The sequence below is a fragment of the Rhodanobacter sp. FW106-PBR-R2A-1-15 genome (genome assembly GCF_058789735.1).
Genome location: NZ_JBYTEM010000017.1, coordinates 1 through 55,615 on the forward strand (window position 1 = coordinate 1; position 55,615 = coordinate 55,615).

The window sequence follows — 55,615 nt, forward strand, 5'->3', positions numbered from 1 at the left end:
GCTTTTGCTCTTGCGAATCCCGAATCCCGAATCCCGAATCCCAGCTTCAAAAGCATCGCCCGCCAGCGGGCTCCTACGGAAGCCGTGGGGATGACAGCCAGGTTTCCAGTTCGGCAAGGCGCTGCGGGGTTCCCACGTCGGTCCACGTGCCACGGTGATGCGAACCGTCCATCTTTCCATGCGCCATCGCCGTTTCCAGCAGCGGCCGCAGCTTGAAGCGCGGTGGTTTGGCCTCGACGCCCGACGCAGCGCCGACAGCCTCGCGCCAGCCGTCCAGCAGCTCGCGGCGGAACACGCCGATGCCGCTGTAGGTGAGTCGGGGTTCGCCGTCGTCGTGCAATTGGCCTGCGGCGTCCAGCCGGAAATCGCCGCGAGGGTGATGCGCGGGGTTGTCGGTCATCAGCAGATGCGCGGGGCCCCGCGGCTCGGCGGGCAGGGCGGCGAAATCCGCGTCGCACCACACGTCGCCGCTTGCCACCAGGAACGGCTCCGGCCCCAGCAGCGGCAGTGCATTGAGCATGCCGCCGCCTGTTTCCAGCGGTGTGGGGCCTTCGTAGGCGTAGCGGATGCGCAGGCCCCAGCGCGAGCCGTCGCCCAGCGTGGCAGGGAACTGTTCGGCCAGATGCGAGGTGTTGATCACCACGTAGTGCACGCCGGCCGCAGCCAGCTTTTCCAGGTGCCATGCGATCAGCGGCTTGCCGCCCACGCGAAGCAGCGGCTTGGGCGTGTGCTCGGTCAACGGGCGCATGCGCTCGCCGAGGCCGGCGGCGAAGATCAGCGCGTGCCTCATGCGGCGACCTGCGTGAGGTCGCGGCCGGCCGCATGCCGCTGCAGCAACGCGGCGAACTCGGCCAGCTCGGGGTAACGGCGCGCCACCTCGATCACGTAGCGGTACACCTGCGGCACATCCTTGAGATAGCCTGGCTTGCCGTCGCGGTACCACAGCCGATAGAACTGGCCCAGCACGCGTACGTGGCGGTGCAGGCCGGTGAGGTCGAACCAGCGCAGGAAGCGTGCGGCGTCCACGCTGGCGTCGATCACGCCGGCGCCCAGCAGGCGCTGCCGGTAGGACTCCACCCAGTCCTCGACGCGCGCGCGCGGCCACGCGATGTAGGCGTCGCGCAGCAGCGAGGCGAGGTCGTAGCTGATCGGGCCGTGCAGCGCGCCCTGGAAATCGACGATGCCCGGGTTGTTCGCCTCCGTCACCAGCAGGTTGCGGCTGTGGAAATCGCGGTGCACGAAGCGGCGCGGCTGCGCCAGCGCGTTGCGCACGATCACGCCGAAGGCGGCTTCCAGCACGTCCCATTCCTCGCAGCTCGGCGGGTGGCCGAGGTGGCGCTGCAGGAACCATTCGGGCATCACTTTCAGCCCGCTCACCAGCACGGCGTGGTCGAACGGTGGCAGGTCGTCGCTGGCCACCTTCGCCTGCATCGTCAGCAGCGCGTCCATCGCGTCGCCGTAGAGTCTGTCCGCGTTCGCGTCGTTCAACTCGGCCAGATACAGCCGCGAGCCGAGATCCTCGATCAGCAGGAGGCCCTGCTGCAGGTCGTGCGCCCGCACCGCCGGCACGTGTAGTCCGGCAGCGGCCAGCCGCGCGCCGATCGCCAGCCACGGCCGCGGGTCTTCGCGCTCCGGCGGCGAATCCATCACGATCCAGCTTTGCCCGCCGTGCCTGGTACGCCAGTAGCTGCGGAAACTGGCGTCGGAAGACGCCGATTGCAGGGTGAGGCTGGCGTCATCCAGCACGTGGCGGGTCCAGGCGAGGCGGGCGGCGGCGCGATCGGCAATCGGGGTCATGACAAGCGTGGGCAACGGGATGGCGCCAGCTTAGCGATCCACCGGCGTCGTGACGAGGCGTCGAACACCGCGGCATTGACCGCGCGGCATCGAATCAGTACCATTTTAGTCCCGATTCAACCGACCCAGCCCGAGCCCATGCTCCGCGTCAGCCGACTCACCGATTACGCCACCGTGGTGATGACCTGTATCGCCGCGCACCCGGCCGAGGTGCTCAGCGCGGTGCAGATCGCCGACGAGACGCGGCTGGAACTGCCCACCGTGAGCAAGCTGCTGAAGGCGCTCGGCCATGCCGCGCTGGTCGAGTCGTTCCGCGGCGTCAACGGCGGCTACCGGCTGGCCCGGCCGGCCGGCGAGATTTCGCTGGCTGAGATCGTCGAGGCGATCGAAGGGCCGATCGGCATGACCGAATGCAGCGTGGCCGAAGGCCAGTGCGAACGCGAATCGCAGTGCGGTGTGCGCGGCAGCTGGCAACTGGTCAACAACGTGCTGGACAACGCGCTGCGTGCGGTCAGCCTGACCGACATGCTCAAGCCGCAGCCGCCACGGCCGCCGCGCCGGATCGCCGCCGTGCCGCTGGGCGACATCGCCATGCCGGCGAAAGCCCGCCGGGTCACCACCGAATGAACGAGATGATGAACAATCAGAGCAGCACCGCCGCCACACTGCGCGACAACGCGGGCGTGGCCGAGGTCCTTGGCCGCAGCTACAGCGCCGGTTTCGTCACCCAGATCGAGATGACCGGCCTGCCGCCGGGTCTGGACGAAGGCACCATCCGCGCGCTGTCCGCGGTCAAGCGTGAACCGGAGTGGATGACCGAGTGGCGGCTCGAAGCCTATCGCCACTGGTTGACCATGCCGAAGCCGGACTGGGCCAAGCTCAACATCGACCCGATTGACTACCAGGCGATCAGCTACTACGCCGCGCCGAAGAAGCAGCCCAAGTCGCTGGACGAGGTCGACCCGGCGCTGCTGGAAACCTACGAGAAACTCGGTGTGCCACTGCATGAGCGCGCCGCGCTGGCCGGTGTGGCGGTGGATGCGGTGTTCGACTCGGTCTCGGTCGGCACCACCTTCCGCAAGCAGCTGGCCGATGCCGGCGTGCTGTTCTGTTCGATGAGCGAGGCGATCCGCGAGTATCCCGAGATCGTGCAGAAGTACCTGGGCAGCGTGGTGCCCACCGGCGACAACTTCTTCGCCGCGCTGAACTCGGCGGTGTTCTCCGACGGCAGCTTCGTGTTCATCCCCAGGGGCGTGCGCTGCCCGATGGAACTTTCCACCTATTTCCGCATCAACGCGCAGAACACCGGCCAGTTCGAGCGCACCCTGATCGTGGCCGAGGAAGGCGCCCACGTCTCCTACCTCGAAGGCTGCACCGCGCCCAAGCGCGACGAGAACCAGCTGCACGCGGCGGTGGTCGAGCTGGTGGCGCTGGAAGGCGCGCAGATCAAGTACTCCACCGTGCAGAACTGGTACCCCGGCGACGAGAACGGCGTGGGCGGCATCTACAACTTCGTCACCAAGCGCGGCGACTGCCGCGGCGACGATTCCAAGATCAGCTGGACCCAGGTGGAAACCGGTTCGGCGATCACCTGGAAATACCCTTCCGTGGTGCTGCGCGGCGACCGCTCGGTGGGCGAGTTCTACTCGGTAGCGCTGACCCACCACTTCCAGCAGGCCGATACCGGCACCAAGATGATCCACCTCGGCAAGGACACCAAGTCGAAGATCGTCTCCAAGGGCATCAGCGCCGGCAGGAGTTCCAACAGCTACCGCGGCCTGGTGAAGATGGAGAAGGGCGCCGAGCGTGCGCGCAACTACACCCAGTGCGACAGCCTGCTGATCGGCAAGAAGTGCGGCGCGCACACCTTCCCGTACATGGAAGTGAAGAATCCCACCGCGATCGTCGAGCACGAGGCCACCACCTCGAAGATCTCCGACGAGCAGATGTTCTACTGCCGCAGCCGCGGCATCGGCGAGGAAGACGCCGTGTCGATGATCGTCGACGGCTTCTGCAAGCAGGTCTTCCGCGAACTGCCGATGGAGTTCGCGGTGGAGGCGAAGAAGCTGCTGGAAGTCTCGCTGGAAGGCGCCGTCGGTTGACATTTTTCCTTCTCCCTCCGGGAGAAGGTGCCCGCAGGGCGGATGAGGGTACGGGCGGAGCGGGTATTCCGTTCCAGCCGAACCCTCACCCCAACCCCTCTCCCAAGGGGAGAGGGGCTCAAGATCAGGAATCACCATGCTCAAAATCGAAAACCTGCATGCCCGCGTCGAGGGCAAGGAAATCCTCAAGGGGCTCAGCCTCAGCGTGAACGCGGGCGAGGTGCACGCGATCATGGGCCCGAATGGCGCCGGCAAGTCGACGCTGGGCAATGTGCTGTCCGGCCGCGACGGTTACGAGGTGACCGCCGGCACGGTGACCTACAACGGCATCGACCTGCTGCAGCTTTCGCCGGAAGCGCGCGCGGCGGCCGGCGTGTTCCTGGCCTTGCAGTATCCGGTGGAGATCCCGGGCGTCAACAACACCTATTTCCTGCGCGCGGCGCTGAACGCACAGCGCAAGACGCGTGGCGAGAAGGAACTCGATTCCATGCAGTTCCTCAAGCTGGTGCGCGAGAAGCTGAAGGTGATGCAGATCTCCGACGAGCTGCTGCACCGCGCGGTCAACGAGGGCTTCTCCGGTGGCGAGAAGAAGCGCAACGAGATCTTCCAGATGGCGGTGCTGGAGCCGCAGCTGGCGATTCTCGACGAGACCGATTCAGGCCTGGACATCGACGCGCTGAAGCAGGTGGCGCAGGGCGTCAACGCGCTGCGCTCGCCCGACCGCGCGTTCCTGATGATCACCCACTACCAGCGCCTGCTCGACTACGTGGTGCCGGATTTCGTGCACGTGCTGGCGAACGGCCGCATCGTCGAGAGCGGCGACAAGTCGCTGGCGCTGAAGCTGGAGGAACACGGCTACGCCGGGCTCGGCACGGGGGCGGTGGCATGAACCCGTCGGCCTCCACGCCGCTGGGCGCCTCGTTGCTGGACGCGCCCCTGCCGACCAGCGGCATCGCCTGGCTGGATGAGGCGCGCCGCGAGCACCGCGCCGCGTTCGCCGCCGGCGGCCTGCCCGGCGCGCGGGTCGAGGCGTGGAAGTACACCGCGCTGCGCGGGCTTGCCCAGCGCCGCTTTGCCGCTGGCGACGCAGCGGCGGCCACGCGCGACGTCGATGCGGCCGCGTTCGCCCTGCCGGGCGTGGATGGGCCGCGGCTGGTGTTCGTCAACGGCGTGTTCCGGGCGGATCTGTCGACCGCCACCGCACTGCCCGACGGGCTTTTGCTGCAGCCGCTGTCACAGGCCCTGCGCGACGACGCGGAGCCGCTGCGGTTCGCCTTGTCGCGGCCGGCCCTGGTCGGGCACGTCCGCGAGGGCGGCGATGCGTTCGTGCAGGTCAACGCCGCCAGCGCCACCGACGGCGTGGTGCTGAGGGTTGCCGCGCACGCCAGGATTGCCGCGCCGGTGCAGCTGGTCTTCGTCGGCGCCGCCGCGGACGCCGAGCTGGCCTGGCATGCGCGCAACCTGGTCGAGCTGGGCGAAGGCGCCTCGCTGGAGCTGGTCGAACATCATGTGGGCAGCGGCGAGCAGGCCCAGCTGGCCACCCTGGTCGGTGATTTCGTGCTGCACGAAGGCGCGCAACTGCACCATGTCGTGCTGCAGAACGCCGCGACCGCCACCAACCTGATCCGCCGCAGCGGCCTGCGCCTGCATGCGCGTGCGCACATGCAGCTGCATGTGCTGGAGCTGGGTGGCGCGCTGGTGCGGCACGACCTGCAGGCCGAGCTGGTCGGCGACGGGGCGCAGCTGCATACCCGCGGCGCGTTCATGCCGCACGGCCGCCAGCACGTCGATACCCAGCTGGCGATTCGTCACCAGGCGCTGGACACCACCTCCACCTCCACCTGGCGCGGCGTCGCCAGCGACCGCGCGCGCGGCGTGTTCCGCGGCGCGATCGTGGTGGCGCCCGGCGCCGACGGCAGCGATGCCAACCTCAACAACAAGAACCTGCTGCTGTCGCCGGGCGCCGAGATCGACACCAAGCCGGAGCTGGAGATCTACGCCGACGAGGTGCAGGCCGCGCACGGCGCCACCGTGGGCCAGCTCGACGAGCGCTCGCTGTTCTACCTGCGCTCGCGCGGCATCCCGCTGGCCGAGGCGCGCGCGCTGCTGACCGCCGCGTTCTGCCGCGCGGTGCTGGACGATCTGCCGAGCGGGGCGCTGCGCGAGCACCTGTCGGCGTTGCTGATCGCGCAATTACCTGCCTGATGCCTTTCTCCTCCCCCTGCTGCGCAGGGGGAGGCTGGGAGGGGTAAGGCTTCTGACTTTAAGATCAAGAGCTGACCCCACCCCAGCCCTCCCCTGCAGGCAGGGGAGGGAGTCCCAACCGGAACTCTCTGCATGAACGCACAAGCCAGCACGCCCACCGTCTTCGACGTCCAGCGCATCCGCGCGGATTTCCCGCTGCTGGCGCGACGCGTGCACGACAAGCCGCTGGTGTATTTCGACAACGCCAACACCAGCCAGAAGCCGCTGTCGGTGATCGAGGCGGTGGACCACCATTACCGCGAGCACAACGCGAACGTGGCGCGGGCGGTGCACCAGCTGGGCGAGGAGGCCACGGCTGCCTACGAAAGCGCGCGCGACCGGCTGGCGCGCTTCCTCAATGCGCCGTCGCGCAACGAGGTGATCCTCACCACCGGTACCACCCAGTCGATCAACCTGGTGGCCTACAGTTACGCACTGCCGCAGCTGAAGCCCGGCGACAGCATCCTCACCACGGTGATGGAGCACCATGCCAACATCGTGCCGTGGCAGCTGGTGGCGGCGCGTAGCGGCGCCACGGTGAAGGCGGCGCCGATCGACCAGCGCGGCGAGCTGATCGTGGAGAAGTACGTCGAGCTGCTGACGCCGGAAGTGAAGCTGGCCTGCGTCACCCACGTCTCCAACGTGCTGGGCACGGTGAACCCGGTGCGCGAGATCGCGCGCGAATGCAGGAAGCGCGGCATCCCGCTGCTGGTCGACGGCTCGCAGGCGGCGCCGCACCGGCCGGTCGACGTGCAGGCGCTGGGCTGCGATTTCTACGCGGTCACCGGGCACAAGATGCTCGGCCCCACCGGCACCGGCGCGCTGTGGGCGAAACGCGAACACCTGGAGGCGATGCCGCCGTTCTTCGGCGGCGGCGAGATGATCCGCGAGGTGCGCTTCAGCGGCACTACCTTCGCCGCGCCGCCGCACAAGTTCGAGGCCGGCACGCCGAACATCGCCGGCTTCGTCGGGCTGTCGGCGGCGATCGACTATTACGCCTCCGTGGGTTTCGAGGCCATCCATGCCTGGGAGCAGCAGCTGTTGCACTACGCCACCGAGCGCCTGCGCGAGGTTCCAGGCCTGCGCATCATCGGTGAGGCGGCCGAGAAGGAGCCGGTGATCTCGTTCCTGCTGGAAGGCGCGCAGGCCACCGACCTGGCCACCCTGCTCGACCTGCAGGGTGTGGCCGTGCGCTCCGGCCACCACTGTGCGCATCCGCTGATGCAGTTCTACGGCGTGCCGGCCACGCTGCGCGTCTCGCTGGCGTTCTACAACACGCGCGAGGAGATCGACGCGTTCGTGGTGGCCTTGCTCAAGGTGCGCAAGCTGCTGCTGTGAAATGGCGCAGCACCGCATGGTCTTGCTGTGGCGGTGGGCATTATGCTTCCCGTTCCATCCGCCACGACCGACCCCATGCTCGCCAAGCTTCCCGGCCCGATCCGCATCCCGCTGGCCATGCTGCTGCTCGCCATCAACATCCTGCTGCACGTGCTGCCGCTGTTCCTGCTCACCCTGGTCAAGCTGGTCGTGCCGGCGCGCGTCGTGCGGCAAGCCTGCTCGCGCGCGCTGGTGGCGATTGCGGAGAGCTGGATCGGGGTCAACAACTTCCTGTTCGGCTTGTTCACCTGCATCCGCTGGGAGGTCGAGGGCCTGGCCGGCCTGCGTCGCGACGGCAACTACCTGGTGCTGTGCAACCACCAAAGCTGGGTCGACATCCCGGTGCTGCAGAAGGTGTTCAACCGGCGCATCCCGTTCCTGCGTTTCTTCCTCAAGCAGCAGCTGATCTGGGTGCCGGTGCTGGGCCCGGCCTGGTGGGCGCTGGATTTTCCGTTCATGAAGCGCTATTCGCGGGAAACTCTGCTGAGGCATCCGGAACTGCAGGGCAAGGACCGCGACGCCACCCGCCGCGCCTGCGCGAAGTTTCGCCACATGCCGGTGTCGGTGATGAATTTCGTCGAGGGCACCCGCTTCACGCCGGCCAAACACGCGGCGCAGTCCTCGCCGTACCGGCATTTGTTGCGGCCCAGGGCCGGCGGCCTGGCGTTCGTGCTCGATGCGATGGGCGACGCGCTGCATGCGGTCCTCGACGTCACCATCGTCTATCCGGAAGGTCCCCGCACGATGATGGATCTGATCGCCGGCCGCGTGCACGACATCCGCGTGCACGTGTGCGAGCTGCCGATCGACACCGGCCTGGTGGGCAGCTACGACGACGACCCCGCGTTTCGCGGCCGCGTCAAGCTGTGGGTGAATGGACTGTGGCGCGAGAAGGATGAGCGGATCGCGCGCATGCTGACGGCGGCGGACGCCGCACCGACGGGAGATTGAGATGCGTATTCTGATCGTAGGCGCCGGCGCCACCGGCGGCTACTTCGGCGGCCGCCTGCTGGAGCACGGCCGTGACGTGACGTTCCTGGTGCATGAAAAGCGCGCGGCGCAGCTGGCGCGGCATGGCCTGTCGATCAAGAGCGCCACCGGCGACACGGCGCTGCCGTCGCCGCCGACCGTGCTGGCCAGCGGCCTGCGCGAACCCTATGAGCTGATCCTGCTGAGCTGCAAGGCGTACGGCCTGGAACAGGCGATGGCCGACATCGCGCCGGCGGTGGGGCCGGACACCACGATCCTGCCGCTGCTCAATGGCATGCGCCAGCTAGATCTGCTGGACGCGCGCTTCGGCGCCCAACACGTGCTGGGCGGGCAGTGCGTAATCGCCGCCACGCTCGATGAGGACGGCAGCGTGCGCCACCTCAACACCTCGCACAGCCTCACCTTCGGCGAGCGCGACGGCAGCGCCTCCGCGCGCATGCAGCGGATCACGCAGGCCTTGTCCGACGCGGGCTTCGACGCGCGCCCGAGCAGCACGGTGCTGCAGGACATGTGGGACAAGTGGATTTTCCTGGCCACGCTGGCCGGCATCACCTGCCTGATGCGCGGCTCGGTGGGCGAGATCGTGGCGGCGCCGGGCGGCACCGCCGCGGCGCTGGATCTGCTGGAGGATTGCTGCGCGGTGGCCGGGCGCGCCGGCCATGCGCCCAGCGAGCAGACCCTGCAGCGCGCCCGCCACGTGCTGACCGAGGCCGGCTCCACGCTGACCGCCTCGATGCTGCGCGACCTGCGGCACGGCCACCCGATCGAAGCCGACCACATCGTCGGCGACCTGCTGGCCCGCGCCGACCGCTCGCGCGACGAACGCTCGCTGCTGGCGACCGTCTACGCCCATCTGAAGGTCTACGAAGCGCGCCGCTCGTCGGCAGCATGACAGCCAGGTTCCGTAGGGCGGGCAATGCCCGCCGCTCTCGGTCATCGCATTAAAGGCCGGCGGGCAGTGCCCGCCCTACGCAGCTGCATGCATGAAAAAAGCCGCGACCTCGCGGCCGCGGCTTCGGGTGACTCAGGTGCACTGGCTTACCAGATCTTCACCTGCCTCGCCCCGTCGCGCACCATCGCGTCACCCGTCTTGCACCGGAACGCCCTGGCGAATTCCGGCATGTTCGAAGGCGCGCCGATCGCGCGGAATTTCGCCGGTGCGTGCGGGTCGGTGTTGAGCAGGGTCAGCTGTGCCTCCGGGCGGATGTTGCCGCGCCACACGCGCGCCCAGTTGAGGAAGAAGCGCTGGTCCTGGGTGTAGCCGTCGATCTTGCGCCGGGCCGCGGCCGGGTTTTTCGCCAGCGCCATCTGCAGCGCGGTGTACGCCGCGTTGAGGCCGCCCAGGTCGCCGATGTTCTCGCCCATGGTGAGCTGGCCGTTGACGTGCTTGCCGGGCAGCGCCTCGTAGCCGTCGAACTGCGCGCCGAGCTTGGCGGTGCGCGCCTCGAACGCCGTGCGGTCCGCATCGGTCCACCAGTTGGTGTTGTTGCCCTGGGCGTCGAACTTGCTGCCCTGGTCGTCGTAGCCGTGGCCCATCTCGTGGCCGATCACCGCACCGATGCCGCCGTAGTTGATCGCGTCGTCCGCGTTCGCGTCGAAGAACGGCGGCTGCAGGATTGCGGCCGGGAACACGATCTCGTTCTTCTGCGCGCTGTAGTAGGCGTTCACCGTCTGCGGGGTCATGCCCCATTCGGTGCGGTCGACTGGCTTGCCGATCTTGGCGATGGCGTAGTCGTAGTTGAACTTGTTTGCCGCCTGCACGTTGCCGAAGTAGTTGTCCGGCGTCAGCGCCAGGCCGGACCAGTCGCGCCACTTGTCCGGGTAGCCGATCTTCGGTACGAAGGTCGCCCACTTCTGCAGCGCCTTCTGTTTGGTCGTGTCGCTCATCCACTCGAGCTGCTCGATGCGCGTGCGGAAGGCTGCGCTGAGGTTGGCCACCAGTTCCTCGGCGCGCTGCTTCGAGGTCGGCGAGAAGTTGTCCGCCACGTACAGCTGGCCCAGCGCCATGCCCATGCCATCGTTGGTGGCGTCGAGCACGCGCTTCCAGCGCGGCTTCATCTCCTTCTGGCCGTTCAGGGTCTGCGCGTTGAACGCGAAGTCCTCCTGCTGGAACGGTGTGGACAGGTACGGTGCCGCGTTGGCGATCGCGTGGTAGCGCAGGTAGGCCTGCCACTGCGCCAGCGGCACGTCGCCGAGCATCTTCTGCACTTCGGCGAAGAACTTCGGCTGCGACAGCGAGAAGCCGTCCTTAACGTCGGCGCCCTGCACCTTGAAGAACGCGGCCCAATCGAAGTCCGGCGTCACCCGATCGGCCTCGGCGATGCCGACGTAGTGGTAGCGGTTGTTCGGGTTGCGCATTTCCACCGGCGGTAGCGACACGGCGGCGAGGCGGGTCTCGAACGCCAGCACCGCCTTGGCCTGCTGCTGCGCCCCGGCGGCGCCGACGCCGGTCAGTTCGAGCAGCTTCGCGATGTGCGCGACGTAGGCGGTGCGGATCTTCGCGAAGTCGGGTTTGGCGTAATAGTCGACGGTGGGCAGGCCGAGGCCGCCCTGGCCGGCGTAGGCGATCTGCCGGTTGGAATCCTTGAAGTCGGCGTTGCCGGAGAAGCGGAACAGCACCGGCTCGCCGCGGGCGTAGCTGTTGCGGATATAGGCCACCACGTCGGCGCGGTTCTTCAGTGCGTCGATGCGCGCCAGCTGCGGCTTGACCGGATCGAAGCCGGCCCGCTCGATGGTCGCTACATCCATGCCGGAGGCGTACAGGTAGCCGATCTTCTGCTCGATCGAACCCGGCTTGGCGGTAGCCGCTTCGCGCGCGGCCTGTTCGACGATTCGGCGCTGCACATTGAGGCTGTCCTCGCGCAGCGCGTCGAATGAGCCCCAGCGCGTGCGGTCGGCGGGAATCGGGTTGGCGGCCACCCACTTCGCATTGACGAAGCCGTTGAAGTCGGTGCAGGCCTTGATCGAACTGTCCAGCTCGCTCACATTGAAAGCGGTGGTGGAGGCGGCCAGCGCGCTGCCGCCCAGCGTCATCGCCAGGGCGAATGCCAGCGGCTTCATGCAACGGTGCTTCATGGAGAGTTTCCTTCGGGTCGGGGACGCGGGCGTCCGGTCGGTGCAGCTGTCGCAATAAATTGCGATCCCCGCAGGCTAGGCAGGCGGCCGGCGAACTGCCCAGTGTCGAAGGTCATGCCCGGAACGTCTGTTCCAGGTCATGGTGTGCGCGCCGGACGTCGCACTATCATCACGGCGATGAGCACCCAGAACCTTCTCGTTTTCCGCGCGGCGACCATGGCCGACGTCGACGCCATCGTGGTGCTGGTCGAATCCGCCTACCGTGGCGAATCCGGCCGGCGCGGCTGGACCACCGAGTCGCACCTGCTGGACGGCCAGCGCACCGACGCGGCTGATGTGCGGGGGCTGATCGAGCGTCCCGGCAGCCGCATCGTGCTGGCCGAACGCGATGGCCAGCTCATGGCCAGCTGCCATATCGAGCGCCAGGGCGAGGCCGGCTACTTCGGCATGTTCGCGGTCGATCCGGCCGGGCAGGGCGGCGGCCTGGGCAAGCTGGTGCTGGCCGAGGCCGAGCGCGTCGCGCGCGAGGAGTGGCATTGCCGCGGCATGCGCATGACGGTGATCGTGCAGCGCGACGAATTGATTGCCTGGTACGGCCGCCGTGGCTACCGGCGCACCGGGGAGTACCAGCCGTTTCCCTACGGCGACGAGCGCTTCGGCATCCCCCGCCGCGACGACCTGCGCTTCGAAGTGCTGCGCAAGGACTTCGACAAGGTCGCGGCATGAACGACTGGGTCCGCGTCGGCACGCGCAGCGACTTCCTGCCGGGCGAGTTCAAGGTGGTGTGGGACGGCGACACGCCGATCGCGGTGTACAACCTCGACGGCGCGCTGTACGCGGTGGAGGACATCTGCACCCACGACGGCGGCGACCTGGCCGGCGGCGAGGTGTTCGGCTTCGAGGTGGAGTGCCCGCGCCACGGCGCGCGCTTCGACCTGCGCACCGGTGCGGTGACCAAGCCGCCGGCCTACGAACCGATCGCCAGCTTCCCCGTGCGCGAGGAAGACGGCGCGATCTGGACCCGCGACGACCGCTGACACGCTGCGCGCCGCCGGGGTTTTGCCGACAGCAAAGGGCAGCGGTGGCCATGAGGAACCGTGGGTGGCGGTACTCGCCTGCTGATGCCGTGGTTGGCGCCGGCCTTGCCGGCAGCGCGCATGGCCTCACAAGTGGTAGACGAACGCCAGTGACTCCGTCAGCTGCGTGCGCGAGCCGTAGCGGGTGACCAGCGGGCTGTCGGCGGCGCCGCCGAGCAGGCGCCCGTAGACCAGCGCCAGCGCCACGCCGGTATGCCGGCCGATGGGCATGAACAGGTCGCACTCCAGCGAGGCCAGCTGGCTGCCGGCACCGGGTTGCCACACCGGTACCGACAAGGCGCGTGCGGCTTGCGGGTCGATACCGAAGAAGCGGTTCATCGCTGGCGCGTTCATCGCCTGCCAGCGCAGCTCGAAGGATGGCTCGATCGGGCCGATCGACGGCGGATCCCATTCGGCGTACAGCTTCAGGTAGGCGCCGGGGCCGTTGATGTCGTGGCTGAGGCTGCCGCCGACGTCGACCTGCCGGCTGATCTGCCATTCGAGGTAGCCGCCCAGGTTGATCCGAGGCGACAGCGACGCAATCTTCCCGCCCAGGCTGCCGAGGTCGTCACGCGAGCGACCCCATTGGTAATCGCCATGGATGCCGCCGCGCCATGTATCGCCGTGGATCAGCTCGACCTGCAGCCCGTCCAGCGTGGAGAAGCTGCCGTGGCCGGGCAGTTCGATGTCGAGGTACGGCACCGGCTCGCTGTGCTGGTTCCTGGCGCCGGGCCAACTGGGCATGCGTTGCACGCCGGCACCGAGGGCGAACATCTCCGGGTTGGCCGCCGCACTGCAGCGCGGCGACCACGACAGACACGCAGCAGCCAGCAGTAGGCCGAGTTGCAACGGAATGGCGCGACGGTTCGACATGAGGCGGCAGCATACGGGCTGCCGGCGCACTGTGGCGGAGGATGCGGGGTGCGCGCTCAGCGTCCGTTCCGGAAGGGGAAAGGGCACCGAAAGACAGCTTTCCTAGGCTGCACAGCATCTTCATGCAATGCGTGCCGACGATGCCCGTTTCCAGCTGGACCATTTTGTGCGATTTCGACGGCACCATTTCCGTCGAGGACGTGATCGACTCGCTGCTCGACCGCTTCGGCCGCCCCGGCTGGGAAGTGCTGGAGCAGGACTGGCGCGCCGGCCGCATCGGTTCGCGCGAATGCATGGCCGGCCAGGTCGACCTGCTGCAGATGAGCCGCGCCGAGCTGGACGAGCATCTGCGCGAGATGTGGATCGATCACGCCTTTCCCGGCTTCGTGGCGAAGGCGCGCGAACTCGGCGTGCCGGTCCGCGTGGTCAGCGACGGCCTCGATTACGCCATCCACCGCATCCTTGCCCGCTACGGTCTGGATGACCTGCCGCTGGCGGCGAACCACCTGGCGCCGGCCACCCCGCCGAAACAGTGGCAGTTGACCTCGCCGTTCCAGGCCGACGGCTGCCGCAGCGGCACCTGCAAGTGCGCTTGCGTGGCGAAGGCCCGCAGCAGCGGCGCGAAGACCCTGCTGATCGGCGACGGCGCCTCCGATTTCTGCGCCGCCGACCGCGTCGACTTCGTGTTCGCCAAGCATCGCCTGATCGAGCACTGCCGCGCCGCCGGCATTCCCTACATGCCGATCACCGGCTTCGAGGATGCGCTTGAGCTGTTGCCGCAACTGCTCGACGGCAGCCTGTTCGATCGTCCTGCCGTGCCGGCGTCGGCCGTGCTGGCCTGATCGCTGCCGGCCCGCGCGCCTTTTCCATTCCGCTTACCGACTCCGGATTTCCGATGAATGTTTTCGACAAGAACGCTTCCGTGGTGATTGACGACGCCAAGCTGCTTGCCGACGAGGCCAAGTACAGCTCGTTCGGCGACACCGTGCACTACGTAAACCCGCCGAAGATCTTCCGCCACGGCGAAGGCAGCTACATGTTCGACACCGCCGGCACGCCGTTCCTCGACCTGCAGATGTGGTACTCGGCGGTCAACTTCGGCTACGGCAACCAGCGCCTGAACGACACGCTCAAGCGCCAGATCGACCTGCTGCCGCAGGTCGCCAGCCAGTACCTGCACCAGACCCGCATCGAGTTGGCCAAGACGGTGGCGCTGGATGCGAAGAAGAAGTTCGGCCTGGACGGCCGCGTGCACTTCAACGTGGGCGGCGCGCAGGCGATCGAGGATTCGCTGAAGCTGGTGCGCAACTACAAGAACGGCAAGAGCCTGATGTTCGCCTTCGAGGGCGGCTACCACGGCCGTACCCTGGGCGCCTCGTCGATCACCTCCAGCTACCGTTACCGCCGCCGCTTCGGCCACTTCGGCGAGCGCGCGATGTTCCTGCCGTTCCCGTACCCGTTCCGCCGCCCGAAGGGCATGACCCCCGAGGAGTATTCGGACAGCTGCGTGAACCAGTTCGCCCGCCTGTTCGAAACCGAATACAACGGCGTGTGGGATCCGAAAACGAACCAGTGCGAGTACGCCGCGTTCTACGTCGAGCCGATCCAGGGCACCGGCGGCTATGTCGTCCCGCCAATGGGCTTCTTCAAGGGCCTGAAGAAGGTGCTCGACCAGTACGGCATCCTGCTGGTGGTCGACGAGATCCAGATGGGTTTCTGGCGCACCGGCAAGCTGTGGTCGATCGAGCACTTCGGCGTCACGCCGGACGTGGTGGTGTTCGGCAAGGCGCTCACCAACGGCCTCAACCCGCTGTCCGGCCTGTGGGCGCGCGAGGAGATGATCAACCCCACCATCTTCCCGCCGGGCTCCACCCACTCCACCTTCAACTCCAACCCGCTCGGCACCGCGCTGGGTCTGGAAGTGATCAAGATGGGCTACGAACTGGACTACGAGAAGAGCGTGCCGGTGAAGGGCGCGCACTTCCTCGAAGGCCTGCGCGAGCTGCAGAAGAAGCACAAGGAAATCGGCGACGTCGACGGCCTCGGCCTCGCCCTGCGCGCCGAGATCTGCACCGACGACGGCTTCACCCCGAACAAGGCGCTACTCGACAAGATGGTTGATATCGGCCTGGCCGGCGATCTTACGCACAACGGCAAGAAGATCGGCCTGGTGCTCGACGTGGGCGGCTGGTACAAGAACGTGATCACCTTCGCGCCCTCGCTGGACATCACGCACGAGGAGATCGATCTGGCGATCAGCCTGCTGGATCAGCTGCTGACGAAGGCTAAGAAGGGCTGAGGTTCTGCGGCCATTCCGGCACCCCGAGAAACCGCCGTCGCCCCAGCGAAAGCTGGGGCCCAGCGCCTGAAAGTCGCTGGCCTGGCGATGGCAACCGTCCGTACGGGAGCTATCGGGCTGTCACGAACACTCAGAGCTTGTGAAGAAAACCACATCCTGTGGTTTTCTTCGATCGCGAGTCCGATACACGCCCGGACCCGCTCACATGAAACAGTCACTGGCGTGGCTGTTTCATGTCCGGCCATCGGGCAACTGCTCCTGCGTTGCCTCAACTCCGGCATCCACGCCGTCGCCTGCCCGGCAAGTCCGTGAGGCGGGGCCGGGCTTTTCGAGCGGGCTTCTGCCCGCGCGAAAAGGCGTTGCCATTCCTGGCAACGCCCGCTGCTCGGCCTGCTCGTCCCCGCCTCACCCGCCGCCCAGGGGCCCGGAAGAGCAGGCGCGCATCCTGCGCGTCAGAAGCCGAAGCACCGCGAACTCATGGCTATTTGTCTCGAACACTTTTCGCCTTTTCTCCCAATGACTTGAACGGTCAGTACGCCCCGCGCTAGAGTGTGTATGGATTTTGAGGATATACACATGCGTACCAATATCGTGATCGACGATGCGCTGATGCGCGATGCCATGAAGGCTGCGGGGCTCAAAACCAAGCGTGAGGCGGTGGAGCTCGGCTTGCGTACCCTGGTGCGACTCAAGCGGCAGCAGCAGATCAAGTCGTTGCGCGGCAAGGTTCAGTGGCAGGGCAACCTCGAAAAGCTGAGGACGGATGCGTGATCCTGGTCGATTCCAGCGTGTGGATCGACTACCTGCGTGGCGTGGAAACTCGGCACACGGATTGCCTGCATGGCCTGCTGGGAGCCGAGCCGCTGGCCATCGGCGACCTGATTCTCACCGAGGTGCTGCAGGGGACCACCAGCGACAAGGAGTTCCGCGACGTTCTGCGTCTGCTCGGCAGCCTCGACCTCGTGCAGCTCGGGGGCCAGGCCGCGGCAGTGCAGGCCGCCCGGAATTTCCGCACCTTGCGCGAAAAAGGCGTCACCGTCCGCAAGACGATCGACTGCCTCATCGCCACCCGCTGCATCACGGACGGACTGACGCTGTTGCACAGCGACCGGGACTTCGAGCCGTTCGTCGTGCACCTGGGGTTGCAGTCGGTTTTTTAGCGACGCTGGCGTACTGATACGACTGCGTGCAGCGGGCAGGTGAGGTGGCCGCGGTTTCAAGCGAACTGAACCTGACCCCGATTCCGCTCGCCAGACGCATCCGCAACGGTGGAGCGGGCCGACACGCAACTAGCATCTGGATGATGCCGTCTACCTCAACCCCGAGCGACCCGACCCGATCGCGCCCAAAGCCGCATGACCGGTGAGGCGACAACTGCCTTGACACATACCGCTTGCGGCAACACAAAGGCTAAGGCACTGCCATTCCTGCCTTCGCAGGAATGACGGGTGAGAGGCGGGCTTGTTTGCGCCGCCGCCGCTCAGGGCGCCCGCTTCAACGCCAACACCGCGTTCAGTCCGCCGAACGCGAACGAGTTGCTGAGCACCACTCGCACCGGCATCTCGCGCGCCACGTTCGGCACGTAGTCGAGGTCGCAGGCCGGGTCGACCTTGTCCAGGTTCGCGGTGGGCGGCACCACGTTCTCGCGCAGCGCGCCGATCGCGGCGACCAGTTCCAGTGCGCCGGAGGCGCCCAGCGCGTGGCCGTGCATGGACTTGGTGGAGGACACTGCGAGGCGGTCGGCTTGCGCGCCGAAGGCGAGGCGGATGGCGCGCGTTTCGGTGACGTCGTTGGCCTGGGTGCCGGTGCCGTGGGCGTTGATGTAGTCCACGTCGCCTGGGTTCAGTTCGGCTTCCTGCAGTGCCTGTTGCATCGCGGCCGCGGCGCCTTCGGCGCTGGGCATCACGATGTCGCTGGCGTCGGCGCTCATGCCGGTGCCGGCGAGTTCGGCGAGGATGGTGGCGCCGCGCGCCTGCGCATGCTCCAGCGATTCCAGCACGAAGATGCCGGCGCCTTCGCCCAGCACCAGGCCGCGCCGGTTCGCGCTGAACGGGCGGCAGGTGTCGTCGGCGAGCACGCGCATCGCCTCCCATGCGCGCAGCGCGCCGTACGTGAGGCAGGCTTCGGTGCCGCCGGTGACGGCGGCGTCGGCCATGCCGTAACGGATCATCTGCGCGGCCTGGATGATCGCGTGGTTGGCCGAGGCGCAGGCGCTGGCCACCGCATAGGTGGGGCCATGCAGGCCGTACGCGATACTGATCTGGCTGGCTGAGGCGTTGGTCATCAGCCGCACGATGGTGAGCGGGTGCGCGCGCGGAGTGTTCTCGGCGTACAGGCGCCGGCTCTGCTCGTCCTGGGTGGTCTCGCCGCCGACGCCGGTGCCCACGATCACCGCGGTGCGCTGGCCCAGGCCGTCGCCGGCGAAGTCCACGCCGGACTGCACCACCGCCTCGCGCGCCGCGTGCAGTGCGAACTCCGAGGTGCGATCGAGCAGGGGCAGGGTGCGCTCGTCGATGTGCGCGGCGGGGTCGAAACTCTCCGGTACCTGGGCGGCGACCTTCACGCGCAGGCGCCCAGCGTCGACGTGACGCAGCGGGCCGATCGCGCTGCGGCCCTCGCGCAGGCCCTGCCACAGCGCCGCGGCGCCTACGCCAAGCGGGCTGATGGCGCCCATGCCAGTGATCACCACCCGGCGCGTCGACACGGTGGGCATCACTTGCTTCCTTCGCCCGCGGCGGCCTTGTCGGCCAGTGCCTTCTGCACCGCGTCGACCAGGCTCTGCGCGGTGTCGGTGTCGAAGTTGGCGCCCTGCTGGTCGGGGAAGTTGATGTTGAAGTGCTCCTCGATGTCGAAGATCATCTCGATCGCCTCCAGTGAAGCGATGCCCAGATCCTTCAGGGTGGATTCGGGCCGGATCGTCGCCACGTCGATCTTGGCCTGCTTGGCGATGATCTCGAACAACTGCTGCTGGATCGTTGCGGTCATGACGATGTCCTTCGGTGGCAGACAGTGATGGAAGGCCCGCGCAAGGTGTCTCGTGCAGGCTGACGCACAGTCTAGGCAAACTCGCTTACTCATGCCTTTCATTTCGCAACTGGAACCGGATGCGTTGCTCGCGGCGTTCATGCTGGAGCCGCCGCACGGCTTCGCGGTGGACCATTCGCCGCAGGGCATGCCGGCGTTCGTGGCGCCGTTCGACCTGCTGACCACTGCCGACCCACCGCTGCGCCGCCGCATGGCCGCGCTGCCGCTGTACCGCCGCTGGAGCCGGCTGCTGCGCTGGCGCACCCGCTTCGCCGGCACCACGGTGAGCGAGTACGCGCCGCTGCCCGCCGGCGTGTCGCCCACGCTGCTGGCGCAGGGGCTGAAGGCTGCGTTCGGACGTGAGTGCCGGCTGCTGATCGTGAAGGACATCGCGCAGGAGTCGCCGCTGCTGGACGCCGCCGCGAACGCCCACGCGCGCGCCTTCGCCGCCGCCTGCGAAGCACAGGGCTTCGTGCTGCTGGAAGGCCAGGCGCTGGCTTTCGTGCCGATCGACTTCGGCTCGGATGACGAGTACCTGGCCCGGCTGTCGCCCGGCCGGCGCAAGAACATCAGGCGCAAGCTGCGCTCGCGCGCCGACCTCGAGATCGAGACGCTGCGCACCGGCGACGCCTGCTTCCGCAACGAGGCCACGCTGGCGGCGTTCCATGCCCTGTTCGACAACGTGTACGCGCAAAGCGAGATCCACTTCGACCGTCTCAGCGCGGCATTCTTCCGCCTGCTGCTGCAGGACGCGGCCAGCGGCGGGGTGGTGTTCGTGTACCGCCACGCCGGCAAGATGATCGGCTGGAACCTCTGCTACGAACACGACGGCAAGCTGGTCGACAAGTACATCGGCTTCGCCTACCCCGAAGCGCGCGAGCACAACCTGTACTTCGTGAGCTGGATGCACAACCTCGGCTACGCGCGCGAACGCGGCCTGAGCCACTACGTGGCCGGCTGGACCGACCCGGAAGTGAAGTCCTTCCTCGGCGCGAGCTTCACCTTTACCCGCCACGCGGTGTACGCGCGCAACCCGCTGCTGCGCGCGCTGCTGCGCCGGCTGGGCAGCCATTTCGAGAGCGACCGCCACTGGCAGGCGGCGGCGGAGGCGGTCGATGGATAGGCTGGCGGGGCGCCCGGTGGTGCTGGATATCGACAACTCGGTGGGGCCGTTGCCGGGCCGCCTGGTGCTGCCGCTGGAGCATTGGCAGGAGTCGATCCGCTTCGGCTGTTCGCTGCAGACGATACAACGCTTCCGCACCATGCTGCGGCAGCTGCTGCCCGAACGCCACGGCACCGTGTTCACCGGCAGCGGTGACTTCCATCATCTGAGCTGGCCGCTGATCGAACGCGTGCGCAGCAAGGTGCCGTTCCAGGTGGTGGTGCTGGACAACCACCCGGACAACATGCGCTTCCCGTTCGGCGTGCACTGCGGCTCGTGGGTGCGCAAGGTGGCGCTGCTGCCGCAGGTAAGCCACGTGCACGTGCTCGGCATCACCTCCGCCGACATCGGCGCCGGCCACGCGTGGGAGAACTATCTGGCGCCGCTGCGCCGCGGCAAGCTGAGCTACTGGAGCATCGGCGTGGACACGCGCTGGTCGCGCCGGCTTGGCCTGGCGCACGCATTCCGCGGTTTCGACAGCACCGAGGCGCTGGTCGACGCGTTCGTCGAGTTCCAGCGCACGCAGAACGCGCTGAGCTACCTGTCGATCGACAAGGACGTGTTCGCCGCCGACGTGGCGCGCACGAACTGGGACCAGGGCCGCCTGCAACTCGATCACGCTCGGGCGCTGATCGGCAGCCTGCGCCACGGCCTGCTCGGCAGCGACATCAACGGCGAGATCTCGTACTACCGCTATCGCAGTTGGTGGAAGCGCAAGCTGTCGGCGCTGGACGAGCAGCCGGTGATCGACACCGTGCAACTGGCCGACTGGCAGGCGCAGCAGCACACGCTGAACCTCGAACTGCTGCAGGCGATCGCGACGCTAGGGCCAGCACAGTTCAACAGTATGAAAAGTAGTACGTGACTCGAATGGCACTTACTTAAGCCCTTTTTGGATGGCCATTCAACCGGATAGCTTCGCGGAGTACGGCACGAGGTTGGGGCATCAAGGGAAAGAGTTCCTGATTCCCCACCTGTCGCCGCCCATGATACGTCGTGGGTAGATGCTGCAACCTCCTGATGTGAAGGAGGAAGTCCCATGGCAGCCAAGAATCAAGTGCAGTTCCAACCCGGCCTGAGTCTGACGGCCTTTCTTGACCGTTACGGTAGCGAGCAGCAGTGCCGCGAGGCGCTGATGAAGGTACGCTGGCCGAAGGGATGGCGCTGCCTGGACTGCGGTCATACGAGTCATGGCCATCTCAAGCGTCGCGACGTGTACCCGTGCAATCGCTGCAAGCGGCAGGTGTCGCTGACCAGCGGCGCGCTGTTCGCCGAAACCAGGTTGCCGCTGCGGACGTGGTTTCTGGCGATTTACCTGCTGACCCAGCACAAGGATGGCATCTCGGCGCTGGCGCTGCGGCGGCAATTGGGCGTGTCGTACCACACGGCGTGGCTGCTCAAGCCCAAGTTGATGCAGGCGATGGTCGAGCGCGACAGCGAGCAGGTCCTGGGCGGCATCGAGATGATGGACGATGCGTACTGGGGCGGCGAACGCCACGGCGGCGGCGTGGGCCGCGGCAGCCCTGGCAAGACGCCGTTTGTGGCGGCGGTGCAGTGCACCGCCGAGGGGCCCCCCATCGCCATGCGGATGGATGAGGTGGCCGGGTTTCGCAAAAAGGCGTTGGCGGCATGGGCCCAACGCCACCTGGCGCCGGGCACGGCGGTTGTCCCCGATGGGCTGAAGTGTTTTCCGGGCGTGACCGATGCCGATTGCACGCATACCGCCATGCCCACCGGCGGCGGCGTCCCCATTCGGGGGCATTCCATCTTCACGAGGGTCAACCCCGTGCTGGGTAAGGTCAAGAACGCGCTGCATGGCACCTACCATGCGCTGCGTCCGAAGTACCTGCAGCGCTATTTGTCCGAGTTCTGCTACCGCTTCAATCGCCGCTTCGACCTGGCCGCCCTGGTACCGCGCCTCATCGTCGCCGCGGCGCGGACGCCGCCGCTGAGCTATCGGCTCGCAACGTTGGATGCGTAAGGTGGGGAATCAGGTCTGCCTATGTGAAGAACAATCCACTCGCCGCCGTCGACCCGACGGGGTTAGTGGGCTACATATGGCAGTCGGGAAACAACATCTCTATTGTTCTCCCAATTACGTTTACGGGCGGGACGTTTGGCCAACAACAAGCCATGGCTGCTGCCATCACAAGTACATGGACCGGTCAGTTCGGTCAGTACAACGTGGTCACCACTGTCATCAACGGCTCATCGTTGAACATCCCTGTAAACGCCATCACCATCGCGCCGGGTTCTGGGGATGCTCAAGGTCTGTCCCGCGTTTTTGGCGATGCTAAGAGTGGCCGGCGGTTTGCCCAGCCCAGTCGTTCGCGGTGCCTTGATTACGCTCATGAGGCGGGCCATTTGATGGGCCTTGGTGAACACCCGGACTCGCGAACCATCATGGATAATATCTACACAACGCCGACAGTTACCCCTGATGAAATCCAAGCCATTTTGAACTCCCCCTTCAACGTTGTGAGGCATGTGCAGTAATGAAGACCATCTTCAGAATCGCCTTCCTTCTGACCTACCTTATTGCCTGCTCATCTGCTATAGCTGAAGAGGGAAAACCTCTCGGACAGTCCGCATTCCAAATTTGCGTCAAACCGGTTCCAGGCGTGACCTACGATGTGAGTACTGGTCTTGATGCGGACTCGGGTAGCGCAAAAAGCAAACACGGGATCGTGAGAATTCTTATCGGCGGTCCTTCCGCATTTTTCGACAATCCATCAGTCTTTATCGCGCCTCCTTCAAGGCCTGAGGTTGGTCCCGGCAAGAAAATTGTCGTACCAAAAATGCTCGCCAATAGCTTAAGTCTTATTGGGAAATCTGCAGACTCCGACAGACCAAACACGGTGATTCTATACGGCTACTCGCGTGGAAATACCGTATCAACCGGCCCCAAAGACCTAGTGTTGGTTCTTTTGAAAGCAGAGAACAGCAAGGTTAATCTTGAGCTGCAGAGCAAGGTGGGTAGGGCACTATATCGTTGCCATTAACTATGCCTATGTCGGGAATAACCCGTTGAGCTACGTCGACCCGCTTGGGCTGGCTGTCGGGGACGAGTACAAAACCATAGATGCTGCAGGGACTTTAAAGTATTTGTTTTACGACATATTGATGCAACCAATTCAATGGCGGATTTGCAGAAAATCATGGAGCTAAGCAGGGAGCAATGTCCTCGTAAATGGCTTGAGAGTTGTCGGCAAATTTTTAGCAGTGCTAGCGCGGCACGGTTGGAGTTGGAACACACATTAAATCAGCGCAGCAAGCAGCGCTGATGTAGTGCGAAGGCCGTACGCGGAGGTGTCGCGCTCACATGAAGATGCTCTGCTATCCAGTCCGTTATGAGATGGAATCACATGGAACTTGGCGGTTTTCCAGCACGCCGCGGATCATCCCCGACACCGCCCCGTCATTCACGGGCCGTTGCCGGTGGCTGCGCGCGGCGAAGTCGCGCGCATAGGGCACGTCCGCGGAGGGCACCGTGCCGGTGAGGTAGGGTAGTCAGACAGGGTCTGGGTAAGCGGAGGTGCCGACGCCGCACCTGTCAGGTCACCGGCGCGCCAGATGCGCAGGCTGCCGTCGCGATAGGGCTGGCGGTACAGCGGTGTGGCCGGATAGTGGTAGTCCGGCTCGTTGGTGATCACCCAGCCTTGCGGATGGGCGTGCGCCCATGCGGCTACCGCGGCCGGGTTGGCGGTGGCCGGGATCGGCGCGGTCAGCCGGCCGGCGAAGGTGAGCAGGCCGTACTGCGGGCCGGCGAACAGCAGCGGCACGCCGGCCTGTTGCGCGGCGGCCACGCGGCGGGCTGCCGCCATGACGTCGTAGCGGGGGGCGGCGCCCAGCACGAAGGCGAGCTTGCACAGCAGCAGCGCCGCCAGCATGCCGAGCGCGGCGCGGTCCACCGGCAGCGACGTCGTCCGCCGCTCCATGATGAACGACAGCCCCACAACGACGATCAGCACGCCGCAGGCGATCGCCTCGATGCGACCGGCGTGATTCACCGCCAGCCGACCCAGGCCGACCGCCACGGCGATGCCGATCAGCGCCAGCACCAGCCCGACGCGCCAGCCCACCACGCGCCAGCGGCCTGCGCCGAGGCGAACCCCGCCGGCCAGGGCCAGTGCCGGCAGCAACGGCAGCAGGTAGTGCGGCTGCTTGCCGCTGATCAGGCTGAACAGGACGAAGGCGGGAACGAAGGCAGCCGCCATGAAGCGGTCCACCACCCCGCCGGCAGGCACCGGCGCGGACCCGCCGCGCCTGACCGAGGCCACCCATGGCAGCATCATCGCCGGCAGGATCGGCAGGTACCACCACCATGGCCGGGCGTGCGCGAAGCTCTGCACCACGCGCCCCACCGTCTGGTGCAGGAAGATCGCATCCGCGTACTGCGTGCCGCCCGCCCGGGCCGCAGGCAGCGCCCAGGCCAGCGCCAGCAGCACGGCGCCGAGCAACGCGGCGAGCAGCCGCAGCCAGGTCGCCAGCGGCCGCGCCTGCGGCAGCCACCACGGTGCCAGCAGCGCCGGCACGCCGCCCACCAGCAGCGCGACCGGCCCCTTGACCAGGACCCCCGCACCCAGCGCCACCGCCATCGCCGCCACCGCGAGCGGCCAGCGCCGGCCGGCCAGCGCTGGCGTGGCCCGCCACGCCACCAGCGTGCATAACGTAAGCAGCATGTCGAACATCACCGTACCGGCATACACCGCGACGGCGGCGCAGCCCAGCCACAGCCACAGCGAGGCCCGCACGGCGGTGGCCCCGGCACCTAGCCGCCGGCCGAGCGAGGCGAGCAGCGGGAGGGTGGCCAGCAGCAGAAGCAGCTCCAGCAGGCGTGCCGCCCAGGCGTGCACGCCGGTCACCGACCAGGTCAGGTTGATCAGCCAGAACAGCAGCGGCGCCTTGTCCGAATACGGCGCGCCGTCCAGCCACGGCACCAGCCACTGGCCGCTCAGGTGCATGTTCCACGCCACCGCGAGGTAGCGCGTCTCGTCGATCGGCACCGGAAACAGGAAGAACACTGGCGGCAGCAGCAGGATCAGTGCCGCGATCCCTTGCAGGCGCGGGTTTCCGCGTAACCCGCCAATGAGATCCTTGCCTTGTATTGCCGTCATGCCACCCTCGGAAACTGTGTGGGAACCGCGCGGAACCGTCGCGGTCGCCAGCGTGTGGGCGACCGCGAACCGGAGCGTCATTGTTGCGGGTGGACGATTTCGTCGGTGTGAATTGTCCGCAGTGCGACAACATGCCGCGCGGCCGCTTCAACAGCGTTCGAGTATCCCGCAGATCGCCTCGAAGTCCGCATCGGTCATCCACGGGCTGTTGCCGATGCTGAGGCTGCGTGCGGCGAAGTCACGGGCGTGCGGCACGTCCTGCGCGGGCACCGTGCCGGCGAGATAGGGGTAGTCGGGCAAGGCGTGGATGAACAGGCGGCTGACGCCATGGCCGGCCTGCCACAGCTGCGCCAGCACGGCGTCGCGGCGCCGGTGGTCAGGCAGCAGCAGCAGGAAGAATGGCCAGGTGCCGTGGGCGCCGGCGGGGTCGTCGAGTACTTCGATGCCGTCGATCCGACGCAACCGTGGCAGGCGGCGTTGCGCCTGCATGGACAACTGATCGAGAAACGCCGGCAGCCGCGGCACGGCATGCGCGCCCACCGTCTGCCGCCAGCGGCCGACGCGGTGCAGCGGGATGGCCAGGGGGAAGTCGTCGCCCACGGCGGCAATCTCGTCGCCGCGGCGCAGTGCGCGGCGCAGCGGGTTGCCGTAGGCCAGGCGCAGGCCCCACGGTCGGTACAGCGCGGCGTAGCCGAGCAGTTCGAGGCGCCGCCGCCACTCCCAGCCGGCGTGCGGCGGCACGCGCTTCGCCGCGTCGGCCAGCCGCTCGCGCAGCGCGGGGTCGCGTGCGGCGAGCAGGCCGCCCTCGTAGATCGACAGGCCCTTGCCGGCGGCGAGGCTGAAGAAGCCCGCGTCGCCGGCCAACCCCACGCTGGCCTCGCCGCGGCGCGCGCCCAGCGCCTGCGCGGCGTCCTCGATCACGTATGCGCCGACGCTGCGTGCGACGGCCAGCGCGTCATCGACGTCGGCGACGCGGCCGGCCAGGTGGGTCGGCACGATCGCCAGCGTGTGCTCGTCGCAGGCCGCGCGCAGCGCGGACGGATCCATGTCGTAGTGGCCGGGCCGGAGATCGCACAGCTGCAGCTCCAGCCCGGCCTGCTGCACGGCGATCGCCACCAGCGGGCAGGTATAAGCCGGCACCACCACGCGGCGGCGGCGCGGAGCGAGTTCGCGCAGCGTGGTGAGCGTCAGCAGCAGCGCCGCGGTGCCGGAACAGGTCAGTGACAGTGGCGGGGTGCCCAGCAGAGCGGCGACGTCGTCGGCCAGTGTCGGCGCGCCGGGGCGCAGGTCGGCCAGCCGCAGCGGCAGGCCGGCGGTGGGAGGCAGTTCGTGGCGGCGATGGGGTAGCATGCGCGCAGCGTAGCGCGGGGGTCTAGCCAAGCGCCGGGTCGGCGTCGGCTTCTGCGGCGTGTTCGCGGCTCTCGGCGAAGCCGAGGCAGACGATGCCGGCGATGATCGCCAGCGCGCCCAGCGCGCGGGCGAGGGTGAGCTGCTCGTCGAACAGCCAGATCGACAGCAGCATCACCGAGACCACTTCCAGATGCGAGGCGGCGAAGGCGGGGCCGATCGGTGCGTGCTTGAGCAGCGCCATCCAGGTGAAGAACGCGCCGACGTAACCGATCACCGCGCCGTAGACCCACGGCTGGCCGAACACGCGCAGCAGCCATGCCAGGCTGGCCTCCACCGGCAGCGCCTGGGTACCGGCGTACTTGAAGCTGATCTGCGCGAGCGTGTCGAAGCCCATCAGCAGCAGGAAACCGAGCAGGTAGAAGCGCTTCATGTGCCCAGCCCCACGATCGTCACGCCGAGCGTGACCAGCGCAATGCCGGCGACGCGCCACCTGGTGAGCTTCTCGCCGAACAGGAAACGCCCGGCGAGCATGATCGCGACGATGTTGATCGAGCCCAGCAGCACGCCCTCGGACAACGGGACCAGCGAGAGGAACGCGATCCACACCAGGAATTCGGCCACGTAGCTGCCGACGCCGAGCCACAGCCATGGCCGCGACGCCATGTGTTTCCAGCGCGCCAGGCCGTCGCCGGCCGCCGGGTCGCCCGCGGCGGCCTTGAACGCCAGCTGGCCGCCGGTATCGAGCACGATGTTGAGGAGCCACAGGCTCGCCACGAGGGTGGAGATGGATCCCTCCGCCGCCATCATCAGGCGGCGGCGCGCTGCGTGCCGTTCGATGCGGCGATGCCGTTGAAGAACGCGGCCGAGCGCTGGATCAGGGTGCGCCGCTGCTTGTCGATGGTGATCATGTGGTAGCTGTCCTCGAGCAGCAGCAGCTCGGTCGGCGCGCTGACCTGACGCATGACCAGCTCGGCGTTCTTGGTGCTGGCCACGTCGTCGTCGCTGGCGTGGGCGACCAGGCACGGCGCGGTTACCCGCGGTAGCCGGCGGCGCACGTCGGCCGCCAGGCCGTACATCTCGGCCAGCGAGTACCACGGGTTGCCGGGCAGGCCGGCGGCAGCACTGTCGCCGCCGAGCATCGCCGCGCTGACTTGCGCGCGCAGGCGCTCGTCGCGGATGCCGTAGGGCGGCTGCTCCATGAAGCTGCGGTCGCGGCCGATGCCGAGTTTCTTCAGCAGCGGCAGCAGGAACGACAGCCGCGCCAGTTTCGGGATGCTCCAGCCGTCGTAGCGGAAGGTGGCGCCGTACACGCCCACGCCGGCGACCCGCCCGGGCCGCTCGGCGGCCAGTTTCAGCGCCAGCAGCGCGCCCATCGAGAGACCGCCGACGAACAGCTGGTCGACCTTGTCGAGCATTGCATCGGCAGCCTGCTCGACGCTGGCGTACCAGTCGCGCCAGCCGGTGGCGAGCAGGTCCTCGACATTGCCGCAGTGGCCGGCCAGCTGCATGCCGTGCACGGTGAAGCCGGCGTTGTTCAGGCCCTTGCCGAGCAGCTTCATTTCCATCGGCGTGCCGGTGAGGCCGTGGATCAGCAGCACGCCGCTGCGGCCACCCTCGAGGAAAAAGTCGGTTTGCTGGATCACGCGATGGCCTTGCGGGAACGAACGGCGTCAATTTTCATGCGCGGAATGATCGCAGCGGGCGGTTTCCTCAGTCTTTCGGCGCGCCGTCGGCGCCGAAGCGCACCGTCACGCGCTGGCCGATGCGCAGGTTGCGCACCGGTTCGGCGTCGGGCTGGTCGAACGCCAGCACGCACTCCACCGTGCGCGCGTTGGCGCGTATCTGCGGGTCGTTCTCCATCGTGGCCGGGCTGTAGACCTTGCCAATGCGCAGCACGTGCGCGGTCCAGCGGACATGCTCGCCGCCTTCGGCCACCACTTCGGCCGGCATGCCCGGGTGGACCGCCGCGGCGAAGCTGTCGTTGAGCTCGGCGCGCACGATCCGCGGCTTCCGCGGCAACAGCACGAACAACGGCCCGGATGCAGGCGACACGCTGGTGCCACGCTGGCCCGACACCCGCACCACGTCGGCGTCGAACGGCGCAACCAGGCTGCGCTGCTTCAGCTCGTAGCGGGCCTCGTCCAGCTTCTGGCCAGCCATGCCCAAGGCGGCGCGGGCCGCCTGCTGCTCGGCGTCGATCTGCGCGGCCGCCTCGCGCGCATCGTCGGCGCTCTGGCCGTCGCCGGCGCCGGCGGCGGCGGCGGCGGCGAGGCGTTGGGCGCGCTGCTGCGCCGCGGCCTGCTTGATCCCGAGCAGCTTCAGCTGGGCCTGTGCCTGCTCCTGTTGCGCCTGCGCCGCCTCGACCGCCAGCCTGGCCGGCTCGGTATCCAGCGCCGCCAGCAACTGGCCTTGCTTGACGCGGTCGCCCTCGTGCACGGCAACCGTGGCCAACGTGCCTTCGCGCGGCATGGCCAGGTTCAGCAGGCCGCCTTCGATGTCGACCCTGCCGCGCGCGACGGCGACGTAGGTGGCCGCGGGCTTGGCGCCGGTGTCGGCCGGTGCCGGGGCCGAGGGCGAGCAGGCCGGCAGCAGCGCCGCGACGGCCAGCGCGAGGCCGCCGCGGCGGAGCAGGCGCGCCGCGTGCGTGCGCCATGATGGGTGGAAGGCGGGCAGCTTCATGCGGGGTTTTCCTTGCTGTCGATGACCGCGCCGTGGTTGCGCCGGTCACTGAGTATGCGGCCATCCTCCATCGCCAGCACACGGTCGGCGTGGGCGACCAGGCGCGGGTCATGGCTGACGCACAGCACGGTAGTGCCGTGGGTATGGGCGATGCGGTGCAGGATGTCGATGATGATCTGGCCGTTGGCGGCATCCAGCGCGCTGGTCGGTTCGTCGGCGAACAACAGCTCGGGCTGCTTGGCCAGCGCGCGGGCGATCGCCACGCGCTGTTTTTCGCCGCCGGACAGCTCCGACGGGCGCAGCCGCATGCGGTGCGCCAGGCCGACCTCCTCCAGCGACTGTTGCGTGCGCCGGCACGCCTCCTCGCGCGACAGACCCATGTGGTTCAACGGCAGCTCGACCTGCTCGAACGCGGAGAGCGCGGGGAACAGGTTGAAGCCCTGGAACACGAAGCCGGTGTGCTGCAGGCGGAAGCGTTCCAGCGCGCGCATGTCGAGCTGGCCCAGCTCACTGCCCAGCGCCAGCACGCGGCCGGCATCGACCTTCTGCAGGCCGCTGAGGATCGCCAGCAGGGTGCTCTTGCCGCAGCCGGACGGGCCGGAGATCAGGGTCAGTTCGCCGGCGTCGATGCTCAGCGAGAAGTTGTTCAGCACCTGCGTGCTCTGGTGGCCGGAGATGAACGCCTTGCTGACGTTCTCGGCCTGCAGCGCCGGCGTGCGTGCCGGCTCGATGGCGTGGACAGGCATCGCGGCTACCTCAGCAAGGTCGCGGGATCGGCGCGGCGCAGGCTGCGCATCGCGGCCAGGCCGGAGACCGCCGCCAGACCCATCACCAGCAGGATGCAGGCCAGCGCAGCCGGTACGTTCAGCACCACCGGCACGTCCTGGCTGCGCGCCAGCAGCATCAGCAGGATGCCCAGCGCGCTGGCCCCGAGCAGGCCCAGCGCGCCGACCCAGAACGCCTGTTCCAGCACCACCTTGCGCAGCGCGCCCACGCCCACGCCGAGTGCGTTGAGGGTGGCGTACTCGCGCACCGAGCCGTTCACCGCGGCGATCAGGGTCTGGCTGGTGATCGCCGCGCCGACCAGGAACACGATGCCGGCCAGGAACAGCACGCCAGCGCCGGCGCCGGTGTCGAACAACCAGTAGCGCACCGAGATGTTGGCGAAATCGGCGGCGCTCCATGCGGTATACGGGCCGAAGGCGGTGTCGCCGCGCAGGCGCATCGCCACGGCGTCGGCCTGGGTCGGGTCGCGCAGTTTCGCCACCAGGTAGGTCGGCCCGAGGTCGGCCGGGTCGTTGTCCAGCCGGCGCGCGGTGTCCAACGAGCACAGCACGTTGACCCCGCCGAGCGCGCGCAGGCCGCGGCTGATGCCGACCACGCGTACCTGGTGACCGTTGATGGTGGCGGTCTGGCCGATGCCCACGCCGAGCTGGTCCATGGCGGAGCGGTCGATCACGATCGCATCCGGTTCGGCCAGCCGCCGGCGCAGCGCCGGGGCCAGCACCTTGGAGAACATCAGCGCGTCGGCGGCCGGATCGATGCCGGAGACGAACACCGAGACGCCGCCGGTTTCGCGCGGCCCGCGCCAGTCGCCGTCGACCCACAGGTACGGCTCGACCTGCTGCACTGCCGGGTCCATCAGCAGGCGCGACTCCACGTCGGCGTCGATCGTGCGGCCCAGGCTCACGCTCTGCGTGCCGGGGTAGCCGACCCATACGTCGGCCGACGAGCCGGTGATGTAGAGGCTGGTGCTGCCGAAGATGCCCAGCACCAGCGCGATCTGCAGCAGCTGCAGCAGGCCGGCGAAGCCGACCGCCAGCATCGCCGGCAGGAAGCGCCGCCATTCGTAGACCAGCGTCTTGCGCGCCAGGGCCACCATCAGCGGCAACCCCGAAAAGCTGCTCCGTTTGCCGTCATTCCCGCGAAAGCAGGAATCCGCAGGCTTCTGCCAGCAGTGGCCTGACGGCGCTGGACCCCGGCTTTCGTCGGGGGGACGAAGTGGTTCGAGGTTGCCATCAGTGCGGCGCTCCGTCGGCGGCGTCGGGCGCCGTCGCGGCCTGTGCCGTTTCCGGCGCGGGCCGCGGCGCGCCGCCCAGCGCTTTGAACAGCGCCACGTAGGCGAGGCTGTGCGCGGCGCGCGCGTCGGCCAGTTCGAGCGCGGCCTGCTCGGCGGCGATCCAGCTTTCGGTGCGATCGAGCGGGCTGTCCAGTTGCAGCTTGTTACGCACCTGCACGGCCTGGTCGGCGCGTTGCAGCGCCTGCCACGCCAGAGTTTCCTGCTGCTCGCGCCGACGCTGCTGCTCCAGGCCGCCCAGCGCGGTTTCCACCTCGGCCACGCCCTGCAGCACGGCTTGTCGGTAGGCCAGCACGCTGGCTTTCAGTTCATGGTCCCTGGCGTGCTTGGCGGCCAGCCGCATGCCCCAGTCGAACAGCGGGATGTCGATCACCGGACCCAGCGAGTTGATGGCGTTCGGGGTGGTGGAGAAGCGGCGGTTGTTGTTGATGTCGGTGGCCCAGACCATCGAGGCGCCGAGGCCGATGTTGGGAAACAGCTCGGCGTGGGCCAGCGCCAGGTCGCCGGCACTGCGCAGCACGTCCGCCTCGGCGCGGGCGATTTCCGGCCGCGTGCGCAGCAGCTCGGCCGGCGTGCCGTCGAGTCGCCAGGCGCCCAGCTCCGGCGGCGTACCCGCCTGCAGCCACGCCGGGTCGGGGTGGTTCTGTCCGAGCAGGACGGCCAGCCGCTGCGCGCTGGCGTCGGCGGCCTGGCGCGGCGCTGCCAGCGCGGCTTCGGCCCGTGCCCAGGCGGCCTGCGCCTGGTCCACGGCGCCGGGGGCCGCCAGCAGCAGGCGCTGGCGTGTCTGCTGCAGTTCCCACGCCTGCCTGCGCTGCTGGCTGATCTGCTGCAGCAGCTGTTCCTGCTGCTGCGCGGTGCGCAGGCCGATCCACTCGCGCACCACTTCGGCGACCAGGCTGACCCGCGCGGCTTGCAGGTCGGCCACACCGGCATCCAGCGCGCCCTGCGATTCGCGCCGGGTGCCCTCGGCGCGGCCGAACAGGCCAAGTTCCCAACTGGCATCGAAGCCGGCCACGAGGTACGAGGCGCTGGCATCCGGATCGATCGAGTCGTGGGTGCGCGCGTGCAGTTCCGGCAGATAGCGGGCGTGGGCGCGTTCGTGCAGGCTGCGCACGGCGCGCAACCGCTCGACCGCCTGCGCCACGTCGAGGTTGTGGGCCAGCGCGCGGTCGACCAGCGCATCGAGGTCGGGGTCGGCGAAGGCGTGCCACCAGCCGTGCAGGTCGGTCGGCGGGGCCGGATCCGCCGTGACCGCATGCCGCCATTGCGCAGGTACCGGCGGCGCCAGTTTGGGCAGCGGGGCGGCGCAGCCGGCCAGCCCGCAGAGCATGGCGACAAGCAGGCAGGTGCGCCACCCGTGGTTCGCGGTTGCCTTGCTCAGTCGAAGTGGCACAGCGTGTATGTTCTCGGAAGCATGATCGGGCCGGATATCAGGGTCGGCGTGGAGGGACGGTCGTGGCCCGCCATTATGGCGGAAGAATCCTTCTTCATGCTGATGGTGGCGGCGTGGCCGGGCTGCAGGCACGCAGCGGGCTGGCGCCGGCCACCTTCATGCCGGCCGGTCGGAGCCGCTTGGCGCGGCGGGGAACCGGACCTCCACACACAGGCCGCGCGGCTCGCCGGGCCGATAAACCACCTCGGCATGATGCCGCTCGGCGATGCGCTGGACGATCGCCAGCCCCAGCCCGCTGCCTTCCTCGTTGTTGCCGGCGACGCGGAAGAAACGCTCGCTCAGCCGCGGCAGCAGCTCGGCCGGGACGCCGGGGCCGTTGTCCTCGACGCTGAGGCTGGCGCCACCATCGGCGCGTACCGCCAGCCTCACGGTGACGGCGCTGCCGCGGCCGGCATAACGCACGGCGTTGTCGATCAGGTTGTCCAGCAGGTCCAGCAGGCTGGCGGCGTCGCCCAGCACGAACAGCGGCTGGCCGCTGCCTTCGTAGCCCAGATCCACGCCAGCCCGGATTGCCTCGTGCACGCGGTCGGCGACCGCCTCGGGAATGAAGCGGGCGAGATCGAGCAGGGCGCACTCGCCGGTTTCCAGCGAGGGCGCCTGCACGCGCGTCAGCGCCAGCAGTTGTGCGGACGTGCGCGCGGCGCGGCGCACCAGCCGCTGGATGTGGAGCAGGGCGTCGGCCACCGTTTCCGGCTGCGGGTTGGCGATGGCGTGTTCGACGTGCAGGCTCAACCCGGTCAGCGGCGTGCGCAACTGGTGCGCGGCATCGGCGATGAAGCGGTCGTGCAGGGTCAGCATGCCGCGCAGACGGGCAAACAGCGCGTCGATGGTCCGTGTCAGTGGCCGGATCTCCAGCGGTACGTCGGGGCCGTCGATCGGCGTGAGTTCGTTGTTGCGCGCGGCGAGCCGGGCGGTCAGCGGGTCGAGCACGCGCAGGCCGCGGCCCACGCCGAACCAGACCAGCGAAAGCACGCAGGCGATCAGCAGGGCCTGCATCATGATCGCCAGCAGCAGGATTTCGCGTGCCTGCTGGTGGCGGTCGTGCAGCGTCTCGGCAACGGTGACGACCAGGCTGTCGCCGGGTTCACTGCGCATCGCGACGCGCACCGTCGCCGCGCGCAGGGTGTGTTTCTCCATCTGCAGGTCGTAGAGCGTCGGCGCGGCGCCGATGGCAGGCGCCTGCGGCGGTTCCGGCAGTCTTTCGTTGCCGGCCAGCAGGCCGTGCCGGGCGCTGCTCACGTTGAAATAGCCACGGCCTTCCGGGTCGTATTCGAGCAGGAAGCGTGCCTGCGGGGCCACGTCGCTGCCGAACTGCTCGTTGCCGACCATGGTGGCCAGGGTCACGGCATCATTGCTCAGGTCGCGATCGTGCACCCGGTTGGCGTAGCCCAGCGCCACGCCATAGGTCAGCAGCGCATCCAGCAGCAGCAGCACGCCGACCGGCACCAGCAGGGCCAGCAGGAGGCGTCGGCGCAGGCTGGGCCGCAGCGGGCGCGTGCGTGGCGGGTTCATGCCTGGCCGTTCTCGCTGTCGTCGGTTTCTTCCAGCAGATAGCCGAGGCCGCGGATGGTGCGTACGCCGGTGCCGCTGCCTTGCAGCTTGCGGCGCAGCCGGTGGATGGCGATGTCCAGTCCGTTGTCGGTCAGCTCCTGGTCCCAGTCGCACAGCGCCGCCACCAGCTGGGCGCGACTGGTGACGCGATCGACCCGCGTGGCCAGCGCCTCGAGCAGGCCGAACTCGCGCGCGGTCAGTTCCAGCGGCGTCTGGCCGATCCAGGCGCGATGCCCCGGCAGATCCAGCCGCAACCGGCCCAGTTGCAGCTCCGGCTTGCCCTGGCTGTTGGCCCGGCGCAGCAGTGCCCGCACGCGGGCCTCGAACTCGGCCAGGGCGAAGGGCTTCACCAGGTAGTCGTCGGCGCCTAGATCGAGCACGCGGATGCGTTCGGCCAGGCCTTCGCGGGCGGTCACCACCAGCACCGGCATGCCGGTGCCGCGCTGGCGCAGGCGGCGCAATACCTCGGTGCCGTCCAGGGCGGGCAGGCCCAGGTCCAGCACCAGCAGGTCGTAGTCGTGATCGCGCAGCGCGGCGTCGGCGAGATTGCCGCGGGAGGCGTGGTCCACCGCATGGCCGCCGTGGCGCAACGAGGCACAGAGGCCGTCGGCGATGGCGGGGTCGTCCTCGGCCAGAAGAATGCGCATGCGCTGGGTGCTCCTGTAATGCACGGAGCTGGCTGAATGCCAGGCCCGGTGGGTCGATTTGTTGAGATTGATTCTTGTCTGCGGTCTAATGGTCGCCGGCGCAGGCCGTGACTGCGGAGTTTGCGCCCATCGAGACCACCATGTACCGGCGGCGGTTCCCCGGCTGGCGCGTCTATGCGAATCATGGACAAGCATGGGTCAGCCGTCATCATCCACCAGATTGCCGGAGCCGCCACGATGAGCAGGCACGGCGCGACGACGACATGGCGCGCGGTTGTCGGCAACGCGATCCTGCCGACCGGGCTGGCGCTGCTCTCGGCGGCGCTGCTCCTGCGGCACGCCGATGCGCGCAGTCCGCAGGCGCTGGGCTGGCTCGGCTCGGCGCTGCTGCTGGCGGCGTGGCTGGGGCTGTTCGGCTGGTGGCGCCTGCGGCGCGTGCCGGCGCCGCGCAAGCCGCGGGTGGTGGCCGATACCGCCACCACCCGCGATCCGGCCACGGCGGTGGCCGGGGCAACAGCCGGCGCGGCGCAGGCCGGGGTCGGCGTGCAGGTGGTCTACGCCAGCCAGACCGGCTTCGCCGAGCAACTCGCGCGGCAGACCTTGCAGAGTCTGCAGGCTGCTGGCGTGCCGGCGCGTTTGCATGGCCTCGACGGCGTAACGCCCGATGAGTTGCGTCGTGCCGGTCGCGTGCTGTTTGTGGCCAGTACCACCGGCGATGGCGAACCGCCGGACATGGCGCAGGCGTTCAGCCGCCTGGCCATGCGGCAGCCGGCGCCGCTGGACGGGCTGCGCTACGGCCTGCTCGCGCTGGGCGACAGCGACTACGAGGACTTTTGCGGCTTCGGCCGGCAGCTGCAGCGCTGGCTCGAGGCCAGCGGTGCGCGGGCGCTGTTCGATCCGGTGGAGGTGGACAGCGAAGATGAGGCCAGCCTGCGCCACTGGCAACACCACCTGGCGATGCTCACCGGCGTCAGCGACCTGCCGGACTGGCAGGCGCCGAAGTACCAGCGCTGGCGGCTGGCCGAACGGCGCCTGCTCAATCCCGGCAGCGTGGGCGAAGCCTGCTTCCATCTCGAGCTGCAGCCGCTTGAGGGCCTTGCAGACTGGCAGGCCGGCGACCTGGTCGAGATCGGCCCCTGTCATGCGCCGGAAAAGGTGGCGGCCTGGCTGGCGGCCAGCGGGCTGGATGGCCGTGTGTCGGTGGCGTTCGGCAGGGAGCGCCTGCCGCTGGCCGGATGGCTGGCGCGTTGCCGCCTGCCTGAAGCCGGCGAGATCGACGGGTTGGACGAACAGACCGTGGCGGCGAGGCTGCAGCGGCTGCCGCACCGCGAATACTCGATCGCCTCGCTGCCGGGCGACGGCGCGATCCACCTGCTGGTGCGCCAGATGCGCGGCCGCGGCGGCTACCTCGGCCTCGGCTCCGGCTGGCTGACCGCGCATGCGTCGATTGGGGCGCCGGTGGCCCTGCGCGTGCGCGGCAACCCCAATTTCCATCTGCCGCGGGATGCGCGGCCGCTGATCCTGATCGGCAACGGCACTGGGCTGGCGGCGTTGCGCGCGCTGCTGAAGGCACGCATCGCCGCCGGCCATCGGCGCAACTGGCTGCTGTTCGGCGAGCGGCATGCGGCGCACGATGGCTTCTATCGCGAGGAGATCGAGCGCTGGCTGGCGGGCGGCTGGATCGAACGCACCGATTTTGCCTGGTCGCGCGACCAGGCCGAGCGCATCCACGTGCAGCAGCGGCTGCGCGAGGCGGCCGGTGAACTGCGGCGCTGGGTCGACGCCGGCGCGGCGATCTACGTGTGCGGCAGCCTCGACGGCCTGGCGCCGGGTGTCGATGCGGTATTGCGCGACGTGCTGGGCGATGCGGAGGTCGGGCAGTTGCGTGCGCAGGGGCGCTACCGGCGCGACGTCTACTGAGTCCATTGCATGACCTGGCTGCTTGGGTGCACTCTGCGGGGATTGCCCAGGGGGGTGACGGAATGCGGCGAAGCGTACGCAAATGGGGGCGCCTGTGCGCCGTGGCCGCGTTGTGGCCGTGGCTGGCGATGGCGCAGCAGGTTGCTCCGGCGGCATCGACCGCGGCGCCGGCCAGGGCGGTCAGCGTGGCGCTTCCCGACATTCCCTTCGCAGCCGCCGATGCCGCCGCGGTCAGTGTGCCCAGCGCCGCGAACGCCTGGGGCGGCGAGCGCAGCGGCAACGAGCCGATGCTGTCCGACCGCGTGGTGAGCTATCGCATCGACGCCACGCTTGACGCGGCGAAGCACACGGTAAGCGGCCAGCAGCACATGACCTGGCGCAACCGCAGCGACCGCCCGCTGAGCAAGGTCTACTTTCACCTGTACCTCAACGCGTTCCAGAACGAAGGCAGCACCTGGTTCACCGAACGCAAGGTGCTGACCGCGCACGGCAGTTCGCGCGGCGCGGCAGTGCTGAAGAAGGGCGAGTGGGGCTGGATCGAGCTGAAACAGGTGAAGCAGGGCGACGCCGCGCTGAAGTGGCGCTTCGTGCAGCCCGACGGCGGTCCGGCCAGCGACCAGACCGTGGCGCGGATCGACCTGGCCGAGCCGGTGCCGGCCGGCGGCACGCTGACCCTGGACATCGACTTCCTCAGTCAGTTGCCGCGGGTGGTCGAGCGCACCGGCTGGTGGGGCGACTTCAACTTGGTGGCGCAGTGGTTCCCGAAGATCGGCGTGCTGGAGCTGGCCGGCGAGCGCGGCGCCAGCGCGCCACGCTGGAACGTGCACGAGTTCCACTTCAACAGCGAGTTCTACGCCGACTTCGGTCTGTACGACGTGCGCCTCACCGTGCCCAGTGACTACACCGTGGGTGCGGTCGGCAAGCGGCAGGGGCCGCCCGAGACGGCGAACGGCAAGAGCACCTACCACTACGTGCAGGGCGACGTGCACGATTTCGCCTGGGTCGCCGCCAAGGGCTACAAGACGCTGGACGGCACGTGGCAGGGGCCGGGCAGCCCGAAGGTCGACGTGCGGGTGATCTATCCCGAGGAATACGCCGCCAGCGCCGCGCCGGTGCTCAAGGCCACCACCGATTCGCTGACCTACTTCTCGAACTCGCTGGGCGCCTACCCGTACCAGACGGTGACGGCGGTGGTGCCGCCGTACAACGCGTCGGAGGCGGGCGGCATGGAATACCCGACCTTCTTCACCGCCGACGGCTACGCCAAGGTCGAGCCGGGCACGCTCACCCAGTACGCGCTCGACTTCGTCACCATCCACGAGTTCGGCCACGGCTACTTCTACGGCATCCTGGCCTCGAACGAGTTCGAGGAGCCGATGCTCGACGAGGGCATGAACGAATACTGGGACGACCGCATGCTGCGCGCGCGCGGCCAGGACATCGTGGCGGCCAGCGGCTGGACGAAACGTCTCGGCATCGCGCCGACGATTCCGCCGTTCGTCTTAGAGCGCATGATCGCCGGCCTGCGCCAGCCGCCCGATCCGCTGGGCGCGAATGCGTGGAACCGCCTGTCCAGCAGCAGTTACGGTACGGTCTACGCACGCACCGCCACCGCCATGCACGATCTGGAGGAGCGCCTGGGCAAGCCGGTGCTGGAGCGCGCGATGCACGAGTATTACCGGCGCTGGCGCTTCCGCCATCCGTCGGTGGCCGACTTGCGCGCCACCCTGGCCGAGGTCTCCGGCAAGCCGCAGGCGGTCGATGCGATCTTCGACCAGTACGTCTACGGCACGGCGCAGATCGACGATCGGGTGGCCAGCATCGACACCGCCGAAGTGCTGCCGCTGGCCGGCAGCACGCTGAAGGACGGCAAGCGCAGCGAGCTCGACGGCGACGCCCTGGATAAACAGGCCGACAAGCAGCGCAAGGATTGGGACCATGCCCATCCGGACGCGAAGCCGGGCAGCGGGCCGTTCCCGTGGCACAGCACCATCACCGTGCGCCGCGACGGCGCGCCGGTGCCGCAGCTGTTGCGGGTGAAGTTCGCCGACGGCAGCCATGAGGACGTGCGCTGGAACGACGGCCGCCGCTGGGCCCGCTTCGATTTCACCCGGCCGGCCAAGGCGGTCTCGGCCGCGCTCGATCCCGAGCAGAAGATCCTGCTGGATACGAACAAGCTCAACGACAGCCGTACGACCATGGCCGATGGCAGCGCCTCGCGCCGCTGGAGCGCCGATGCCGCGTCCTTGCTGCAGGTCTTTTACGCCTTGATGGGGTCGCTGTGATGATGGGCAAACATGCTTCCCGTCGGGTCGATCTTGGCGCCGTGATGCGTGCGCCGCTGATCGCCATGCAGTGGCGCCTGCTGCTGCTGTGGACACTGTTGCTGCTGCTGCCGACCGCGGTGGTCAGCCTGCCGTTGTGGCGCAGCCTGAGCGGGCTGCTCGACCATTCGGTGCAGGCGCCGGCCTGGGCCGTGCAGTTCAGTCCGCTGATGTTTGGCGACACCGTGTCGGTGCTCAGGAACGACAGCGGCTGGCTTGGCGGCGTGGCGATCCTCGGCCTGCTGCTGACCCTGCTGCTGTCGCCGTTCCTCAACGGCATGCTGGTCGGCGGCGGGCGCGCCCGTCGTACGCTGGGCTTCGGTCATCTGCTCCAGTGCGGCATCGTCGAGTACGGCCGCATGTTCCGCCTGATGCTGTGGTCGGTCGTGCCGTATGCGGTGATGGGCGGGCTGATCGGCGTTGCGTTGCACATGGCCGATGGCGTCGGCGGCAAGGCGGTGCTGCAAGCGCAGGCCGACCGCGCATCGCACCTGGCGCTGTTGGTTGCCGGCGTGCTGTTCGTGCTGGCGCAGGCCATGGTGGAGTCGGGACGCGCCGCGTTCATCGCGGACGGCAACCTGCGCTCAGCCACCCGCGCCTTTGGTCGAGGCTTCATGCAGCTGCTGCGCCGGCCATTCAGCACGCTGCTCAGCTACGTGCTGATCAGCGTGATCGGCTATGCGCTGGCATTGGCGCTCGGCGTGGGCCGCCTGCACACCCCGGCGCTCGGCACCAGCGGCCTGCTGCTGGCCATGTTGCTGACGCAACTGGTGGTGCTGGTGCTGGGCTGGGTGCGCATGGCCCGGGTGTACGCGCTGGCCGAGGTGGCGCGTTCGCTGTCGTCGTCGCGGCGTGGCGGCGGTCTGCCGAAGGCGCTGTAGGGTTCTTCGTCGTCCGGCCGGCGCACGCTGGCGGGCGGCGGTTCAGCCGTAGGCGCGGCGGTGCTCGCGGTGCGGCGGGTAGTAGGCGAACACGTGGCTGTGGCTGCCGTAGAAGTCCATGTCCTCGATGTGTTCGCCGCCGAGTCGCGCAGCGACCCGGTCGGAGGCTTCGTTGCCGACCCGCACCAGGCTGATCACGCGCTGGGCGTGCAACTGGTTCCAGGCGAAGTCGAGCACGGCGTTGCCCGCCTCGGTGGCGTAGCCGTGGTGGCGGTGCCCGGGCTTGAGCATCCAGCCCATTTCCAGGTCGGGCCAGCCGTCGGGGTACATCAGGCCGGCGCGGCCGATGAATTCGCCGGTGGACTTCAGTTCCAGCGCCCACATGCCGAAGCCGCGCAACTGCCAGTGGCCCAGCAGCATGGCCAGCGAGCGCCAGGCGTTGGTGCGGTCCAGCGGCTCGCCATCGCCGATCCAGCGCGTGCTGTCCGGGTCGGCCAGCATCGCGGCGTAGTCGTCGAAGTGCCGCTCGGTGAGCGCGGTGAGGCGCAGGCGCGCCGTTTCAATGGTGGGAATGTCGAACATCACGATCAGCGGTGGGCGGCGGCCAGCAGTTCAGCCAGGACACGGGTGCTGTCGGCGAGGCTCTGCTGCCAGGTCAACCCGGTGATTGTCTCACCGGTGACCGCATCGACAAAATCCTCGGCCTGGCCAGGCGGCAGCAGGTGGCGGTAGTCCACGGTGATCTCGCTGCCGGCGGGCAGATCGGCCAGCCCGAACACGAAACCCAGGTGCCACAGCCCGTTCGGCGTGAAGCTGTGGTTGATGTAGCACTCGTCCGGCCAGTCCGGCGACAGCGTGTAGCGGTCCTCGAACCAGCGCGCGCTGGCATGGAACTGCGCGCGCAGCGGCGGCGAGGCCATGATGTCGGCGTAGCGGAAGGTCTGCTCGATGCCGTCTGGCGCGGTGATGATGCGTCCCGCCGCCACGGCTTCGTCGAGGAACAGGCCGTTGCCCGCGCCGTGGATGGCGGAAGCGGCGATGTGGTAGCGCGGCAGGATCATGGCGGCACGGCGGCGGAAGGGGCGCGCGAGTGTAACGCAAGCGGCGCGGCCCGCCGTGGGCCGCGCCACCGGTTCCCGGTTGGCGGGAATCTTGGTCGCGGCCTATTCCTCGGCGGTGGCCTCGGTCATGGCGGCCTTCTTGCTCCGGTGCGCTTTCTTGGCGGCGGTGGCAGGGGCGGCGGAGCCATCGTCGGCGAGCAGGATGGCGGCGCGGTTGCGCTCGATGGTGGCGTTGCCGATGCCCTTGACGTGCTTTAGGTCGTCGGCCTTCTTGAATGGGCCGTGGGCTTCGCGCCAGGCCACGATGGCCTCGGCCTTGGCCAGACCGATGCCGTCCAGCGACTTGGCGATGGCCGCCGCATCGGCCTGGTTGATGTTGACCGGCGTGGCGGCCAGCAGCAGCCCGGGCACGGCGAGAGCGAACGCGAGAGCGGCAGCGACGAGTTTGTTGAACATGGCCTTTTCTCCTTGGACGATGAGTGCGGCATCCGCGGCCGCCGGCGCACTATCGCGCCGCGACGCGAGGCGGCGCAGTGGGGGCCGCTGCAGGGTTGGCGTGCGCAGTGGGCGCTTTCGGCTGTGGGCGGCTTCCGCTTCCGTGTCGGTATGCCGGAAGCGCGCTGTTACAATGCCGCTCTTGTCTGCCTGATGGAGTGAGCCATGGATACTGCCCGCCTTTCCCGCTACGTCAGCGGCCTGTGGGACGACGAGATCGTGCCGCAGCTGGTCGAATACATCCGTATTCCCAACAAGTCGCCGATGTTCGACCAGGACTGGGTGGCGCACGGCTACATGGACGCGGCAGTGAGGCTGATGGAAAACTGGGCGCGCTCCAAGCTGAGCCAGCTGCCGGGCGCCACGCTGGAAGTGGTGCGGCTGGAAGGGCGCACGCCACTCATCTATATCGAGGTGCCGGGCACCGGCGACGACACCGTGATGCTGTACGGTCACTTGGACAAGCAGCCGGAGATGACCGGCTGGACCGAAGGCCTCGGCCCGTGGACGCCGGTGCTCAAGGGCGACAAGCTGTACGGCCGCGGCGGCGCCGACGACGGCTACGCGATCTTCGGCTCGCTGGCGGCCTTGCTGGCGCTGCACGAGCAGGGCATTCCGCATGCGCGCTGCGTGGTGATGATCGAGGCCTGCGAGGAATCGGGCAGCTACGACCTGCCGTTCTACGTCGACCACCTGGCCGCGCGCATCGGCAGCCCGTCGCTGGTGGTGTGCCTGGATTCCGGCTGTGGCAACTACGACCAGCTGTGGCTGACCACGTCCTTGCGCGGCATGACCGGCGGCAACCTCAGCGTGCAGGTGCTGGAAGAGGGCGTGCACTCGGGCGACGCCTCCGGCGTGGTGCCGTCGAGCTTCCGCGTCCTGCGCGAGCTGCTGACGCGGCTGGAAGATCCGACCACCGGCACGATCAAGCCGAAGGAGCTGTACGTCGACATCCCGCAGCAGCGTATCGACCAGGCCAAACTCTCGGCCGAAGTGCTGGGCGAGGACATCTACAGCAAGTTCCCCTGGACCGAAGGCATGCAGCCGGTCACCAAGGACCTGGCCGAGCTGGTGCTCAACCGCACCTGGCGCCCGCAGCTGGCGGTCACCGGCATCGGCGGCATCCCGCCGCTGGAAAGCGCGGGCAACGTGCTGCGCCCGTTCACCGCGGTGAAGCTGAGCCTGCGCGTGCCGCCTACGCTGGACGGTGCCAAGGCCGGCGAGTTCGTCAAGCAGCTGCTGGAGAAGGACCCGCCGTACGGCGCCAAGGTCAGCTTCACGCTGGAAAAGGACGGCTCGGGCTGGAACGCGCCGGCGCTGTCGCCGTGGCTGGAGCAGGCGGTCAGCGATGCCTCGCAGAACCATTTCGGCGCGCCGGCCACCTATATGGGCGAGGGCGGCAGTATCCCGTTCATGGGCATGCTGGGCGAGAAGTTCCCCAAGGCGCAGTTCCTGATCACCGGCGTGCTCGGCCCGCATTCCAACGCGCACGGCCCGAACGAGTTCCTGCACATCCCCACCGGCAAGAAGGTCAGCATGGTGGTGGCCGAGGTGGTGGCGAAGCACTTCGAGCAGGGCGCCAAGAGCTGAACGTTTTGCTCCCTCTCTCCTGCGGGGAGAGGGCCCGGATGAGGGGCTGGTCTTGCGGCGCGTTGTCAAAGACGCTGTGCTTCGGTGCCGATTTTTCTGCGAGTACCCGCCCCTCACCTCAATCCTCTCCCCGAAGGGTAGAGGAGGCGACCGCCAGAGGCTTTTCACATGGACGCATCCCACCTTGCCGCCAACTGGTCCGACATCCGCCGCCGGGTGGACGAGGCTTGCCGCGGGGCCGGCCGCGACCCTGCCGAGGTGACCATCCTGCCGGTCAGCAAGACTTTCGGCCCGGAGCTGATCCGCGCCGCGGTGGCGCTGGGCATGCGCCGCTTCGGCGAGAACAAGGTGCAGGAGATCCGCGACAAGGCGCCACTGCTGGCGGACTGCGGCATCGACTGGGTGATGATCGGTCACCTGCAGAGCAACAAGGCGAAAGACGTGGCGCGGCTGGCCAGCGAAGTGCAGTCGCTGGACCGGCTGGAACTGGCCGAGGCGCTGGACCGGCGGCTGCAGCACGAGGGCCGCGCGATCGACGTGCTGGTGCAGGTGAAGACCTCCTCCGAGCCCAGCAAGTACGGGCTGCCGCCTGAGCAGCTGCCGGTCTTCCTGGACACCCTGCGCGGCTACGACACCCTGCGCGTGCGCGGCCTGATGACCCTGGCGATCCACTCGAACGAAGCGGTCGAGGTGCGTGGCTGCTTCCGCCGGCTGCGCGAACTGCGCGACCAGGCCATCGCGCAGGGCCATGACATCCCCCGGCTTTCCATGGGCATGAGCGGCGATTTCCCGCTCGCCGTGGTCGAGGGCGCAACCGAGCTGCGGATCGGCACGGCGATCTTCGGCAACCGGCCGTATCCGGACTCGTATTACTGGCCGGAGCCGGCAGGTAACACGTAAAATGAAGCTGGATCAATGAGCTGGATGAAATGTGCGCAGGGTCGCCGCTTTTTGAAACGACAGGGTTCAGTTAACCTCGATCCAACATCTGGGCACCCTCTTCTTGTTAAGTTCACCACTTCGTTACGTCGTCGGCTTCTGCTGGGCGGCCAATCTTGTGAACAGCAAGGGATTTTTTCCGGCATGCCCATCAAGCCACTGACCGCCGCCGCCTCGCTCGTCTTCGTGCTTCTGGCATCCGGCCCGCTTCAAGCCAAGAGCCTCCCCGCTTCACCCGCCACCGGCAGCACGCCGGCCGGTCGCTTCGATTCACCCCTGCTGGTCCAACTGCCAGTCCTCGACCCGACGACTGCGCTGGCGCGGTCGGTGGTCCCGGATGCCGCCTCGATGCTGGCGCCGGCGCAGCCGCTTGCCGATGCTGCCGCGGATGAGCAGGACGCTGCCACGGCGGACATCACCGACCTGCGCAAGTCGCTGATCGCGATGGCGATGAAACTGCGCGACACGCGCTACGTGCGCGGCGGCCGCGACCCCTCCACCGGCTTCGATTGCAGCGGCTTTGTCCGCTACGTGTTCGCCCACGCGGTCGGCATGCAGCTGCCGCACAACTCCGCGTCGCAGTTCCTGGCCGGCCTGAAGGTCAACCGCGCCGACATGCAGCCGGGCGACCTGGTGTTCTTCCGTACCCATGGCAAGCGGCACATTTCGCACGTGGGCATCTACATCTCGAACGGCCGCTTCATCCATTCGCCGGCCAGTGGCAAGTCGGTGGAGATCTCCAGCCTCAACGAGGGCTATTGGGCCAAGCGCTTCGCCGGCGCCAAGCGTCCGGAAGCGATGGCGCAGGTGGCTGCCAAGGGTTGATGCCGGTCGTCGCCAGTGCTTCGCCGAGCCGCCGCAAGGCGGCTTTTTGCTGCTGCCATGGCTGAACGATCGCCGCCGGCCGCGGTCAGCTGGCGGGCAGCTATGCTGCGCCCTGATTCCACGGAAACCGCCCGATGCCTGTCGACCTGCCGCCCGTCACCCGCAACCTGCTGATTGCCAATGTGACGGTGTTTTTCCTGCAATACGTGGCGGGCCAGTTCCTGCTGCTGCATTTTGCGCTGTGGCCGCTCGGCTCCGGCCTGTTCGCAGTCTGGCAGATCGTCACCAGCGCGTTCATGCATGGCGGCATCACCCACATCGCGTTCAACATGCTCGCGCTGTACATGTTCGGCGGCACCATCGAGCGCACCTTCGGCGCGCGCGAGTTCACCATCTACTACTTCACCTGCGCGATCGTCGCCTCGCTGCTGCAGCTGGCGGTGCTGTGGTTCTTCCCGCCGGCGCAGTACGGCCCCACGCTGGGCGCGTCCGGCGCGATCTTCGGCCTGCTGCTGGCGTTCGGCATGCTCTACCCGCACGAAAAGGTGATGCTGATCTTCCTGCCGATCCCGATATCGGCGTGGCTGTTCGTGATCCTCTACGCCGCCGCCGAGCTGACCATGGGCGTGACCGGGATCGAGCCGGGCGTGGCCCATTTCGCCCATCTGGGCGGCATGCTCGGCGGACTGGTGCTGATCCAGTACTGGCGCGGCCGGCTGCCGTGGAAGCCGCGTCGGCGTCTGCTACGCTGAACGTTTCCACGCCGCTGAACCCTTCATGAGCCCAGCCCTGCAGCGCCAGCTGACCCCGCGACACATCACCTTCATGGCGCTGGGCATGTGCATCGGCGCCGGGCTGTTCCTCGGTTCGGCCAGCACGATCAAGCTCGCCGGGCCCTCGGTGCTCATCGCCTACGCGTTCGGCGGCACGATGATCTTCATCATCATGCGCGCGCTGGGCGAAATGGCCGCGCACGAACCCATCGCCGGTTCCTTCAGCACCTATGCGCACAAGTACGTGGGGCCGCTGGCTGGCTACATCACCGGCTGGAACTACTGGATCCTGATGATGGGCGTGGGCATCGCCGAGAGCACGGCGGTGGGCATCTACATGAAGACCTGGTTCCCCGACACGCCGCAGTGGATCTGGGCGTTCGCCAGCGTGGCGATGATCGGCGGGCTGAACCTCTTGGCAGTGAAAATCTACGGCGAACTGGAGTTTTGGTTCTCGCTGATCAAGGTGCTCACCGTGGTGGCGATGATCGCCGGCGGGTGCGCGATGATCTGGCTGGGCTGGGGCAATGGCGGCAAGCCGATCGGCCTCAGCAACCTGTGGACGCACGGCGGCTGGTTCCCCAACGGCCTCACCGGCATGGTGCTGGCGCTGCCGGTGCTGGTGTTCTCCTTCGGCGGCATCGAGACCATCGGCATGGCGGCGGCGGAAGCCGCGCAGCCGGAGCGCACCATTCCGCGCGCAGTGAACTCGGTGATCTGGCGCATCCTGATCTTCTACATCGGTTCGCTGTTCGTGATCATGGCGATCTACCCGTGGAACGCGCTGGACGCCAACAGCAGCCCGTTCGTCACCACCTTCGCGCGGCTGGGCATCCCCAGTGCGGCGGGGCTGATCAACTTCGTGGTGATCACCGCGGCGCTGTCCAGCTTCAACTCCACCACCTTCAGCGGCAGCCGCATGCTGCACAGCCTCGCCGACAAGGGTCAGGCGCCAGCGGCGATGGGTCGCCTGAGCGGGCACGGCGTGCCGATGCGCGGGGTGCTGGTGACCATGGCCTTCCTGCTGTTCGGCGTGCTGATGAACTACCTGGTGCCGGGGCGCATCTTCGGCATGATGATGTCGATCCTCGCCTTCAATACGGTGTGGACCTGGGGCATGGTGCTGGTGGCGCACTGGAACTTCCGCCGCCGGCAGGCGCAGCCGCTCGGCTTCCGCCTGCGCTTGTGGCCGCTGTCCAGCGTGCTGTGCCTGGCCTTCCTGCTGTTCGTGTGGGTGATGCTGGGCTGGAGCCCCGACACCCGCGTGGCGATCTACGTGGGCGTGGCGTGGCTGGCGCTGCTCACCGTGGCCTATTACGGCTTCGGTATCGAGCGGCGCATGCGCGTGGCGCAGGCCTGAGTCGGGCGGAACGTCGCCGCGGGGCTTCCCCGCACGCGGGCAAGCCGGGCCTCAGCGCAGCGCCAGGAAGTCCGCGCTGACCACGAAGCGCACCGCGTCCAGCCGCAGCCGCGACTGCGGCAGCGCGGCCAGCAGGGAGGTGCGCTCGGCGGCGACGGCGGCGATCTCCGCCTCGCCTACCGATCGGTTCACCGCGCGCAGCGCGCGCAGCCGCGACAACTCCGCATCCAGCGCCGTGGTGGCCAGGCCTGCCGCCTCGTCGATGCGCGCCTGCCCGCGTGCGCCGGCCAGCGCCTCGGCGCGTTCCAGCATCGGCGGCACCAGCTTGCCGAGGAATTTGCGGTAGCGCGCCACCTCGATGTTGCGATCGCCGGCCTTGCGCAGGGCGATTTCGCTCGGCGCGAAGTCGGCGCGCTCGGCCAGCCGGGTGTCGACGGTGACGGCGATCGGCAGCACCGGCAGGAAGCGTTCGGCGTCGAGTTTCCGGTCGGCGACGCATTCGAGCAGGAACACCGCTTGCAGCAGCGCGGTGCGTGGTGGCAGCACGTCGTCGACCATGAACGCGGCGTTGCCCTGTTCGCCGGACAGCGCCAGGTCCAGCGCGCCGGCGACGAGCGGATGATCCAACCGCAGCAGCGGCAGGTCCTCGCGCGCCAGCGCCACCGCGCGCGCGAAGGTCACCGACTGCGGGCCTTCGGCGAAGCCGGGCAGGGCATCGGTGGACAGGTACTGCGGGTCGAGCAGCAGCACCTGGCCGCCGAGTTCCTCGGCATGGATGCCGAACGCCTCCAGCAGGCGTTGCACGAAGGCGTCGCGGGTGGAGTCGCGGTCCTCGCGGGCGAACGCCTGCTGCAGCTCGTCGGCGTGCAGGTCGCGGCTGGCGGCCAGCTCCAGTAGGTGGTCGCGGCCGCCGCGGATCAGCACGGCCAGCTGCTCGTGGCTGGCGCGGGTCTCGGCCAGCAGCGCGTCCAGTTCCTGGTCGCGGTTGTCGTCGCCGCGGGCGTGCTCGTCGGCCAGCCGGGTCAGCGGCTCGCCGTAGCGGCGCAGCAGCTCGCGGCCGTCGGCCGGACTGAGGCGGAACGCGTCGATGCCCTCGTCGTACCAGCGCGCCAGCACGTGCTGGGCGCTGTCGGCCACGGCGAGGATGTGGATGTCGATGTCGTGCTTCTGGCCGATGCGGTCGAGCCGGCCGATGCGCTGTTCCAGCAGGTCGGGGTCCAGCGGCAGGTCCCACAACACCAGCCGGTGCGCGAACTGGAAGTTGCGCCCCTCCGAGCCGATCTCCGAGCACAGCAGCAATCGCGCGCCGTCGGGCTGGGCAAAGTACGCGGCGTTGCGGTCGCGCTGCACGATGCTGAGGCCTTCGTGGAAACGCGCCACGCCGGCGCCGCTCTTCGTGCGCAGCGCTTCCTCCAGCGCCAGCACCTTGGCCTGGCTGCGGCAGATCAGCAGGAACTTGTCCTGCGGATGCGCGTCGAGCAGGGCGACCAGGGCGTCGATGCGCGGGTCGGCGGCGTAGTCCACCTCGATCAGCGCCGGCGGCTGCTGGATGTCGGCGTGGAACTCGGCCAGCAGCGCCTGGCGCGTGCTGTCGTCGACCGCATTGGCCGGCAGCAGATGCCATTCAGGCCGGCGCTGCGGGAAGCCGCCGACGCCGGCGCGGTTGTTGCGGAACATCGCGCGGCCGGTGCCGTGGCGGTCGATCAGCGCGGCCAGCAGCTCGCGCGCGTTGTCCGGCCGAGTCGGTTCGGCCAGCCGCGCGGTGAGCACGGCGTCGCCGTGGAAGGCCTCGGCTAGCGCAGCGCGTTGCGCGTCGTCGAGCGGTTGGCCATCGAGCAGGCGGTCGGCGATCTTCGACAGCGCCAGGTAGCGGTCGGCCTCGGCCAGGTAGCTTTCCAGGTTGCCGTAGCGCTGCGGGTCGAGCAGGCGCAGGCGGGCGAAGTGGCCGCTGCGGCCGAGCTGTTCCGGGGTGGCGGTGAGCAGGATCACGCCGGGGATCGCCGCGGCCAGTTGCTCCACCATCGTGTAGCGCGGGCTGGCCGCTTCCGGCGACCACGCCAGGTGGTGCGCCTCGTCCACCACCAGCAGATCCCACGGCGCGTCGAGCAATTGCCGCGCGTACTTCGGCGAGCTTTCCAGGAAGCCGAAGTCGGCGATCACCAGTTGCTCGTCCTCGAACGGGTTGCCGGCGTCGCCGGATTGTTCCAGCGCCTCGCAGCGTTCTTCGTCGTAGATCGCGAAGCTCAGGTTGAAGCGGCGCAACATCTCCACGAACCACTGGTAGACCAGGGTGTCGGGCAACAGCAGCAGCACGCGCGAGGCGCGGCCGGTGGCGAGCTGGCGCGCGATGATCATGCCGGCCTCGATGGTCTTGCCCAGGCCCACCTCGTCGGCCAGCAGCACGCGCGGCGGTCGGCGCGCCGAAGCGATGCCCGCCACGCGCAGCTGGTGCGGCACCAGCCCGATGCGCGCGGCGCCCAGGCCCCACATCGGCGAACGGCGTGCCTCGGCACGCCGTTGCAGGCCTTCCAGGCGCAGCTCGAACTGCGCCACGGCATCGGTGCGACCGCCGACCAGGCGGTCGTCGGCCTGGCTCACGCTCTGCTCGTCGTCGAGCTGGCCCTCGTGCAGCTCGCGGCCTTCGCCGCGGTAGATCAGCAGGTCGTCCTTGATCTCGACGCGCTCGACCAGGAATGCGATGCCCTTGCCGGCGACGCGCTGGCCGGCGCGGAACTCGGCGCGCAGCAGCGGCGCTGAATCGACCGCATACGGGCGCAGCACCCCGGCCTTGGCGAACAGCACCTGCACGCCGCGTCCCTCGACGCGCAGCACGGTGCCGAGGCCAAGCTCGGGTTCGGCGGAGGAGATCCAGCGTTGACCAGGGACGAACATGGGGCGACCGTGCGGTATCAAGGGCCGACGATTATCCGCTCCACGGCCCGTGCTGGGAACCGCCGCGGCGCGGCCGCGTACGGTTTCGGGGCAGCGTGCGGCGGCCGGCCGCCGGCATCGGTGCGGTCTGACCCCGGCGTGCGCGGGCGACGGAAACAAAAACGCCGCGCAGAAGCGCGGCGTTTCCGGGCTGGCAAGCTGGCCGCCACGGCAGATGCCGTGGCGGCCGCAGACTCACCAGATCTTCACCTGCTTGTCGTCCGCCCGCACCATCGCGTCGCCCGGCTTGCACTGGAACGCGCTGGCGAAGGTCGGCATGTTCGACGGCGCACCGATGGCGCGCAGCGAGGCCGGGGCGTGCGGGTCGACGTTGAGTTGCAGCACCGCCTGCTTCTCACGGATGGAACCACGCCACACCCGCGCCCAGTTCAGGAAGAAGCGCTGATCCTGGGTGTAGCCGTCGATCTTCTTGCCGGCTTCGTCGGGGTTCTTCTTCAGCGCGGCCTGCAGCGCGTCGTAGGCCGCGTTCAGGCCGCCGAGGTCGCCGATGTTCTCGCCCAGGGTCAGCTTGCCGTTGACGTGCAGGTCCGGCTGGTCCTTGATCGGCGTATAGGCATCGAACTGGGCGACCAGCTTGTCGGTGCGCGCATCGAACTTGGCGCGGTCGTCCTTGGTCCACCAGTTGACGTTGTTGCCGGCGCCGTCGAACTGGCTGCCCTCGTCGTCGAAGCCGTGGCTGGCCTCGTGGCCGATCACCGCGCCGATGCCGCCGTAGTTGATGCCGTCGTCGGCGTTGGCATTGAAGAACGGCGGCTGCAGGATCGCGGCCGGGAAGTTGATCGTGTTGTCGCTCGGTTTGTAGTAGGCGTTGACCGTCTGCGGGGTCATGCCCCATTCCTCGCGGTCGGTCGGCTTGCCGATCTTGGCGATGTCGTAGTCGTAGTTGAACTTCACTGCCGCCTGCACGTTGGCGTAGTAATTGTCGCTGGTGATGTTCAGGCCGGACCAGTCGCGCCACTTGTCCGGGTAGCCGATCTTCGGCAGGAAGGTATTCCACTTGGCGATCGCCTTGGCCTTGGTCTCGGCGCTCATCCAGTCGAGGTTCTCGATGCGCGTCTTCAGCGCATTGCGCACGTTGTCGACCAGTTCCTGCGCACGGGCCTTGGCCTCGGGCTTGAACACCTCGGCCACGTAGAGCTGGCCCAAGGCCTGGCCCATCGAGCCGTTGACGGTGCCGAGCACGCGCTTCCAGCGCGCCTTCTGTTCCGGCTGGCCGGACAGGGTCTTGCCGTAGAACGCGAACTTGTTGTCCTGGAAATTCTTGCTCAGGTACGGCGAGGCGTCGTCGATGGTGTGGAAGCGCAGGTAGGCCTGCCACTGGGCGATCGGCGCCTTGGCCAGTTGCTGGTCGAACTCGGCGAAGAACTTCGGCTGCGACAGCGAGAAACCCTTGTCGATGGTCACGCCCTGGGCGGCGAAGAACTTGTCCCAGCTGAAATGCGGGGTGGCCTTGTCGGCGTCCTTGAGGCTGACGAAGTGGTACTGATTCTCCGGCTTGCGCGCCTCGACCGGCGACAGCGAGGCGGCGGCCAGCCGGGTTTCGAACGCCAGCACGTCGTCGGCCTGCTTCTTCGCGTCGGCTTCGGCCACGCCGGTCAGCTCCAGCGCCTTGGCGATGTAGGCGACGTAGGCGTCGCGGATGTCCTTGTACTTGGCGTCGCTGTAGTAGTCCTTGGTCGGCAGACCCAGGCCGTCCTCGAACGCATAGGCGATCTGCATGTCGGCGTGCTGGAAGTCGGGGTCGGACTCGAAGTGGAACACCAGGCCGTCACCCTCGACGTAGCTCTTGGTGATGTAGCTGGCCACGTCGGCGCCGTTCTTCAGACCGGCGATTGCGTCGAGCTTGGGCTTGATCGGGTCGAAGCCGGCTTTCTCGATCGCCGCCTCGTCCATGCCGGACTGGAACAGGTAGCCGATCTTCTGCTCGATCGAGCCGGCCTGGGCCGTGGCGGCATCCTTGGCAGCCTTCTCGACGATGGCGTGCTGGGTGTTCAGGCTGGACTCGGCCAGCTGGTCGAACGCGCCCCAGCGGGTGCGGTCGGCCGGGATCGGGTTGGCGGCAACCCACTTGGCGTTGACGAAGCCGTTGAAGTCCTGGCACGCCTGCGCACTGTCGCCGAGTTCGCTGACGTCGAAGATGCTCTTGCCGAGGTCGGCGGCAGCGGTGGTGACGGCGGTGGCCGGGGCGGTGCTGGCCGGCGCCGGCGCCTTGCCCGCCGGCTCCTGCTTGCCGCAAGCGCTCAGCGACAGGACCGCGCTTACGGCCAGCGTCAACGCCAGCGGCTTCAGATACTGCTTGGTCATGGATATCCCTCTGTAGGTGATGAGTGGTGTCGTCTGGTCGCGCCGTCGGCCCCCCCCGGGGACGCGGGCATGGCCGCTCACGCTAGGTCAAACGTCATGGGTGGCACAGTGTCAAAGGTCAGGGTTGCGGCGGCCGGCGGGCGAGTGCTGCGGTGCCGGCAGCTGCCGCAGCTGGGCGGCGTCCAGACGCAGCACCGGGTAGGCGCCCACGGCTTGCGCGGCGTACCACGGCGAGCGCTCGAAGAAGTACATCAGCCGGGCGCGGCTGTCGGCGGCGAAGGCAGGGGCGTCGTGCAGCTGTAGGAGCGCGCTGGCGCGCGATGCCCTTTGCCGGAGGCCCCGAAAAAGCATCGCGCGCGAGCGCACTCCTACACGTTAGTCGGCAGACAGGCGCGGCGAAGCGGGCAACGTATCCGGCGCCACCGCACCGCCGGAGATGATGAAAGCCATCGCCTGGTCCATGGTCCAGTCGGTCGGCGTGAGTTCGTCCAGCGGCACCACTTCCAGATAGCCGCCGGTGGGGTTCGGCGTGGTGGGGATGTACACCGCCGCCATCTCGCGGCCGCTGCCTTCCTCCACCATCACCCGGGTGACAAAGCCCACCACCTTCATGCCCTGGCGCGGAAAATCCACCAGCACCACACGCTGCACGCCCGAGGGCTTGTTCTGCAGCACCGCCATCAGTTTCTTGGTGCCGCCGTAGATCGTCTGCACCAGGGGGATGCGCGCAAGCAGGGAATCGAACGCGTCGAGGAAACGCTGGCCGATCACCCGGTTCGCCACGAAACCGAGCAGGTACAACGCCACCAGCGTCAGCAGCAGGGCGACGATGAAGGTCAGCCACTCCATCTTCAGCGACTCGGCCGCATGCGGCGCCACCAGCGCCAGCCCGTTCAGCAGCGCGGCCACCAGCGGCGCGCCGATGCCGGCCAGCAGCCCCAGCACGAACTTGAACACCAGCCAGGTCACCCACAGCGGGAGGAAGGTGAGCAGGCCGGTGATCAAGTAGCGTTTGACGCGCAGGCGGGGCATGGGGTGGTCCGTGGGTGGCGATTCCCGGCATTGTAGGCGAGGCCGGCGGTGCGATGGTCTTGCCGGCTTTCGCGAGCGCGCAGCCCTTTCCGCGCCAGCGTCCTGATCCACGCCCCGCAGCTCCGCTCCTGGTAGGAGCCCGCTCGCGGGCGATGCTCTTGCTCTGGCAGCTCTTCTCCCCATACGCCGAAACAGCCAAAAGCATCGCGCCTGAAGTCGCCTACAAGGTGAAGATGCGCGCAACGTCACCGCGGCAGACGCCGCCGCCCATCGACGCGAAAACCGCGATACCCGCGCAGCAACGCCCCGCCAGCCACCAGCACCCACACCAGTAGGCTGACATAGACGCCGACGGCCGGAATCACGCGCAGGAAGTCCAGTTGCAGCGCCTGCGCCAACGCATAGGTGCCTACGGTGTACATGCCGATCGGGAACACGATGTCCCAGTCGTCGGTTTCGTAGCGCAGCGGCACGTGGCGCCGGCCGTGGCGCCAGATTTCCAGCAGCACCAGTAGCGGGATCCACCACGTCGCGGTGGCCCAGAAAAACAAGGTGAAGCCTTTCACGAACGGCACCAGTTCGCGCAGCGGCCCGACCGCCGGCGCATGCAGCACGAACAGGCTGCCGGCGAGGGTGGTGATGGCCAGTGCGCCCATGTCGATCCAGTACGGCGGAGTGAACTCACGTGCGCGCAGTGGAAAGAACAGCATGCGGTACACCACCAGCGTGATGATCAGCAGGTACAGCGCGGCGCCGAGCAGGTACAGGCACAGTGCGCCGAACAGCATGCCGGTGTGCGCCGCAGGCCGGTCGGCGGCGAGCAGGGTCAGCAGCGTGGCCAGCGCCTGGGTGGCCACCACCGCCACCAGCCAGCCGCCGTGGATGCTGCGGGTGAAACCGGGCTTGATTCGCGCGGTGATCGCGGCGGCGAGGAACAGGTAGGTCAGCAGCGCCCATGCCAGCGCGCCGAGCACCGCCAGCGCGCGCGCCGCCCACGGCCAATGCACCACCAGCAGGCACTGGCTGCCCAGCACGCAGCTGGCGGCGGCGAAGGTGAGGAAGCCGGCGCCGCGGCCGGGGTGGGTGAAGTCGGTCACCAGCTCGCGGCGGAACCGCGCCAGGCGCAGCAGGCTCAGCGCGAGCAGCCAGGCGAAGGCGAGCAGGTTGAATGCGAACAACGCCCGCGCCACCCACGGCAGGCCGTGCTGACTGGTGTCGATGGAGACGATGCCGGTGGCCATCACCAGCGCGAAGCTGCCCGGGGCGAGATGCCGGGCGCGTTGCAGCAGGGTGTCGGCCAGGGTCATGGGCGGAGTCCGCAGGCTCGTTGCGGGGATTATGCGGATGGCTCGTGTGGGGGAGGGGTCAAGGGGATCATTGCCTTGCTCCCTCCCCTGCTGGCAGGGGAGGGCTGGGGTGGGGTGCTCTTGCTTGCACGGAGCTACCCCCCCCCTCCTAGCCTCCCCCTGCAAGCAGGGGGAGGGACAGGGCTACCTCTCGCCAGTGGAAGACAACTTCGTCGGCGGCGTGATGCGCAGGGCTGAAACCGCACTCGACGAGATCGCCCGCTTCGAGCGCGAGAGTGCCGGATAACCGCCGGCTGAATCCGTGTTGGCGGCGAGCGTCATCCGCATGTGTGGTCACGTCGTTTGCTGCCCTCAACCCGCCATGGTGGCGGCGCGAAGGAGGGAACAGCATGAACAGCTTGCACAGCAGGTGGCTGGTGGCCGCGGCCGTCGTCGGCATCGGCCTGGGCGGCGCGGTGACGGCCGCGGCGCAGAGCACGGCCGATGGCACCCAGCGTGACGTCAATCAGCAGCAGCGCATCGAACAGGGGTTGAAGTCCGGCCAGCTGAGCACGGCCGAGGCGGCACGGCTGGAGCGGGGCCAGGCGCAGGTGGATCGCCTGCAGGCGCACGCGCTGCGCGACGGCAGTCTGAATGCGGGCGAGCAGGCGCGCCTCGCGGCGGCGCAGGACCGCCAGAGCCAGGCCATCCGCGCCGAGCGGCACAACGGCGTCAGCGGCAACCCGCAGTCGCGCTCGTCCGAGCGCCTGCAGCGCGACGTTGCGCGCGACGTGCACCAGCAGGCGCGCATCGAGCACGGTGTGCAGTCCGGCGCGCTGACCGCGTACGAGACCGCTCAGCTGGAAGGGCGTCAGGCGCACGCCGCGCAGGTCGAGCAGCGTGCCGCCCGCGACGGCCAGGTGGGGCCGCACGAGCAACGCCACATCCAGCGCGTCGACAACCGCAACAGCCGCGGCATC

Annotated in this window: 51 protein-coding genes and 1 pseudogene (1 of these 52 cut by a window edge); 27 read left to right on the forward strand and 25 right to left on the reverse strand. The window is 68.3% G+C overall.

The genetic code is table 11. The features are described from left to right. Nucleotides 1-73 precede the first annotated feature (73 nt). Together murU and AC3WTD_RS10230 are read right to left on the reverse strand one after the other, a co-directional pair. Nucleotides 74-790, reverse strand: a complete 717-nt coding sequence (gene murU, locus AC3WTD_RS10225) for an N-acetylmuramate alpha-1-phosphate uridylyltransferase MurU (protein WP_492613724.1) — start codon at nt 788-790, stop codon at nt 74-76. Beyond that, nucleotides 787-1,797 (reverse strand): aminoglycoside phosphotransferase family protein, encoded by a 1,011-nt coding sequence (locus tag AC3WTD_RS10230; RefSeq protein WP_492613725.1) that lies wholly within the window; start codon nt 1,795-1,797, stop codon nt 787-789. Before AC3WTD_RS10230 ends, murU begins: the two co-directional genes overlap by 4 nt. Before the next feature lie 138 nt (nt 1,798-1,935). Here AC3WTD_RS10230 and AC3WTD_RS10235 point away from each other — a divergent pair, with 138 nt between their 5' ends. The 7 genes from AC3WTD_RS10235 to panE all read left to right on the forward strand — a co-directional run bounded on the left by AC3WTD_RS10235 (nt 1,936) and on the right by panE (nt 9,402). Then, a complete protein-coding gene (locus tag AC3WTD_RS10235; RefSeq protein ID WP_027493808.1) occupies nt 1,936-2,424 on the forward strand; it encodes an SUF system Fe-S cluster assembly regulator in 489 nt (162 codons plus the stop codon). 8 nt (nt 2,425-2,432) lie between these two features. Then, nucleotides 2,433-3,899, forward strand: coding sequence for a Fe-S cluster assembly protein SufB (gene sufB, locus AC3WTD_RS10240; protein WP_185754706.1), 1,467 nt, complete (start codon nt 2,433-2,435; stop codon nt 3,897-3,899). 136 nt (nt 3,900-4,035) lie between these two features. Continuing rightward, nucleotides 4,036-4,788 carry a Fe-S cluster assembly ATPase SufC gene (sufC, locus tag AC3WTD_RS10245; RefSeq protein ID WP_027493806.1) on the forward strand — a complete coding sequence of 251 codons (753 nt, stop codon included), beginning with the start codon at nt 4,036-4,038 and terminating at the stop codon, nt 4,786-4,788. Beyond that, on the forward strand, nt 4,785-6,104 hold the full coding sequence (gene sufD / locus AC3WTD_RS10250) for a Fe-S cluster assembly protein SufD (protein ID WP_492613726.1): 1,320 nt from the start codon (nt 4,785-4,787) through the stop codon (nt 6,102-6,104). The genes sufC and sufD overlap by 4 nt, the downstream gene beginning before the upstream one ends. Before the next feature lie 132 nt (nt 6,105-6,236). Further along, nucleotides 6,237-7,481, forward strand: a complete 1,245-nt coding sequence (locus tag AC3WTD_RS10255; RefSeq protein WP_027493804.1) for a cysteine desulfurase — start codon at nt 6,237-6,239, stop codon at nt 7,479-7,481. A gap of 75 nt (nt 7,482-7,556) precedes the next feature. After that, a complete protein-coding gene (gene yihG, locus AC3WTD_RS10260; protein WP_492613727.1) occupies nt 7,557-8,471 on the forward strand; it encodes a 1-acylglycerol-3-phosphate O-acyltransferase, YihG family in 915 nt (304 codons plus the stop codon). A gap of 1 nt (nt 8,472) precedes the next feature. Continuing rightward, entirely contained in the window at nt 8,473-9,402 is a 930-nt protein-coding gene (gene panE, locus AC3WTD_RS10265; RefSeq protein ID WP_492613728.1) for a 2-dehydropantoate 2-reductase, read from the forward strand. A gap of 146 nt (nt 9,403-9,548) precedes the next feature. Here the strand turns inward: panE and AC3WTD_RS10270 are convergent, their stop codons facing one another. Then, entirely contained in the window at nt 9,549-11,585 is a 2,037-nt protein-coding gene (locus AC3WTD_RS10270) for a M13 family metallopeptidase (protein WP_492613729.1), read from the reverse strand. A gap of 177 nt (nt 11,586-11,762) precedes the next feature. On the opposite strand from AC3WTD_RS10270, the gene AC3WTD_RS10275 reads away from it, so the two are divergent. Together AC3WTD_RS10275 and AC3WTD_RS10280 are read left to right on the forward strand one after the other, a co-directional pair. Next, on the forward strand, nt 11,763-12,311 hold the full coding sequence (locus tag AC3WTD_RS10275; RefSeq protein WP_027493800.1) for a GNAT family N-acetyltransferase: 549 nt from the start codon (nt 11,763-11,765) through the stop codon (nt 12,309-12,311). Beyond that, entirely contained in the window at nt 12,308-12,622 is a 315-nt protein-coding gene (locus AC3WTD_RS10280) for a non-heme iron oxygenase ferredoxin subunit (protein WP_027493799.1), read from the forward strand. The genes AC3WTD_RS10275 and AC3WTD_RS10280 overlap by 4 nt, the downstream gene beginning before the upstream one ends. 126 nt (nt 12,623-12,748) lie before the next feature. Here AC3WTD_RS10280 and AC3WTD_RS10285 read toward each other — a convergent pair whose 3' ends face one another. Continuing rightward, on the reverse strand, nt 12,749-13,534 hold the full coding sequence (locus AC3WTD_RS10285; RefSeq protein ID WP_027493798.1) for a MipA/OmpV family protein: 786 nt from the start codon (nt 13,532-13,534) through the stop codon (nt 12,749-12,751). Nucleotides 13,535-13,674: 140 nt separating this feature from the next. Between AC3WTD_RS10285 and AC3WTD_RS10290 the strand changes: the two genes are divergently transcribed. From AC3WTD_RS10290 to vapC, 4 genes are all read left to right on the forward strand, one after another. Further along, on the forward strand, nt 13,675-14,376 hold the full coding sequence (locus AC3WTD_RS10290; RefSeq protein ID WP_027493797.1) for an MtnX-like HAD-IB family phosphatase: 702 nt from the start codon (nt 13,675-13,677) through the stop codon (nt 14,374-14,376). A 53-nt stretch (nt 14,377-14,429) separates the two neighbouring features. Continuing rightward, the gene (locus AC3WTD_RS10295) at nt 14,430-15,833 is read left to right on the forward strand and encodes an aspartate aminotransferase family protein (RefSeq protein WP_492613730.1); all 1,404 of its coding nucleotides are present in this window, start codon (nt 14,430-14,432) and stop codon (nt 15,831-15,833) included. Nucleotides 15,834-16,409: 576 nt separating this feature from the next. Next, nucleotides 16,410-16,604: a type II toxin-antitoxin system VapB family antitoxin gene (locus AC3WTD_RS10300; protein ID WP_027493795.1), complete on the forward strand. Its 195-nt coding sequence runs from the start codon at nt 16,410-16,412 to the stop codon at nt 16,602-16,604. Further along, complete coding sequence (gene vapC, locus AC3WTD_RS10305; RefSeq protein WP_027493794.1) at nt 16,601-16,993, forward strand: type II toxin-antitoxin system VapC family toxin; 393 nt, start codon at nt 16,601-16,603, stop codon at nt 16,991-16,993. Before AC3WTD_RS10300 ends, vapC begins: the two co-directional genes overlap by 4 nt. 320 nt (nt 16,994-17,313) lie before the next feature. Here the strand turns inward: vapC and AC3WTD_RS10310 are convergent, their stop codons facing one another. Beyond that, a complete protein-coding gene (locus AC3WTD_RS10310) occupies nt 17,314-18,546 on the reverse strand; it encodes a beta-ketoacyl-[acyl-carrier-protein] synthase family protein (protein WP_492613731.1) in 1,233 nt (410 codons plus the stop codon). Then, complete coding sequence (locus tag AC3WTD_RS10315) at nt 18,546-18,818, reverse strand: acyl carrier protein (RefSeq protein ID WP_027493792.1); 273 nt, start codon at nt 18,816-18,818, stop codon at nt 18,546-18,548. Before AC3WTD_RS10315 ends, AC3WTD_RS10310 begins: the two co-directional genes overlap by 1 nt. A gap of 91 nt (nt 18,819-18,909) precedes the next feature. On the opposite strand from AC3WTD_RS10315, the gene AC3WTD_RS10320 reads away from it, so the two are divergent. From AC3WTD_RS10320 to AC3WTD_RS10340, 5 genes are all read left to right on the forward strand, one after another. Beyond that, nucleotides 18,910-19,980, forward strand: coding sequence for a GNAT family N-acetyltransferase (locus AC3WTD_RS10320; protein ID WP_492613732.1), 1,071 nt, complete (start codon nt 18,910-18,912; stop codon nt 19,978-19,980). Further along, on the forward strand, nt 19,973-20,884 hold the full coding sequence (locus AC3WTD_RS10325) for a hypothetical protein (RefSeq protein ID WP_492613733.1): 912 nt from the start codon (nt 19,973-19,975) through the stop codon (nt 20,882-20,884). Before AC3WTD_RS10320 ends, AC3WTD_RS10325 begins: the two co-directional genes overlap by 8 nt. Before the next feature lie 174 nt (nt 20,885-21,058). After that, nucleotides 21,059-22,000, forward strand: a complete 942-nt coding sequence (locus tag AC3WTD_RS10330; protein WP_492613734.1) for an IS1595 family transposase — start codon at nt 21,059-21,061, stop codon at nt 21,998-22,000. 23 nt (nt 22,001-22,023) lie between these two features. Further along, entirely contained in the window at nt 22,024-22,515 is a 492-nt protein-coding gene (locus tag AC3WTD_RS10335; protein ID WP_492613735.1) for a hypothetical protein, read from the forward strand. Then, a complete protein-coding gene (locus AC3WTD_RS10340) occupies nt 22,515-23,021 on the forward strand; it encodes a hypothetical protein (protein ID WP_492613736.1) in 507 nt (168 codons plus the stop codon). Before AC3WTD_RS10335 ends, AC3WTD_RS10340 begins: the two co-directional genes overlap by 1 nt. 420 nt (nt 23,022-23,441) lie before the next feature. Here the strand turns inward: AC3WTD_RS10340 and AC3WTD_RS10345 are convergent, their stop codons facing one another. The 11 genes from AC3WTD_RS10345 to AC3WTD_RS10395 form a co-directional block, all read right to left on the reverse strand. Then, entirely contained in the window at nt 23,442-25,136 is a 1,695-nt protein-coding gene (locus AC3WTD_RS10345) for an ArnT family glycosyltransferase (protein ID WP_492613737.1), read from the reverse strand. A gap of 147 nt (nt 25,137-25,283) precedes the next feature. Beyond that, nucleotides 25,284-26,486: a DegT/DnrJ/EryC1/StrS family aminotransferase gene (locus AC3WTD_RS10350; protein ID WP_492613738.1), complete on the reverse strand. Its 1,203-nt coding sequence runs from the start codon at nt 26,484-26,486 to the stop codon at nt 25,284-25,286. A 22-nt stretch (nt 26,487-26,508) separates the two neighbouring features. Next, nucleotides 26,509-26,916, reverse strand: a complete 408-nt coding sequence (locus tag AC3WTD_RS10355; RefSeq protein ID WP_027493585.1) for a DMT family transporter — start codon at nt 26,914-26,916, stop codon at nt 26,509-26,511. After that, a complete protein-coding gene (locus AC3WTD_RS10360) occupies nt 26,913-27,293 on the reverse strand; it encodes a DMT family transporter (protein WP_027493584.1) in 381 nt (126 codons plus the stop codon). Before AC3WTD_RS10360 ends, AC3WTD_RS10355 begins: the two co-directional genes overlap by 4 nt. After that, on the reverse strand, nt 27,293-28,129 hold the full coding sequence (locus AC3WTD_RS10365) for an alpha/beta hydrolase (protein ID WP_235642585.1): 837 nt from the start codon (nt 28,127-28,129) through the stop codon (nt 27,293-27,295). Before AC3WTD_RS10365 ends, AC3WTD_RS10360 begins: the two co-directional genes overlap by 1 nt. 67 nt (nt 28,130-28,196) lie before the next feature. Next, nucleotides 28,197-29,165 (reverse strand): efflux RND transporter periplasmic adaptor subunit, encoded by a 969-nt coding sequence (locus AC3WTD_RS10370; protein WP_492613739.1) that lies wholly within the window; start codon nt 29,163-29,165, stop codon nt 28,197-28,199. Next, nucleotides 29,162-29,911 carry an ABC transporter ATP-binding protein gene (locus AC3WTD_RS10375; protein ID WP_027493581.1) on the reverse strand — a complete coding sequence of 250 codons (750 nt, stop codon included), beginning with the start codon at nt 29,909-29,911 and terminating at the stop codon, nt 29,162-29,164. Before AC3WTD_RS10375 ends, AC3WTD_RS10370 begins: the two co-directional genes overlap by 4 nt. Nucleotides 29,912-29,916: 5 nt before the next feature. After that, complete coding sequence (locus tag AC3WTD_RS10380; protein ID WP_027493580.1) at nt 29,917-31,047, reverse strand: ABC transporter permease; 1,131 nt, start codon at nt 31,045-31,047, stop codon at nt 29,917-29,919. A gap of 136 nt (nt 31,048-31,183) precedes the next feature. Further along, nucleotides 31,184-32,572: a TolC family protein gene (locus AC3WTD_RS10385; protein ID WP_492613740.1), complete on the reverse strand. Its 1,389-nt coding sequence runs from the start codon at nt 32,570-32,572 to the stop codon at nt 31,184-31,186. Nucleotides 32,573-32,791: 219 nt separating this feature from the next. Continuing rightward, nucleotides 32,792-34,207: a sensor histidine kinase gene (locus tag AC3WTD_RS10390; RefSeq protein WP_492613741.1), complete on the reverse strand. Its 1,416-nt coding sequence runs from the start codon at nt 34,205-34,207 to the stop codon at nt 32,792-32,794. Then, a complete protein-coding gene (locus AC3WTD_RS10395) occupies nt 34,204-34,893 on the reverse strand; it encodes a response regulator (RefSeq protein WP_492613742.1) in 690 nt (229 codons plus the stop codon). Before AC3WTD_RS10395 ends, AC3WTD_RS10390 begins: the two co-directional genes overlap by 4 nt. A gap of 237 nt (nt 34,894-35,130) precedes the next feature. Here AC3WTD_RS10395 and AC3WTD_RS10400 point away from each other — a divergent pair, with 237 nt between their 5' ends. The 3 genes from AC3WTD_RS10400 to AC3WTD_RS10410 all read left to right on the forward strand — a co-directional run bounded on the left by AC3WTD_RS10400 (nt 35,131) and on the right by AC3WTD_RS10410 (nt 40,018). After that, nucleotides 35,131-36,813 carry a flavodoxin domain-containing protein gene (locus AC3WTD_RS10400; RefSeq protein ID WP_492613743.1) on the forward strand — a complete coding sequence of 561 codons (1,683 nt, stop codon included), beginning with the start codon at nt 35,131-35,133 and terminating at the stop codon, nt 36,811-36,813. Nucleotides 36,814-36,875: 62 nt separating this feature from the next. Further along, a complete protein-coding gene (locus AC3WTD_RS10405) occupies nt 36,876-39,098 on the forward strand; it encodes a M1 family metallopeptidase (protein WP_235642588.1) in 2,223 nt (740 codons plus the stop codon). Then, the gene (locus AC3WTD_RS10410; protein WP_492613744.1) at nt 39,098-40,018 is read left to right on the forward strand and encodes a hypothetical protein; all 921 of its coding nucleotides are present in this window, start codon (nt 39,098-39,100) and stop codon (nt 40,016-40,018) included. The genes AC3WTD_RS10405 and AC3WTD_RS10410 overlap by 1 nt, the downstream gene beginning before the upstream one ends. A gap of 42 nt (nt 40,019-40,060) precedes the next feature. On the opposite strand, the gene AC3WTD_RS10415 is transcribed toward AC3WTD_RS10410, so the two are convergent. The 3 genes from AC3WTD_RS10415 to AC3WTD_RS10425 all read right to left on the reverse strand — a co-directional run bounded on the left by AC3WTD_RS10415 (nt 40,061) and on the right by AC3WTD_RS10425 (nt 41,535). After that, nucleotides 40,061-40,600 (reverse strand): GNAT family N-acetyltransferase, encoded by a 540-nt coding sequence (locus AC3WTD_RS10415; protein WP_027493575.1) that lies wholly within the window; start codon nt 40,598-40,600, stop codon nt 40,061-40,063. Between the two features lie 5 nt (nt 40,601-40,605). Beyond that, nucleotides 40,606-41,079 (reverse strand): SET domain-containing protein, encoded by a 474-nt coding sequence (locus tag AC3WTD_RS10420; RefSeq protein ID WP_492613745.1) that lies wholly within the window; start codon nt 41,077-41,079, stop codon nt 40,606-40,608. Between the two features lie 102 nt (nt 41,080-41,181). After that, nucleotides 41,182-41,535: a ComEA family DNA-binding protein gene (locus AC3WTD_RS10425; RefSeq protein WP_492613746.1), complete on the reverse strand. Its 354-nt coding sequence runs from the start codon at nt 41,533-41,535 to the stop codon at nt 41,182-41,184. A gap of 204 nt (nt 41,536-41,739) precedes the next feature. On the opposite strand from AC3WTD_RS10425, the gene AC3WTD_RS10430 reads away from it, so the two are divergent. The 5 genes from AC3WTD_RS10430 (at nt 41,740) to AC3WTD_RS10450 (ending at nt 47,061) form a co-directional block, all read left to right on the forward strand. Further along, on the forward strand, nt 41,740-43,164 hold the full coding sequence (locus AC3WTD_RS10430) for a M20 family metallopeptidase (RefSeq protein ID WP_492613747.1): 1,425 nt from the start codon (nt 41,740-41,742) through the stop codon (nt 43,162-43,164). A gap of 168 nt (nt 43,165-43,332) precedes the next feature. Further along, nucleotides 43,333-44,064 carry a YggS family pyridoxal phosphate-dependent enzyme gene (locus tag AC3WTD_RS10435; RefSeq protein WP_492613748.1) on the forward strand — a complete coding sequence of 244 codons (732 nt, stop codon included), beginning with the start codon at nt 43,333-43,335 and terminating at the stop codon, nt 44,062-44,064. A 183-nt stretch (nt 44,065-44,247) separates the two neighbouring features. Continuing rightward, the gene (locus AC3WTD_RS10440; protein WP_492613749.1) at nt 44,248-44,928 is read left to right on the forward strand and encodes a C40 family peptidase; all 681 of its coding nucleotides are present in this window, start codon (nt 44,248-44,250) and stop codon (nt 44,926-44,928) included. Between the two features lie 134 nt (nt 44,929-45,062). After that, complete coding sequence (locus tag AC3WTD_RS10445) at nt 45,063-45,680, forward strand: rhomboid family intramembrane serine protease (protein WP_492613750.1); 618 nt, start codon at nt 45,063-45,065, stop codon at nt 45,678-45,680. Between the two features lie 25 nt (nt 45,681-45,705). Continuing rightward, nucleotides 45,706-47,061 carry an amino acid permease gene (locus AC3WTD_RS10450; protein ID WP_492613751.1) on the forward strand — a complete coding sequence of 452 codons (1,356 nt, stop codon included), beginning with the start codon at nt 45,706-45,708 and terminating at the stop codon, nt 47,059-47,061. 51 nt (nt 47,062-47,112) lie between these two features. On the opposite strand, the gene rapA is transcribed toward AC3WTD_RS10450, so the two are convergent. From rapA to AC3WTD_RS10475, 5 genes and pseudogenes are all read right to left on the reverse strand, one after another. Then, the gene (gene rapA / locus AC3WTD_RS10455) at nt 47,113-49,953 is read right to left on the reverse strand and encodes an RNA polymerase-associated protein RapA (protein ID WP_492613752.1); all 2,841 of its coding nucleotides are present in this window, start codon (nt 49,951-49,953) and stop codon (nt 47,113-47,115) included. 234 nt (nt 49,954-50,187) lie between these two features. Beyond that, nucleotides 50,188-52,317, reverse strand: a complete 2,130-nt coding sequence (locus tag AC3WTD_RS10460) for a M13 family metallopeptidase (protein ID WP_492613753.1) — start codon at nt 52,315-52,317, stop codon at nt 50,188-50,190. Between the two features lie 111 nt (nt 52,318-52,428). Then, nucleotides 52,429-52,617: pseudogene (locus AC3WTD_RS10465) on the reverse strand (peptidase M14); the annotation flags it as partial. Nucleotides 52,618-52,692: 75 nt separating this feature from the next. After that, complete coding sequence (locus AC3WTD_RS10470; protein WP_027493565.1) at nt 52,693-53,349, reverse strand: DUF502 domain-containing protein; 657 nt, start codon at nt 53,347-53,349, stop codon at nt 52,693-52,695. 245 nt (nt 53,350-53,594) lie between these two features. Beyond that, nucleotides 53,595-54,656, reverse strand: a complete 1,062-nt coding sequence (locus AC3WTD_RS10475) for a tellurite resistance/C4-dicarboxylate transporter family protein (RefSeq protein WP_492613754.1) — start codon at nt 54,654-54,656, stop codon at nt 53,595-53,597. Nucleotides 54,657-55,045: 389 nt separating this feature from the next. On the opposite strand from AC3WTD_RS10475, the gene AC3WTD_RS10480 reads away from it, so the two are divergent. After that, on the forward strand, nt 55,046-55,615 hold the 5' portion of the coding sequence (locus AC3WTD_RS10480) for a hypothetical protein (RefSeq protein ID WP_492613755.1). The gene runs 36 nt beyond the window's last position; only the first 570 of its 606 coding nucleotides appear in the window; its start codon is at nt 55,046-55,048; its stop codon lies beyond the right edge, outside the window.

Coding starts and splice junctions, on each gene's coding strand:
- AC3WTD_RS10350 (WP_492613738.1), bottom strand. CDS start 26,486: ATGCTACCCCATCGCCGCCACGAACTGCCTCCCACCGCCGGCCTGCCG.
- AC3WTD_RS10295 (WP_492613730.1), top strand. CDS start 14,430: ATGAATGTTTTCGACAAGAACGCTTCCGTGGTGATTGACGACGCCAAG.
- sufB (WP_185754706.1), top strand. CDS start 2,433: ATGAACAATCAGAGCAGCACCGCCGCCACACTGCGCGACAACGCGGGC.
- AC3WTD_RS10475 (WP_492613754.1), bottom strand. CDS start 54,656: ATGACCCTGGCCGACACCCTGCTGCAACGCGCCCGGCATCTCGCCCCG.
- AC3WTD_RS10400 (WP_492613743.1), top strand. CDS start 35,131: ATGAGCAGGCACGGCGCGACGACGACATGGCGCGCGGTTGTCGGCAAC.
- AC3WTD_RS10290 (WP_027493797.1), top strand. CDS start 13,675: ATGCCCGTTTCCAGCTGGACCATTTTGTGCGATTTCGACGGCACCATT.
- AC3WTD_RS10345 (WP_492613737.1), bottom strand. CDS start 25,136: ATGACGGCAATACAAGGCAAGGATCTCATTGGCGGGTTACGCGGAAAC.
- AC3WTD_RS10275 (WP_027493800.1), top strand. CDS start 11,763: ATGAGCACCCAGAACCTTCTCGTTTTCCGCGCGGCGACCATGGCCGAC.
- AC3WTD_RS10410 (WP_492613744.1), top strand. CDS start 39,098: ATGATGGGCAAACATGCTTCCCGTCGGGTCGATCTTGGCGCCGTGATG.
- AC3WTD_RS10430 (WP_492613747.1), top strand. CDS start 41,740: ATGGATACTGCCCGCCTTTCCCGCTACGTCAGCGGCCTGTGGGACGAC.
- AC3WTD_RS10450 (WP_492613751.1), top strand. CDS start 45,706: ATGAGCCCAGCCCTGCAGCGCCAGCTGACCCCGCGACACATCACCTTC.
- AC3WTD_RS10255 (WP_027493804.1), top strand. CDS start 6,237: ATGAACGCACAAGCCAGCACGCCCACCGTCTTCGACGTCCAGCGCATC.
- AC3WTD_RS10355 (WP_027493585.1), bottom strand. CDS start 26,916: ATGAAGCGCTTCTACCTGCTCGGTTTCCTGCTGCTGATGGGCTTCGAC.
- AC3WTD_RS10370 (WP_492613739.1), bottom strand. CDS start 29,165: ATGAAGCTGCCCGCCTTCCACCCATCATGGCGCACGCACGCGGCGCGC.
- yihG (WP_492613727.1), top strand. CDS start 7,557: ATGCTCGCCAAGCTTCCCGGCCCGATCCGCATCCCGCTGGCCATGCTG.
- AC3WTD_RS10325 (WP_492613733.1), top strand. CDS start 19,973: ATGGATAGGCTGGCGGGGCGCCCGGTGGTGCTGGATATCGACAACTCG.
- AC3WTD_RS10340 (WP_492613736.1), top strand. CDS start 22,515: ATGAAGACCATCTTCAGAATCGCCTTCCTTCTGACCTACCTTATTGCC.
- AC3WTD_RS10390 (WP_492613741.1), bottom strand. CDS start 34,207: ATGAACCCGCCACGCACGCGCCCGCTGCGGCCCAGCCTGCGCCGACGC.
- AC3WTD_RS10285 (WP_027493798.1), bottom strand. CDS start 13,534: ATGTCGAACCGTCGCGCCATTCCGTTGCAACTCGGCCTACTGCTGGCT.
- AC3WTD_RS10300 (WP_027493795.1), top strand. CDS start 16,410: ATGCGTACCAATATCGTGATCGACGATGCGCTGATGCGCGATGCCATG.
- AC3WTD_RS10235 (WP_027493808.1), top strand. CDS start 1,936: ATGCTCCGCGTCAGCCGACTCACCGATTACGCCACCGTGGTGATGACC.
- AC3WTD_RS10320 (WP_492613732.1), top strand. CDS start 18,910: ATGCCTTTCATTTCGCAACTGGAACCGGATGCGTTGCTCGCGGCGTTC.
- AC3WTD_RS10270 (WP_492613729.1), bottom strand. CDS start 11,585: ATGAAGCACCGTTGCATGAAGCCGCTGGCATTCGCCCTGGCGATGACG.
- AC3WTD_RS10460 (WP_492613753.1), bottom strand. CDS start 52,317: ATGACCAAGCAGTATCTGAAGCCGCTGGCGTTGACGCTGGCCGTAAGC.
- AC3WTD_RS10415 (WP_027493575.1), bottom strand. CDS start 40,600: ATGTTCGACATTCCCACCATTGAAACGGCGCGCCTGCGCCTCACCGCG.
- AC3WTD_RS10375 (WP_027493581.1), bottom strand. CDS start 29,911: ATGCCTGTCCACGCCATCGAGCCGGCACGCACGCCGGCGCTGCAGGCC.
- sufD (WP_492613726.1), top strand. CDS start 4,785: ATGAACCCGTCGGCCTCCACGCCGCTGGGCGCCTCGTTGCTGGACGCG.
- panE (WP_492613728.1), top strand. CDS start 8,473: ATGCGTATTCTGATCGTAGGCGCCGGCGCCACCGGCGGCTACTTCGGC.
- AC3WTD_RS10435 (WP_492613748.1), top strand. CDS start 43,333: ATGGACGCATCCCACCTTGCCGCCAACTGGTCCGACATCCGCCGCCGG.
- AC3WTD_RS10230 (WP_492613725.1), bottom strand. CDS start 1,797: ATGACCCCGATTGCCGATCGCGCCGCCGCCCGCCTCGCCTGGACCCGC.
- AC3WTD_RS10425 (WP_492613746.1), bottom strand. CDS start 41,535: ATGTTCAACAAACTCGTCGCTGCCGCTCTCGCGTTCGCTCTCGCCGTG.
- AC3WTD_RS10385 (WP_492613740.1), bottom strand. CDS start 32,572: ATGCTCTGCGGGCTGGCCGGCTGCGCCGCCCCGCTGCCCAAACTGGCG.
- AC3WTD_RS10440 (WP_492613749.1), top strand. CDS start 44,248: ATGCCCATCAAGCCACTGACCGCCGCCGCCTCGCTCGTCTTCGTGCTT.
- AC3WTD_RS10445 (WP_492613750.1), top strand. CDS start 45,063: ATGCCTGTCGACCTGCCGCCCGTCACCCGCAACCTGCTGATTGCCAAT.
- AC3WTD_RS10395 (WP_492613742.1), bottom strand. CDS start 34,893: ATGCGCATTCTTCTGGCCGAGGACGACCCCGCCATCGCCGACGGCCTC.
- AC3WTD_RS10405 (WP_235642588.1), top strand. CDS start 36,876: ATGCGGCGAAGCGTACGCAAATGGGGGCGCCTGTGCGCCGTGGCCGCG.
- AC3WTD_RS10310 (WP_492613731.1), bottom strand. CDS start 18,546: ATGCCCACCGTGTCGACGCGCCGGGTGGTGATCACTGGCATGGGCGCC.
- rapA (WP_492613752.1), bottom strand. CDS start 49,953: ATGTTCGTCCCTGGTCAACGCTGGATCTCCTCCGCCGAACCCGAGCTT.
- sufC (WP_027493806.1), top strand. CDS start 4,036: ATGCTCAAAATCGAAAACCTGCATGCCCGCGTCGAGGGCAAGGAAATC.
- AC3WTD_RS10360 (WP_027493584.1), bottom strand. CDS start 27,293: ATGATGGCGGCGGAGGGATCCATCTCCACCCTCGTGGCGAGCCTGTGG.
- AC3WTD_RS10380 (WP_027493580.1), bottom strand. CDS start 31,047: ATGGTGGCCCTGGCGCGCAAGACGCTGGTCTACGAATGGCGGCGCTTC.
- AC3WTD_RS10470 (WP_027493565.1), bottom strand. CDS start 53,349: ATGCCCCGCCTGCGCGTCAAACGCTACTTGATCACCGGCCTGCTCACC.
- AC3WTD_RS10280 (WP_027493799.1), top strand. CDS start 12,308: ATGAACGACTGGGTCCGCGTCGGCACGCGCAGCGACTTCCTGCCGGGC.
- AC3WTD_RS10315 (WP_027493792.1), bottom strand. CDS start 18,818: ATGACCGCAACGATCCAGCAGCAGTTGTTCGAGATCATCGCCAAGCAG.
- murU (WP_492613724.1), bottom strand. CDS start 790: ATGAGGCACGCGCTGATCTTCGCCGCCGGCCTCGGCGAGCGCATGCGC.
- AC3WTD_RS10420 (WP_492613745.1), bottom strand. CDS start 41,079: ATGATCCTGCCGCGCTACCACATCGCCGCTTCCGCCATCCACGGCGCG.
- AC3WTD_RS10330 (WP_492613734.1), top strand. CDS start 21,059: ATGGCAGCCAAGAATCAAGTGCAGTTCCAACCCGGCCTGAGTCTGACG.